The following is a 57,671-nucleotide window of genomic DNA, read 5'->3' on the forward strand; positions in this document are numbered from 1 at the left end:
TAGAGATCAACGGGTTCACAACGTGACACACCCACCAGTATCGCCCGTCCACCCGACTCAACCACGGCAAACCTTCGCATCTCCGCGTCACCGGCGAAGCCGGCCCCATAGCTCGATACGCCACTCACTTCGTTCGCGGCTACTCGATCACCGGCTGACGACCGCTGGTCGAGTAGCCGAGGAGCCTGCGACGAGGCGTATCCGCCGGATCGAGCTCGTCGAGATCGAGACCACCCCATATCCTCGACCGAGTGCGTCGTTGGATACTGCTGGCCGTCCTGACCGCAGCCGCGACATATCTTCTCGAACTTCTCGATGTGGACGCCGCGGCGTTGTTCGCGGCGCTCGTCGTCGCCGGGATGCTGGCGATCGCCGGATTCGCGCCACCGTTGCGCAGGTCGCGTGACACCACCGACGACGACCCGGAAGACACCGATCCACCGGCCATCCCGCGGCCGATCATGCACACCGCCCAGGGTGTGCTCGGTGTGTTCATCGGCACCATGGCCGAGCCCGAGACGCTGTCGGGGCTCGGGTCGTCGTGGTTCCCGGTGCTGGTGATCGGCCTCGGCACACTCGCGCTGTCGGTGGCCGGTGGCGCGATGTTGGGCCTGCACCGCCTCGTCGACCCGCTCACCGGTTCGCTGGCGCTCGTCGCAGGTGGGGCGTCCGGGCTCGTCGCATTGACCCGCGAGTTCGGCGGCGACGAACGCATGGTCGCGGTGATCCAGTACCTGCGGGTCGCGCTGGTCACCATCACCATCCCGCTGGTGGCCTCGCTGGTGTTCGACGCACAGTCGACGGCGGTGCACGAGGCGCCGCCGAGCGCCACCGATCAGGGGTGGGGCCTCGTACTGCTGGCGGTGTGCTTGGGTATCGGCATCCCCGTCGGACGACTGGTCCGGCTGCCCGCGGCTGGGCTCCTCGGTCCGATGGCGCTGGCCACCGTCGCCGAACTCACCGGCCTGGCCGGCGACGCCGCGGTCTCCACGATCCTGCTCACCGTCGCCTACGCGATCATCGGCTGGCAGGCCGGCCTCGGCTTCACGATGGACCGCCTACGGGCCATCGGCCGAGTGCTGCCGGCCGCGTTGGTGCTGATCCTCGCGATCGGCGTCGGCTGCGCGCTGCTGGGAGTGCTGCTGTCGGTGTGGACCGGCGAGTCGATGTTCGACTGCTACCTAGCCACCACCCCGGGCGGCATCTACGCGGTGCTCGCCGCGGCGACCGCCGCCGGCGGCAACGTCGCGTTCGTGGTGGCCGCGCAGATCCTGCGAGTGTTGCTGATGCTGTTCGTCGCCCCGTTCGCGGCCCGCGCAGCCGCCCGACGACTCGCCTCGTGAGTTACAGCTGCAGTCTCAGCGGTCACCCGAGACAATAGTTGTCGCGGGCGGTTGCCGGCACCGCAGTGAGATGCGCGCCGGTCGGCCCTCGACCCGTTCCGGTCGGCTGTCTAGAGTCGAGACCATGAACGGGGAGCCCAATTCGACCAGTGCCCGCGAGTTCGATGTCGTCGTGTTCGGTGCGACCGGCTTCGTCGGCGAACTCACCGCCCGCTATCTGGCCGAGCACGCGCCACGCGGCACCAAGGTGGCGCTGGCCGGCCGGTCGGAGACCAAACTGGCCGCCACCCGCAAACGACTACCCGCACGCGCCCACGACTGGCCGCTGATCGTCGCCGATTCGTCGTCGCCGAGTTCGCTGGACGCGATGGTCGCCCGCACCCGCGTGGTGTGCACCACCGTCGGCCCATACCTGCGCTACGGCGAGGCGCTGGTGGTGGCCGCCGCGAGCGCCGGCACCGACTACGTGGACCTCACCGGCGAGGCGCCGTTCGTGCACTACTCCATCAACAAGGCACACGAGACCGCGCAGGCCACCGGCGCGCGGATCGTGCACTCCTGCGGCTTCGATTCCGTGCCGTCGGATCTCGGTGTGTACCTGCTGTACAAAAAGATCGCCGACGACAACGCCGGTGAGCTCACCGACACCACCTTCGTGGTCAAGTCGTTCAAGGGCGGCATCTCCGGCGGCACCTTCGATTCGGTGCGGGTGATGGCCGAAGAGTCGCGCAACGCCGAGACCCGTCGCCTGGTGCTCAACCCGCATTCGCTGTCCGGGGAGCCCGGCAACACGCCGCGGCCGGCCATCAAGTCCGAACCCAGCGACATGTCGATGATCTCGGCCAAGAAGGTGGATCCGTCGATGAGCGGCACTCTGGCCCCGTTCTTCATGGCCGCGTCCAATACCCGAATCGTGCGGCGCACCAACGCGTTGTTGGACAACGCCTACGGCGAGGACTTCCACTACGCCGAGACGATGTCGGTCGGCCGGATTCCGGGTGTGTCCACGGTGACCGCCGGAGCGGTCGCGGTCGGGACCGGAGTCTTTTTGGGCGCCATGAGTTTCGGGCCGACCCGCAAGCTCCTCGACCGACTGCTACCCAAGCCGGGCGAGGGACCGAGCGAAAAGGCCCGCGAGAAGGGTTCTTTTGTCACCGAGACGTATACCACCACCCCCAGCGGCCGCCGCTACCGCTCGACGATGCGGATGTCGGGCGACCCCGGCTACAAGGCCACCGCGGTGATGCTCGGCGAGAGTGCCCTGTCGTTGGCGCTCGAACGGGATCGTCTGTCCCCCTTGACCGGTGTGCTCACCCCGGCCGCGGCGATGGGCGAGGTGCTCACCCGGCGGCTACAGGACGCGGGAGCGACGCTCGAGGCAGTCGAACTCACCTGAGTGCGACACCTCCGCACCGGAGTGAACCCGCCAAACGTCACCACTGATCCCTGAGGAGCGAGCCGAGGGGCCCTTCGTGACGGGCCTTTGCATTGCGAGGTGCTCACGGCTTCCGCGCCCAACGCAGCCACCCGGGGTGGCTGGTGTCAGACCCGCGTCAGCGGCGGCAGCTCATCCTGCGGTACATTGTCGATCTCGGTCACCACGGTGTCGTCGCCACTGTTCAGCGCGACGAAACTGCCGTAGAGGCGCGGCTTCCCGTCGTCCCGCCCGCCGACGACGCGCTCCCCTTGCACCGAGGTGAGGGCATAGCCTCCCTCGTCGAGTTCGATGGTGTGCGCACTGCCGGCGGGCACCACGTAGAAGTTGGTCTGAGGCACCAGGTTTCGGTCGGCGGTACCGCTGAACACGATGATCGCGATGTCGCCGTCACTGTCGTTGTGGATGGTCACACCGCTCGCATCGGTGGAGTAGTAGACGCCGTCCGCGGCGCCGTCGGCGCCCACCGCGTCGAGCGGCCACAGGATGCCGGTCGCGAGCCCCTCGGACGGATCCCAGAACTTGTTGTCGGGGTCGACGATCGGTTGATCGGCGTCGCGGATCGCGCCGCCGAACGGGTTGAAGTTCTGGCTCAGCGTCGAATCATCCTGCACCACAACCATTCCGTAGATGATGGCGCGACCTTCGGCGTCCCGATCCCCCTGCACGACGTATCCGGAGATGTCGCCGCCGGCGTCGATGGTCGTCGACTCTCCGGCCGGCACCAGGTACAGCCCATCGCCGTGCGGCACGTTGTATTGGTCCACCGCGATCACCGCGACGTCGGTGTCACCGGTGTTGGTGAACGTGATGGTGTCTGCATCCGCATCGTAGGTGTAGGTGATGTCGTCGGCGTCGGCGATGCGATAGTTGTCGCCGATCAGCACCTGGAAGTCAGACGGGTCGTAGAAACGGTTGTCCGGGTCGATCATCCACCACTGCAGCCGCGCGGTGAGCACGTCGAAGGCCTGCGCGATCAGCGAGTCGTCGGTGTCGTCGACGGCCGGGTTGGCGTCAGCCGAGTCGACCAGGGGGCCCACCACACTGGCGGCGGGCACCGTGACCCGATCCCCGGGATTCAGCAGCCCGAGCAGGTCACTGCCGTCGCCGCGGCTGCGACGCAGGAAGGCACCGCCCGCGGCGAGGCTCTGGTTGAGGAAGATCAGACCGCCGGCGCCGACGTCGCCGGCGAAACCGTAGAACGCGCCCGGACGCGGCTTCTGCTGCTCGGGCGGCTCCGTGTCGGCGCCCGCCGACACCGCGGCCGCCGTGCCCGGCTCGCCGATGACCTCGCCGATCACCCGCGCCGCCTCATCACCTACCGCGCCGTCACCTACCGCGTCTTCCGTCGGAGCGTCATCGGTAGCCGCGCGGTGACGCCCCGTCGCGGGCTCGTCGGCGCGGTGGCGTCCGGTCGGCTCGTGATCCGCGCGGTGGCGGCCCGACGGCCACGACCAGGTCGGGACCTCTCGCGCGGTGGTCGGGTCGTCGACCTCGGTGGACGGGGTTTCCGTCGCGGAGTCCGGCGTCTCGGCGGGCCCAGACGTCTCCGGAGGCGAGGACTCAGACGGCGGCTGCGTGGTTCCGGTGGACTCCTCGGACGGCGCCGACTCGTCGCGATCCGCGGGTTTGGTGGTCGCACCGTCGGACTCCCCGGCCGGCGGTGCGGTGGTCTCGGTCGGCTCCCCACTTCCCGAGTCCCCTGCTCCCGACTCCCCGGTGCCCGGCGGCGCATTCGTGGAGGGGGCAGTCGTGGAAGTGTCGGTCGTGGAGGGGTTGCTGACCGCACCATCCCCGTCGGCGCTCGGCGAGGCCGGTTCGGTTCCGGTGAGTTCGTCGGCGGCCGCCGCACCGACGGGCGCGGCCATCAGCAACGCGGCGGCGATCCCGGAGGAGGCGACGATGACCCGAGTGCGTCGAACTCTCTTCACTGACATACCGGTGGATCGCTCGCCGTTGCCGGATCGTTACCGAAACCGCTACTGCTGCCCCGGATTCAGCTTGATGAACAGGGCATCCATCTCCGCACACAACCGATCGCCATCGTGCAGGGTGCCCTTGATGAACACCTTGCGGCCGTCCACCTTCTCGGCCCAGGTGTGCGCCTGCAGCGGCGTGTTGAGCGGCGTGATCGACCGGTACTGCACGGTGAGGTAGGCCGTGCGACTGACACCCTGGATGGCCACCGCCGAGGCGTAACCTCCCAGGTCGTCAAAGGCGACGGCCACGTGACCACCGTGCGCGGCCTTGTTGCCGCCGAGGTGGAAGTCACGGAAGGTGACCGACGCGAACACACCGTCGTCGTTGACCTCGGTCACCTCGAACGGGGGCAGCGTGATGTTGCCGCGCGCCGGGAGGTCGATGCGGGTGCCCGACGGCGAATGCCACTCGTCGATGCGGACGGCGGCGAGTTTGGCGTTGATCTTCTCCAGATCGGCGATCAGTTCGTCGGCCAACTCCGGGGTCGGGCAGGCGTAGCGGACGTTGTCCATCAGGGTCCGCGCCTGCTCACTGAACTCCCCGTAGCGGGGCCCGCCACGTTCGGTGGTGATGGCGGTGTGCGCCCGGAACCCGCCCTCGTGCGGGTCCTCCTCTATCTCGGTGGTCGACTCCGGGCTGGTTGAACCGTCACTCATGGATCAACCGTATAGAACGGCCGTTCACCCGTCGCGACGTGATCCCGGCGGATCGACGTGCGGTATCGGCTCGGGCTTCTCGTTGCGGTCGCGCAGCCATACGGAGCGACCGATCACCAACGCAAGCACCACCGCCACCGTGACCCACACGGTGAGGATGATCGCGACGATGACCCAGCCCACGTGTCCAGGATGCCACGATCGCGGCAGAAACCCCGCCGACTAGGGCATATCCGTCGGTACCACTGCGGTCACGATCCGCAGAAGGGCGTCGAGACACAACTCACGGACCCGACCACTTAGGCTCGATTCATGACTGATGCCGGTTCCGCGACCCAGAACCCCTTCGATCCCACCCAATGGGCTCCGGTGCCCGGTTTCGATGAACTCACCGACATCACCTACCACCGCCACGTCGGCGAAGGCCGACAGCACGGGATCGTGCGCATCGCCTTCGACCGCCCGGAGATCCGCAACGCGTTCCGTCCCCACACCGTCGACGAGCTGTACCGGACGCTGGATCATGCGCGACGCTCCCCCGACGTCGGCACGGTGCTGCTCACCGGCAACGGCCCGAGCCCCCGCGACGGCGGGTGAGCGTTCTGCAGCGGCGGCGGGTGGCTACACATCCTGGAGGTGCAGCGCCTCATCCGGACCTTGCGCAAGGTGATCATCGCGGTGGTCAACGGTTTGAGCCGCAGGAGGCGGCCACTCGTTGCACGCCGTGTGCAACCTCAATCTGGCCGCACGGGAACGCGCCCGGTTCAAGCAGGCCGACGCCGACGTCCGGGTCCTTCGACGCGGGCTACGGCAGCGCCTACCTCGCCGCGCAGGTGGGACAGGAGTTCGCCCGGGAGATCTTCTTCCTCGGCGAGGCGAATGACGCCGAGACGATGCACCAGATGGGTGCGGTCAATCGAGTCGTCGACCATGCCGACCGCGTGGCGACGGCCATCGAACAGGAATGCACGATCAACGGCAAATCACCCACCGCGCAGCGGATGCTGAAGTTCGCGCTCAACCTCACCGACGACGGCCTGATAGGCCAGCGGGTGTTCGCGGGTGAGGCCACCCGCCTGGCGTACATGACCGATGAGGCCGCGGAGAGCCAGGATGCATTCCTGCAGAAGGGATCTCCTGATTTGGGATGCGTGTCCATCTAGACTGACGGGACGGGCGCTACTCCAGACCCACGGTTGCGAACGTCCTCGCGTCCTGACGTCGATCAGACGATCAGCCGTGGTGCGCCGTTGCCTCGATCGACCGGGCCACCCCACGCGGACTTCGTGACCGCCCAGAGCTCATGATCCCCACGTCGTCCCTGCGAGTCGACGACGCTGTGCAGCTTGCCTTCGCGCAGGAGGCCGACGTACTCGAGGGCGACGGCGATCCGCTGATCGTCAACGGGCACGGCGACGCAGACGCGCAACATCCCGGCGACCTCGAAGGCGTAGGAAAGCAACTCGGCTGTCACCATTCCCGCGATCTCAGAAGTTGTCTCGCCCAGCGGCTCGAGAGACAAGTCTGCGGTGGCCCACGGCCGGTGCAACAGGTGAATCTCGCACCGCATCACAGGGACCCCGTCGACCTCCGCGAGGAGCCCCGTCGACGGCAACGATGATGGTGAATCGTGACGGGCGCGCACCTCGCGCCGCAAGACCACGGGTGAGCCGGGGGACGTCCGGATCTGCAGGCTCTCGAGCTGACGCCGCCGTGCCCGACCGGCACGCCAGTCCCAGATGACGTGGCGGATCGACTCCGAGAACCAGATCGGAAAATGCACCAGCATATCCCGCATATGCCCCTGGACGGATACCGGAGTCAATGCCCCGATGTCGGTGTCAGCGAAGTGCGCGAGCCAATAATCGGCATACCCACCGTCAGGCATCCTGTCGCGGGTCGCCGCCCACAGTTGATGGTCCCGCCGACGACCTCCCGCATCGAAGGACTCGCGCATCACCGCTTCGCGGTACATTCCTCCCTTTGCCACGCTGCGCAGAGCGGGTTCGTTGTCCACGCAGATGGGCGCCGTGACACGATCTAGATCTTCGGAGTTCATCATGTGATCGACGAGCATCGCACTCGCAAGGCCACTCACCCCCTCGTGCGCCAGCTCCGAATCGACCCACACGCCCAACTCGCCCGACCGGGTGCGGTGATCAAGCGCGCTGATCGCGCACTGCCCGGCCAGCCGCCCATCTACTTCGATCACGAGTGATACGGCATGGCTGCGGCCGGCTGCCTTGCGCTGCTCGATGCATTCTCGAATCCAACGGCGCTTGGTGTGCCTGTCTGCCCACTCGAGATCCGACGACACCCAGAACGGCTCGATGTACCGGCGATCGCGCAACCGTACTCGACGCCACTTAGCGTAGTCACCGAACTGCGGCTGGCGCAGCACCACTTTCCGCCCACGCACGATCCGTGGGCCCAACCGAAGCCTCGACAGATCCGATCCAGCCCTCCGGTCGCGGAGCGCGGCCGCCACCTCGCGCATCATCATCACCTCACACCCGCCGACGTAGCTGTCCGAGACCCGTCCCGAGAGTCTTGAAGATCACCCGGACGACGGACGGTTCCACGACTGCCAGCGCAGCTAGGTAGACCGCACCGAACACAAGGGTGTCCACTGCCAGATACCCGACACCCAGTAGTACGCCACGCGAATCGGATTGCAGGACAAAGTGCTCCAACGCTGCGCAGGCGGCCGTAGCCACCACCGCGCAAGGCACCTGCGGCACGACGGCCGCACCGAACTCCTGCAGCGAGAAACCGACCACCGGCTTCGCCAACGCTGCCACCGTTGCTCCGACGAGCAAGGCGGTCACCGACGCCGCGAGTCCCGCACCGACCACCCCGAACGGACCGATGAAAACGAGCAGCAACACGATTCCGAGCGTCACCTCGACCGCGGTATACCAGTTCAGCAGACCGGTACGCCCACCACCCTTGATCGCCTCCTCGCTTACCGAGATGATCGCCTTTCCAAATCCCAGACCCGCCATCGCCACGACGACCGCACCGGCTTCTCGCCACTGTTCCCCGAATAGGATGACCACCGCGGGTTGTCCGAGCGCGATCATGAGTCCGCTGAGCGCGGCGGCTCCGACCGTCGCCCACCGCAATGCGCGCAGATAGGCCGGCTTCATCCGCTCGGGCTCCGCGGAGATTCGCGAGAATGCAGGAAACAACGCGACCGCACCGACCTCGAGGATCGCCCGGACCGGGATCATCGAGATGCGCTGCCCGTACCGGAAATACCCCAGATCCGTCTCACTGAGTCCGCGACCGACGACGACCGCTTCGAGGAGCGATTGCACACGGGCACCGATCATCCCGAACACCAGGGGCAAGCCATAGCGGGCGAGTTCGCGCCACAGCGTGACCGAGACGTGTCCTCGGCCGGGTCGCCAATCGGAGATCAACCAGACCGTCGCCACCCAGACGACGTACGACGCGTAGATCCCGGCGACCATACTCCACACACCCCAGCCCGCCGCGGCCGCCGAAACGGCCACGGTGGCGTAGGCCGCGGCGACGCTGGGGCCGACGATGAGCCGCCGCTTGACACTGAATTCCCGCTGCAGCATGGCCTCGGGAACGTTGGTGAAGGAGTACAGGAACAGCACCCCCGACGATGCTGCGGCGACCAGCCCGACCTCGCCGTTGTCGAAGACCAGTCCGATCACCGGGGATACAGCCAGCGTCAGCAGGCTCATCAGGAAACCCGAAACCGCAGTGACCCAGAAGACGGTCTCCGCCGAGTCGATCAGTTTGTCGTCCCGGTGAATGAGCGCCGAACGCAGGCCGCCTTCGACGAAGTTGCCGAGGAACAGCGCGAGGACCGTGCCGGCCACGAAGACGCCGACCTCGGCAGGGGACAGCAGGCGCGCCAACGCGATCGTCTGGACGAAGGTGATCAGCTCGCCGACCACGAGCGCGACCGCGGAAGCCGCAGCGACGTTGCCGATATTGCGCCGCAGCGACGAGCCCTCCGACTCGGCTTCTGGGCCGTGCGGGTCGTTGTGCTCCGATGACCTGGTCAAGTCGCTGTTCCTGTGTGTTCACTCGGCGGGTACATGCCGCGGCTACCGTCTGGCCGGACGGCGGTTCTCGACCAGGTGATACACCCGCTCGAAACCCTCCCGGCTCGTGTCCACCTGTGCGCGGGCCCTTTCCCGCAGCGACTCTCGAACGCGCGAAGCGCTGTCCCAGGCTTCCGCTATCGCGCAGGACAACACGCCCTCCAGATTCGGCTCACGCAGATCTACCACCTGCATGCCGCCACCGAACATGTCGCACAAGCCCAGGAACTTGTCGTCGTAGTACTGCGATGCCGTCAAGGCCACTACCGGGATGCCTTGCGACAGTGCGAAAACCGCGAGGTGGTAGGCCCCCGTGACCACCACCCGACACCGTGATACACGTTCGGCGACCACCTCGGGAGCCACGTATTTTCCCGGTGGCGTCGTCTGGGGAGAATAACCCCTGACCAGCGGGAGCGTGGATCGGCGATCCTGACGACGGTATTCGGCGATAATCAACGGGGCCAAGGCCGCGCCGCGCACGCGAGCCGATTCGCGTACCACCGCGCCGACGGTCTGCTGGATGTCGTCGGAGATCGGTGAGTAGCCGGCGACCCGCAGGCACAACCCGATCTCCGCGCCGAGACCAACAGATCTGATGCGGTAAGCCAATTCGATCGCATCGTCGCCGGTGACCGATACGCGGTCCGATGAAACGTCGAGTGACTCCAGCAACACGGGACCCTGCAGCTTCTCCCGCAACGCGATGACGTCGACGACGGACAACACCTCGGTGGCCCGGGTGCGAAGCACCGGGTCGTCCAGTGGCCCCATCCCCTGCCCCACCATTGCCACCGGGACAGCGTGACGGTGAGCGTGCTCGATCAAGTTGAACACCCGCCGCGTCTGGGCCGCGTCCACATCAGCGAGATAGCCGCCACCCATCACCAGCAGCAGCGAAGCGCTCTCGACGGCCGCGAAGGAGCCCCTGGTCACGGGCTTGCGGGGAGGGGTCGGCGGGGCCGGCGTGTCATCGCCGATCAGGGCCCGCCATCGAATCAACGCGCGACGACGAGCTCCGCGCGCCTTCTGCGGAAACCACACCCGTGCACGCAACCAGGCCAACATCGGTGGCCCCACCCACTGCGGGCCGGCGATGACCGCAGCCCTCTCGACCAGGGTCGATGGCGACCAAGGCGCCTTGTCACCGACAGTGATCGCCTCGGCATTCGGAAAATACGCCCGCAACAACGCGGGAGCGTCGGTGAGGACCGCGATCCGCGCCGCGGGCCATCGTTCGCGCAACCGATCGATGGTCACCTGCATCATGGCCAGGTCACCGTTGTTACGGAGCCAGTATTCACTATTCTCGACGAGGATCCGGAGATCCTGACCCCTTGCCCGGGTTGCAGTTTCGGCTTCTGCCATCAGTAGTACCCCATCGTGCGAGCTACACCTTGTCCGGCCTCGTCCCGGCTGACATCACAAGCCGTTGGCGGTACACGTTGGTCCGACGTGGGCTTCACTGTACTGGACAGGACGTAGACTACGGCGGATACGTTAGCAATCTCGCCTCGGCAGACCCGGGGCGACGGGTGATCTACGGGCGCGGGGGCCTGTCGAAGGGATGACGCGGATGGCGACCAGTACACTCGGCGTTCAACTTGATCGGCTGCGCAGGCGGTGGTGGGTCGTCGCCGTCGTCCTGCTGTTGTTTCTCACCGCGGGAATCATTTCCGCGGTGAGGGCCGACACCACCTACAGCAGCCGGGCAACCCTGGCTGTGGTCTCCCAGACGCGCGCTCCCGAGCAGGACGCCATGCTGGCCCACGGTTACACAGACTTCTTCAACCAGCCCGAGAACCAATCGATTCTGCGACAGATCGCGGACGTTCCGGACAACGTGACGCTGACCGCAGTGGTGGCTGCGCCCAGTCCACTGATCTACATCACCGCGAGCTCGTCGTCGTCGGGCGACGTCGAATCCGCCGCGGCAGACGCTGCCGTCGCGCTCCGGGACACGGTCAACGATGCTCTTCGAGCCAGTCGCGCCGACGCCATCGCGGAAGTCCGCCGTCCGCTCGACGACATTCGCGAAACGAACGGAGTGGTCCCCCAGCAAGCACTGATCCAGATGGAAGACCGAATCAGCCAGATCAACGCCGACACCACGAACCAGATCGAGATCATCGAACTGCAATCGAGCGTGTCGTCCTCGAAACCGAATCTTGGTACGACACTGGGGCTCGCCGTGCTGGCCGGACTCGTGGTCGGCTGTGGTTTCGCTTTGGCGTGGGGCGCGCTGTCGCGCCGCGTCGGTTCCGGCCCCGAATTGGAGCTCCGGACCGGCATCGAGGTCCTCGGCCAACTTCCGCCCGACCACGACGTCGACGACGACCCACGCTTCGGGCAGCTTGCCAACGCGATCACCGGGCTCGACAAGTATCCCCGATCTCTGGTGATGGCGGCGCCCCGCGAGCGACCGGCGGTCGAGAGCACCGTCGGACGCATCGCAACGGAACTCACGGATACGGGACTGCGGGTGGTTGTCGTCGACCACGCCCGCGCCTCCGAACCGGGTGCCGGCGCGTGGTCCGCGGTCACGGTGGAGACAATTCGCCCGGACTCGGACATCACCAGCAGCCGTCCGGTGAATCGTTACCATCTCCGTGAGCTGCTGGACTCGCTGACCGAACGCGCCGACCTCGTGCTGATAACTGCACCCCCACTGGTCGAGTCGGCGACGGCGCAGAGCATCTGCGCCGAAGCCGATGGGACACTGCTGGTGGCCGAAGAGTCGGTCACCGCGCTCGCCGACGTGCGCACCGCCCAGCGGCTCTGTCGACAGGCAGGAGGCGACATCCTGGGTGCCGTCCTGATCGAGACCCCCCGCAGAACAATCCGGTCCGGCCGGCTCTCCACCTTGGTCCAACGACGCCACGCCTCCCCGGAGAACGCCTCGGAATCCGCGACCGACTCCGGGGCGGGGCATGAAGCGCCCGCCACCCCACCTGCCGTCGGGAGCGCCGTTGACCACGGCACGGCCAAGACCCGCTAGGCACGCGGTCGTGCACTCGGTCCGGCCGGCCACTCAGAACCTGCTGCCGATCGGCGCGGCGATCGTCGCCGGCATCTCGGTGGCGGTGGCGGTGGTCCTCGCGACCTCGCAGGGGTCGGCCGACCTGCTGGCGTTTGCCGCGCTCGTCCTCGTTGCCGTGGCCCTGATCGGGCTCGGCCTGCACAGCCCGCGTGTGGCGGTGGTCTATCTACTCTTCACCACGTTCTTCCGGCTCGCACTCACACCGTACTTCCCCGTGGACCCGTTCCTCATCGCGTTCGCCGGACTCGTGACCTCCTACCTCATCTGGCTGTCCGTGCGTCCGCACGCACTGCCTCGGCTGGGATGGCTCGAGGGCTTCATGGTGCTGTACTTCCTCTGGAACGTGTACTCCATGTTCGCCCCCCACGAATTGGGAGCGGTGTACCCACTCAGCGGCGAGACACTCTCCGTGTACCGCTTCATCCTCACCGGCACGCTGATGCCGTTCACCATGTACCTCATCGGGCGCAGCATCTACGACACCGAACGCGCGGTGCGGGTTCTGCTCTGGTCGGTGTCGGTGTTCTCCCTGTACTGCGCAGCCGTGAGCATCTTGCAGTTTCGCGCCCCGGGACTCGTCTGGCCCCGCTACATCGTCGAAGCACCCAACTGGCCGGGCCGGGCCAACGGTGTGTTCAACCAGCCGGTCGTCAACGGCCTGACTCTCATCGCCGGCTTCGTCGCGACACTGATCCTCATCGAGATGAGCCCACGACTGCCTCGGTGGGCGAAGGTGGTGACGGGGTGCAGTGCCGCGGCCATGGCGTATGCCATCTACCTGACGCACACTCGTGCGATCTGGCTCGCCTTTCTGGTCGTCGTCGTGGTGGGTGTCGCATTCGGCCACCGCATTCGACGAGGCTTCAGCGTGACGCTGCTCGTGATGGTCGGCGGCGCTCTCGCCAATTGGACCGCCTTCACGAGCAGCGACCGCTCGGCCGGCGGTGTGGCGTCCACCAACGAGGTCGACGATCGCCTGAACTCCATGGCCACGTCGTTCTGGGCGGCCGGTCGCGAACCATGGTTCGGTTGGGGAATAGGGCGGTTCACGGCGGTCAACACGGTGCACCATCAGCAGTATTCGCAGGATGTCCCGTGGGCCCGAGGGTACGGGATCTCGTCGCATTTCAACGAGTTGGGGATCCTGGTCGAGCTCGGACTCGTCGGCCTGGTGCTGTGGCTGGCCGTGCTCGTGCTGCTTTTAGTGAAACTCGTACGTGCCGTGCGTGTTTCGCCCCCCGATTCGCTCTGCGGGCGAAACCTCGCTCTCCTGGCGGCGATGATGCTGGGAGTGCTCATCATCGCCGGGTTCACCGTCGACCTCCGGTTCTTCGACTTCCCCACCATCCTCGTCTACCTGCTCGCCGGCGTTGCGGTCGGATGTGCAGAGCGGGCGAACCCACCATCGGCTCAGACGTCCACGCCGGCACCGACAAAGAGCACCGACCATCCGCCAATGAGGGTGACCACCGATGTCCCGACCTGATCGCGGCCGCAGCGCGCTGTGGGTTTCCACCGCAACCACCACCCGCGGTGGGGTGGCGAGCTTCGTCCGGGTCATGCAGACCACCCCGTTGTGGACCGGTTGGCACATCCGACACATCGCCACACATCGCGATGGCTCCATGGCCACGAAGATCGGGGCCTTCCTGCGCGCCTGGGCACAACTGCTGTCGGGCTTTCTGTGGCACCGACCGGATCTCGTCCACATCCACATGGCGTCGTACGGCAGCTTCTACCGAAAGTGCTCGGTGGTGGCATTCGCGCGTCTCATGCGGATCCCGATCGTGCTGCACATCCACGGCAGTGAGTTCCACAGTTTCCACGCCCGGTCGCCACGGCTGACTCGCATCGCCATCAGGGCGAGCCTCGAATGCGCCGACGTCGTCATCGCGCTCGGCGAGACATGGCGTCTGCGCCTCACCGAGATCGCCCCGAAAGCCGACGTGATCGTGGTGGCGAACGCCACCCACATGCACGAGCCGGTGTCCCAACCGCCCGCGGGTAGCCCCGTCGAAGTGTTGTTCCTCGGGCGGATCGGCAACCGAAAGGGCACGTTCGAGTTGATCGACGCCTGGGCAGGGATCGGGCCCGAGCCGCACGAAGCGCACCTGACCATCGCCGGCGACGGCGAGGTCGATCGAGCGCGTGAACTCGTCGACTCGTCGGGCGCGGCGGACACGGTGAGCGTCCGCGGCTGGATGAACGCCGACGAGACACGTGCAGTCCTGTCGCGCTCGCAGATATTCGTCCTTCCTTCGCACAACGAAGGGCAGCCGATGGCGATCCTCGAGGCGATGGCGCACGGGCTCTGCGTCATCGCCACCGACACCGGCGGAATCGCTGATCTACTCGACGGCGGAGACGCCGGCGTGCTCCTGCCCGTGGGAGATCTCCCCGCGCTGGAACGTGCGCTGGAACGCGCAATCACCGACGCCGACGACCGCGCTGCTGTTGCCGGGCGAGGCTTCCGGCGCGCAAGCGACGAGTTCGATGCGGTGAAGGTGTCCGGCAGGTTGGACGAGATCTATCGGAAGGTGATCCGATGACCGCGGACCATCGCATACGTGTGCTCTATGTGGTCCCCGATCTGGGTATCGGTGGTGCCGAACGCCACGTCACCACCCTGATGCCGGCGCTGGATCCCGATCGGTTCGATCCGGCCGTGATCTGCATCGGCGACGAGGGCGCGCTCTTCTCGTCGCTGGCACGAGCCCGCGTTCCCGCGCTCGCCCTGCACCGCACCAAACGCCAAGCGCCTGCGGCTCTGCGAGACCTGATTCGTGAGTTCCGACGATTCGATCCCGATGTCGTCATCACCCGCGGTTACAGCGCCGAGGGGCTCGGGCGCATCGCGGCGTTCCTCACACGGGTGCCGGTGTCGATCGTGTGGGTGCACAACTGTGGCGAGACCGAGCCACTCGGACGTCTCCGACGCCTCCTCGATACGGTCCTGGACAAGGCGACCACAGCGTATTTCGGTGTCGCGCGGGCGCAACTTCCGTATCTGGTCGATGAGCGCGGGTATGCGCCGGCCAAGGTGACGATCATCCACAACGGCGTGGACCCCAGCGAGTTCGATCCGCGTGATGATCGCAGCGCCCTGGCGGATGCGGGCGTCGGCGAGGACCACCCGGTTGTCGGCATCGTCGCCGCCATGCGGCCCGAGAAGGACCACACCCTGTTCCTGGAGGCGGCCTCGAAAGTCCTGCAGACCCTGCCGGATGCGCGGTTCGCCCTGGTCGGCGACGGTCCGCTCCGGTCAGATCTCGAACGCCGCGCCCGCGAACTCGGGATCGACGAAGCGGTGGTGTTCACCGGACCGCGATCCGACATCCCCGAGGTGATGCGGGCGATCGACGTCTTGGTGTTGTGCTCCTACACGGTCGAGTGCTTTCCGATGGCCCTGCTCGAGGCGATGGCCGCCGGGCGGCCCGCCGTCTGTACCGATGTGGGCGGGGTCGGGGAGATGGTCGTGCCCGGGCACACGGGATATCTGATCGCACCGCACGATCCGGCCGCACTCGCCGAGCGGTTGATCACCCTGATGTCCGACGCCGACCTCCGGCGCGAGATGGGCTCGTCTGCGCGTCGACGGGTCGAGGACGAGTTCTCGCTGTCGGCGAGTATCGCAGGCACGCAATCGGCGATCACCGAACTCGTGCCGTCGGAGACGAGCACGCCGACGAGCCCACTCGTACTCACCGTGGTACTCGATCTCACCTACGTGGGTGGCGTGGAGAAGTTGCTGCTCAACCTGTTCCGCAGCTTCGACGACGCCGTGGTGGTACCCCGGATCGTCTGCCTGCGGGAGGCCGGGCCGCTGGCCGACGACTTCCGCGCGCACGGGTTCGAGGTCACCGAACTCGACTCCACTCACCGTCGGCGCGGACGCCGCGATCCGCGACGGATCGCCGATCTCGTCGCCGATCTTCGCCGATCGCAGACCGATGTGGTGCTTGTCCCGCATCATCACCGCGCCGCTCTGCTGATCGGACGCCTCGCCGCGCGCGTGGCACGCGTGCCGAACATCGTCGCGGCGCACGACATGGACCTCACGTCCGTCGGCGGACGAGTACTGCCCCGCGCGACGGTGTCGACGCTGTGGCTCTCCGATGCGCTCGTTCTGCTCACACGAGCCCAGGGCGATTACCTCCATCGCGAGGAGGGAGTGGGTCGAACCATCGCGTCGACCACGCGAGAAATTGTGATACCCAACGGCATCCCCATCGGCGAGGCGCCCGGTGCGCAGGCCCGGTTGCGGGCTCGGGAACGCCTCGGTCTGTCACCGGATGATTTCGCGATCGGCATCGTCGCCCGCCTTTCGCCGCAGAAAGCACACGAGGTGCTGTTCACCGCGGTCGCATCGCTTGCCACCGATCACCCCAACACTTGCCTGCTGGTGATCGGCGGGGGCCAGCGTGAATCCGAGTTACGTTCCCTCGCTGCCGATCTCGGTATCGACGAGCAGGTCGCGTTCATCGGCGTGAGAGACGACGTGCCCGACATCCTCCCCGGCCTCGACGTCTCGTGCCTGTCCTCGGTCCACGAAGGTGTGCCAATCATCATGATCGAGTCGATGGCTGCTGGACTGCCGGTCGTGGCCACCGACTGCGGTTCACTGCGCGACCTGATCACCGACGATGACAACGGATACCTCGTACCGGTGAGTGACGCCGAGGCCATGGCCGCCCGGCTCACTCGTCTCGCCGACGACCCGGACCTGCGGGCACGGCTCGGGGCCAACGGCCGACGTCGGGCCCGTACCGAGTTCCCGATCGCGGCCACGGCCCGCGACTACGAACGGCTGCTGGCCGAGCTGACGAACCGAAAGGTGCGCTGAGGCGATGACCCGACACATACTGATCCTGGTCGAGAATCTCTCCGTCCCGTTCGACCGACGGGTGTGGCAGGAGAGCCGAGCACTCAATGATGCGGGCCATCAGGTGAGTGTCATCTGCCCGATGGGCAGCAAGCAGGATCGCGAGGCCGAGGCGAACATCGAGGGCGTCCGGATCCTGCGCTATCCGCTGCGACCGGCCGAAGGTGGTCCGGCCGGCTACGTCCGAGAGTACGGGTTGGCGTTGTGGCACACCACGCGACTGGCCATTCGGCTGCGCCGCGAGGGTTCCATCGACGTCGTACACGCATGTAATCCCCCGGACCTGCTGTTCCTCGTCGCGCTCGTCCTGCGCGTATTCGGGGGCACCAGGTTCGTCTTCGACCAACACGACCTGGTGCCGGAGCTGTTCCGTTCACGATTCACCCGAGGCGGCAAGCTCCTCTACTTCCTGACCAGGGTCACCGAACGGTTGACCTTCGCCTGTGCCGACGGCGTCATCTCGACCAACGAGAGTTACCGCAGGGTCGCGGTCGACCGTGGCGGAGTGTCCCCGGACCGGGTGCGCGTCGTCCGCAGTGCACCCGACCTCGACCGGTTCGTGCCCCGCGATCCCGATCCGAACCTCTTCCGCGGCAAGCAGTATCTGACCGCCTACGTCGGTGTCATGGGTCCGCAGGACGGCGTGGACTACGCGCTGCGCGCACTCAAGCATCTACGTGACGACTTCGACCGCGATGACGTGCACTGCATCTTCATGGGTGGCGGCGATGCCTTCGACGACATGGTCGAGCTCAGTCATCACCTCGGCCTCGACGACATGGTGGAGTTCACGGGCCGAGTCCCCGACGAGTTCCTGCAGCGTTGCCTGTCGACCGCCGACGTCTGTTTGTCACCGGATCCGCGCAACCCGCTCAACGACGTGTCGACGATGAACAAGGTGGTCGAGTACATGGCGATGCGCAGGCCGCTGGTCTCGTTCGAACTCGTCGAGGCCCGGGTGTCCGCCGGCGAGGCGGCCGTTTATGTCGCCGCCAACGACGAGAAGGCGTTCGCCGGCGCGATCGACGAGTTGCTCGGCGATCCGGACCGTCGTGCCCGGATGGGCGATTTCGGGCGTGCACGGGTGGAGCAGGAACTGTCGTGGTCCACATCGCGCAACAACCTCATCGAGTTCTACGACGATTTGTTCACTCGACACGGGCGATGACGGGTCGCTGGTTCACTCGGTACGGAGCAGGATCACACCGTCGTCGGGCGGCACGGTCACGGACCGAACAACCGAGCCGTCGTTGACGACAGGGTCCTGGCTGCCCCGCAGGTGGCGGTACGGCTGTTCGAGGGAGATGGTCTGCACCTCATCACCGAGATTGACCACCGCGATCCCGTGTTCGAAGTCGCGCCGGAACACGTCGGGCGCCGGGGATCCGGTCCCGTCCGTCGACGACCTGGTCATCTGTTCGAGAGTCGGGTCGGCGTCGAGCGCATGCCCGAGGTAGCCGCGTCCCAGCCCCCCGCCGTCCATCTCGTCGTAGTAGGCCACCTCGCCGTAGTCCTCGCCCATGGGTGCCCACCACGCGTTCTGCATGAGCGTGGCAGTCAGGAACAACCGCGCGCGCCGCAGGTCCTCGGCAGATCCCGCGGCCACCGAACCACGCGAATCGATGGTGATCCCGGTGACCGGGCTCCGCAGACCTTCTTCGGTCTGGGCGGTCATGTACTTCGACCATTCGACGAGTTCATCGCGTTCCGGGTCCTTCCGGGGGTCGGCGAAGCTCTCGAACACGCGTCCGTTGAGGCGGTCACCGCTGATCGCCCGGTCACCGTTGGCGACGAGGATCGCCTCCGGCATGGCCTGGCGCATGACCCGCTCGGCGATGGTGAGACCCCGGTCGAGCGGTTTGCCCGGGCCGTAGATCTGTGACGCCGGTTCGTCATTGCCGTCACGGTCGATGTCCCACGCATCGCTGTCGGCGGTGTAGATCCGGTCCCCCCAGACATCGAGGAAGACACCGTCCCACAGTCCGGTCGACCAGATCCGATCGGCCACCCAGTGCGCCGCGTACTCGGCGTAGATCTGGCCGTTCACTCGTGGCGCCTCGTCGGTGAGGTTAACCATCGGGTAGTCACGCCATTCGTGCACGACCTCGCCTGCTGCCGTGCGCGCCACCCACTGCGGTGGGAAGTTCCGCGTCGTCGAGTCGGTGAACTGCCACAACGAATACGCGTTTGCCCAGTATTCGGGAGATCCGGTTCGTGGCATCGAGTCGATGAGGTTCACATATGCGAGCAGCATCATTCCCGGATTCGCCGCCCGGAGTCGGGCAAAGAACGAGCGCGGCAGGCGATTCTGCCACTCCGCATCGATGATGACGATGTCGTAGCGGGCCAAGGTCTCGATACCCGGCAAGCCCTCCTGATCGAGGACGTAGGTCGCCGTGCGGGGGAACACCGGTGTCGATGCGGCTGCCGGAGACAGGGTTTTCGATGCGGGGTCACGAGCTGCGTCACCCGGATCCCGGTTCAGCGCGAGGACGACTGCCAGCACCAGCACCACGACGAGGACGACGCCACAGGCCCAGTACGCGCGGTTCCGCAGCCCCCCGCTGCGGCCACCCCGATCGCGGAGCAACCCGATCGGAGTCCGGCGCTCCCGGCCTCCGGCGGAACCCCCTGTCACCGCCCTTCGACCTCTGAAGATGAGGCCACATAGCTGCTCTTCACCTTGCCGCCGGAGGACCCGGACAGCGACGAGACAACACGGAGGGTCACCTGTTGACCCCGGCCGAACAGCCAGTCGACATTGCGTCGCACTTGCTCTGCGGTGGCGGCGCCGTCGTAGTCCTTCCCGGGAACCACGCGTACCTCGAAATTCCCCGGGGCCAACTGGACGATCTGCGCCTCACGCAAACCGGTCAAGTCGTCGACGACGGTCGCCGGCAATGGCAGCGTGCGGCCGTCGGCGGCGGTGAACGAATCCTCGATCCGGCCGTCGATCTCACCGAGAAGACGGAAATGTCGCCCACACGGGCAGGGACCCTTCGTGGACACATCGACGACCTCGTCACCGGTGCGATACCGAAACAGCGGAAATCCCCAGTTGTGCAGCGAGGTACCCACGATCTCCCGTCGATCCGACCGACCATCGACCGGCAGCAATTCCACGATCGCGTAGTCGTCGAACACGTGGTAGCCACCGGCCTCGCAACCACCGGCCATCGCGACGCGCTCGGTCTGCCCGTAGTGATCGACCACCGGCCCCTCGAACACCTCGCGCATCAGTGCCCGCTGGCCCGGCGACATCACCTCCGACGACGTGATGATCGCTCCCAACGGACAACGCAGACCGCGATCGCGGAACATCGATGCCAACACGGCGATGCTCGACGGCCAGCCCTCGATCGCATGCGGTTCGAAGGCACGGATCGCCTCGTCGATCTGATCGACGTTGTCGCCGGTCAGCGCAAAACTCGATACCAGCAGATGATTGGCACCGGGCACCAGTTTGACCGGCGGGCCACCGGCCGCGGCGAAATCGGAGCCACGCAGTATCACCCGTCGGGCACCGCGTGGAACACCGAACCAGCCCCACTGACGTTCGAGAACCGCGAGCTCGTACACCGAGGAACCGGGAGTTCGGTAGGCGGTCACCGGCTGCCCGCTCGTCCCGCTCGATCGCGCTGCCCACATCCCCGCCCGCGGATAGACACAGAATTGTTCGGGACTGTCGATGAGATCTCGCTTCGTCAGCAGCGGCAGAACCGCCAGATCATCGAGCGATCGGATGTCGCGCGGGTCGACTCGCTGCTCGCTGAACCAGTCGCGATAAAAAGGCGAAAAGCGTGCCGAGATCCGGATCAGCATGCGCAATCGCCGCTCCTGAAATCTGCGGATCTCGTCGGGGTCGGCACGGTCCAACCGCGCCAGCTGGCGCGTCATCACCGGCCGCATCGGATGGCCACGACGCAACCGGTGCTTGAAACTCTGCCCACTCCTACCCGGCGCCACGATGCCTCCGGTCGCAATAATGTGAATACCGTATGATCCTCAACTCCAATGCACCTAATGAATACAGTCAAGAGTACGACTGAACTCATTCAGACGTTTCTGCTCGACGCTGCGGCGCGGAAGGAGAAATGAACTCGATGTCCCGGGCCACGTGGTATCTCGATCGGTTGCAGACGATGTCGCATCGGGAGATCGGTTGGCGGACCAGTCGGGCCGTCGCGAGCCGCCTCGAGGCGCAGACGTGGTTCACCCGCCACCGTCGACTCACCCGCACCGACGACGAGTGGGCTGAATCGCTCGCGGCTTTCCGAGAGGGCGTCGACCGGCCCGTTGTCCTGCGTCGAGATCGAGCGACTCAGGTGGCAGCCGACAACCCCGTGCTGACCGAGGACCTCATGGCCGCTGCCCGGTCGGCTACAGAACTCCGGTTCGGCTACTTCGGCTACCCCACCGTCGCGCTGACACATCCGGTCGACTGGAATCACGATCCGATCTCCGACGTGCGGTGGCCCGACCTGCCCGCCGCACGCATCGACCATCGAACCTCTGCCGGAGATGTGAAATGGATCTGGGAGCTCAACCGTCTGCAGCACCTGGTCTGGCTCGCCGAAGCGTGGCTGATCACCGCCGATGACCGGTTCAGCTCGGCAGCATGCGAGCAACTCGATTCGTGGCTGGTGCAGAATCCGCCGGGTCAGGGCATCGCGTGGCGCGGAGCATTCGAGGCCGGTATCCGTGCGATCTCGATTTCACTCGCACTCCAAGGCCTTCGCGACTCCCCACAACTGACGGTCGCCCGGTTCCGCGCGACGGTCGAGATGCTGGCGGCCGGGGCACACCGGTGTTGGGACGAGAGATCGCTGTTCAGTTCGGCCAACAACCACCTGATCGGCGAGATGGCGGGGCTCGCGGTCACTGCGATCATTTTCCCGGACCTCCCGGCCGCGTCACGGTGGGAGCACCGCGCGCTGAGCACCCTGATTGCTCAATCCGACAAACAGATCCTCGGCGACGGCATGGGATCGGAGCAGGCCGTCGGCTATCAGATGTTCACGGCAGAGCTGATGCTCGTGGTGGCGCACCTTCTCGAACAACGCGATGGTTCGGCTCCGACGGAGCTGTTCGAGGGGCCCCTCCGAGGTGCGCGACTGTTGGCCTCGATCGTCGGCGAGGACAGCCCACCTCCGCGGTTCGGCGACGATGATGAAGGCTTCGCCCTGCGACTCGGTGCCGAACCTACTCGGACCGTGCGTCAGCACCTGTCGATCGTCGGGGCGGCGTGCGGGGACGCGGACCTCTGCGCGCGCGGTGAACCCTCGCTGACCGCCGACTGGTTGAGTGACGACTTCCGCCTGCCCGCGGCAGCCTCGACAACCGGGCCGCTGCCCGCGTCGTTCTTCGCCGCCGACGGAGGCCTGGTCGTCCTGCGAGCCGGAGCACGTCGGATCACGATGGACGTCGGCCCGCTGGGTTTCCTCGCCATCGCCGCGCATGGCCACGCAGATGCCCTCGCGGTGACCCTGAGCATCGGCGGCGACGAACTGATCAGCGATCCCGGGCCGGGCAGCTACTATGGCAATCCGCAGCGACGCAGAGCGTTTCGCAGTACCCGCGCTCATGCCACGATCACCGTGGACGGCGTCGACCAATCGGTGAGCGGCGGCCCGTTCTTGTGGACCAGGCATGCACAGACACATGTCCGTGGTATCGACCTCGACGCCGGAGTCGTCGATGCCGAACACACTGGGTACACCCGTTTGGATCAGCCGGTCGGACACCGCCGCTGGCTCATCGCGCCACCGCACTGCCCGGACGTGGTCATCGTCGATCTGTTGACCGGGCCGGGTGAACACCACGCGCAGGCATCGTGGCCGATCCCGCCCACGATGAGCGCCACGCGCCTCGAAGACGGCGATCGAGGCTTCCTCTTGACCGATCCCGCCGGATCGCCTGCAATGCGACTGTGTGCCGCGGCAACCGAGGAACTCGTCGTCGATGCGATACGCGCGGACGAGGAAATGCACCTGGGCTGGTGGTCGGAACGGCTCGAGCGCGCGGTACCGGCCTGGCTGCTCGGGACGAGCGCGACTAGCACGCTGCCGCTGGTGCTCGCCACGATCCTGCAACCGGTCGCATCCCGACGCCGCGCGCCGTCGGTTTCGCCGGCGTCCGGGCCGGCCAGTGCCCGGGTGAGCCTGGCCGATGATCGGATCACCGTCGACTGGCAACGCGACGGAGCCCCTTGCCAGATCGGGATTCGCACCAGAGAATATGCAGCAGTGGAGATCACCATCCCGAATGCTCTTCACTTTGGTACAATTTGAGACTGAATTGGCGGGGATTTTCCGAGGTAGTTGGGAGTTGGGAGGGGCATGCACTGCCGCCTATGCGGCTCGAATCGACTCCGCAGTGTGCTCGATCTGGGGGCCACACCCCCGTGTGAGCGCTTCCTGACTGCCGAACAACTCGACGAGCCGGAGCCGACTTTCCCTCTGCACCTGCGCCTCTGTGACGAGTGTTTGCTGCTGCAAATACCGGCCCTGATCACACCGGCGGACACCTTCACCGATTACGCGTACTTCTCGTCGTACTCGGATAGTTGGGTCGCCCATGCGAAGACATTTGTCGACGAGGCGGTGGACCGGTTGGATCTGCGCGATGGGTCGCTGACCGTCGAGGTGGCCAGCAACGACGGGTATCTGCTGCAGCACGCCATGGCGCGGGGCATCCGGAGCCTCGGCATCGAACCGTCGGTGAATGTCGGGGCGGCGGCACGCGAGAAGGGCGTCCCGACCCTGACCGCCTTCCTCGACGAGGAACTGGCCCGAAAGGTTCGAACCGACCACGGCCCAGCCGATCTCGTGGTCGCCAACAACGTGTACGCGCACATCCCCGATCTCCTCGGATTCACGCGGGCGCTGCGCGTCCTCATGGCCGATTCCGGTTGGCTGAGCATCGAAGTCCATCACGCGCAGAACCTCGTGCAAATCGGGCAATTCGACACCATCTACCACGAGCATTTCCAGTACTACACGGTGTTGTCGGCGGCCCGCGCGCTCGCGACCGCCGACCTGCGGGTCGTGGACGTGGAGTTGCTTGCCACACATGGGGGTTCGATCAGACTCTGGGCCCGCCCCACCGACGTCGCGGGTGCGCCGGGCCCGCGCGTGGCCGAGGTGCTGGCGATGGAGCGCGATGCCGGCCTCCATGATGTCCGCGGCTACCTCGATCTGCGCCCGCGTACCGAGAAGGTCCGCCACGATCTCCTGCGGTTTCTGCTCGACGAGCGAGCACGCGGGTCGCGAGTGGTCGGCTACGGCGCACCGGGCAAGGGCAACACATTGCTCAACTACTGCGGGATCAGAACCGACCTCCTCGAGTACACGGTTGACCGAAACCCCTACAAACACGGGCGTTTCACGCCGGGAACCCGGATACCGATCCACGATCCCGGGCGGATCGATCAGGACCAGCCGGATGTGATCCTGGTCCTGCCGTGGAATCTCGAGGCGGAGATCACCGCCCAGCTCGCCCACGTCACCGAGTGGGGTGGGCGGCTCGCCTACCCGCTACCCGATGTCCATATCGCCCAACTCGAACCGATTGCAGGTGGTCAGTCATGAAAGTGGTCCTGTTCTGTGGTGGGTACGGCATGCGGATGCGCAACAGTCCGGTCGACGACATCCCCAAACCCATGCAGATGGTCGGTCCTCGCCCACTCATCTGGCATGTGATGCGCTACTACGCGCATTTCGGTCACAAGGACTTCGTCCTGTGCCTCGGCTACGGGGCCGCGCACATCAAGAACTACTTCCTGACCTACCAGGAGTCCATTTCCAACGACTTCGTGATCCGCAACGGGCAGGTGGACCTGTTGCACTCAGATATCAGCGACTGGTCCATCACCTTCGTCGACACGGGCCTCGAATCGGCCATCGGAGAACGGCTGCGGCGGGTGCGTTCCCATGTCGCCGACGACGAGCTCTTCCTGGCGAACTACGCCGACGTCCTGACCGATGCCCCACTCGATGTGATGATCGACAGCTTCGGCGACTCGGGTGCGGCGGCCTCGATGATGATCGTGCCACCCCAATCCTCCTTCCATTGCGTGGATATCGGCGACGACGGGCACGTCAGCGGCATCACCCCGGTGTCCGAACTCGACATCTGGGAGAACGGGGGCTTCTTCGTACTCAGTCAGGAGGTCTTCGATCATCTTCCCGAGGGCGGTGATCTCGTCGCGGACGCCTGCGGTGCGCTCGTGAAACAGAACCGCCTGTACGGATACAAGCATCTCGGCTTCTGGAAGCCCGCCGACACCTTCAAGGAGCGCGCCGAACTCGACGCGCGCTACCGTAGCGGCGATCGGCCATGGATGGTGTGGGAGAACGCTCCCGCTCCGCAACGATGAGATCGCTGCGGTCAGGAGAGGTCACCGAGATCGGGGTCCTCGGTGCGCATTGCGACGACATCGCGATCGGGATGGGGGCCACGCTCCTGACCCTCGCGCGCGCCCGTCCCGGGCTCACCGTGCACGCCCTGGTGCTGTCGGGGGCCGGCACCGCGCGGGAGGTCGAGGAGAAGGCCGCGCTCACGGCTTTGACACCCGGTGCCGATCTGCATCTCACCGTTCTCGATGTGCCGGACGGGCGGGCGCCGACGCACTGGGGGCGGATCAAGGACGCACTCGGCGAGTTTCGTCGCACGTGCGAGCCGGACGTGGTGTTCGCGACCCAACGCCACGATGCGCATCAGGACCATCGGCTGCTCGCTGAACTCGTACCCACCGAATTCCGCGATCATCTCGTCCTGGGATACGAGATCCTCAAATGGGAGACCGACACGCCCGCGCCGTCGCTGTTCCATCCCGTCGACGCCGGCGCGATCACGGAGAAGGTGCGGCTGCTGCACGCGCATTACCCGTCGCAGCGCGACCGGGACTGGTTCGACGACGAGACGTTTCTCGGTCTGGCCAGGGTGCGCGGTGTCCAGTGCCACAGCCGCTACGCGGAGGCATTCGTGACCGAGAAATCCACGATCGACTTTGGAGGGTGACATGCGCGTTCTCGTAACCGGCCATCAGGGATATCTGGGCACGGTCATGGTGCCGATCCTGCAGGCCGCCGGCCACGATGTCGTCGGCCTCGACAGCGGGTTCTTCGCCGACTGTGTACTCGGACCGGCACCGACAGATCCGCCTGCACTGCAAGTGGATCTGCGCGACGTCACCACCGGACAACTCGCCGACGTCGATGCGGTGATCCATCTGGCCGCGTTGTCCAACGACCCGCTGGGAGCGCTCGCCCCCGAAATCACTCACGACATCAATCATCATGCCTCGGTGCGACTGGCCCGCTTGGCCAAGGAGGCCGGCGTATCGCGGTTCCTGTACGCCTCCACCTGCTCGGTCTACGGTTCGGCCGGGCAGGATCTCGTGACCGAGGACGCCCCGCTGCGACCGCTCACCCCGTATGCGGAGAGCAAGGTTCGGGTCGAAGACGACGCCGCGGCACTCGCCGACAGCGATTTCTCACCTGTGTTCCTACGCAACGCAACCGCCTTCGGATTCTCCCCGCGGCTGCGCGCGGACATCGTACTGAACAACCTGGTCGGTCACGCCGTCCTGACCGGGCACGTACGTGTCCTGTCCGACGGGACCCCGTGGCGACCCCTGGTACATGCGCAGGACATCGCCCGCGCCTTCCTCGCCTGCCTCGTCGCACCACGCGACACGATCCACTGCCGGGCGTACAACGTCGGGACCGAGCAGAATAACCTGACCGTCGCCGAGATCGCCGAGGCGGTCGGCGACGTGGTGCCCGACTCGGAAGTCGTGATCACCGGCGAGAGCGGTGCCGACCCCCGCTCCTATCGGGTGGACTTCTCCCGCGCCCGTGCCGGATTGGGATACGAGGCAGAATGGTCGATCCCCGACGGGGCGGCAGAGCTCTATCGCGCGTACACGGATTACGGGTTGACCGCAGCGACCTTCGCCGAACGATTCACCCGTCTGCATCACCTGAAGACGCTGCAGGGCAACGCGGTCCTCGACCAGTCGATGCGGCGGCTCACCGCACGTGCGTGAGGAGTTCCTGCCAGGTTCCGGCGGCACGGTCACGCGCGGAGACCGTGGTGACCTGTTGTGGCCATGCGATGGCCAGATCAGGGTCGTCGAAGGCGGCCGCGATGTCCTCGCGCGGATTGTGCGGCCGGTCGATCCGGTAGCAGACGTCGGCCTCGTCGGTGAGCGACTGGAACCCGTGCAAGAATCCGGGAGGCACATAGAGTTGCCGGAAATCGTTGTCGTCGAGCAAGAATGCTTGCTGATGGCCGAATGTGGCCGAGTCCGGGCGGATGTCGACCAGTACGTCATGCACCGCACCGCGCGCACATCGCACCAGCTTGGCCTCCCCCGCGCCGGATCGGCTGTGCATCCCGCGTACGACACCCCGACCGGATCGCGACTGCGAATCCTGGACGAATCCCGCTGCCGCGCCCGGGCGACCCACGTACTGGTCGAAGAGCTCAGCGTCGAAGGTCCGGGTGAACAGACCCCGGTCGTCGCGAAACGGCGTGGGCGTCATGATCAGGACGTCGACGAGCTCTGTTTCCTCGATGCGCACGAGGTAATGGTCGCATGAGTACGTGCCGCAACTGCCGGGAAACGGCACTCGAACGAGTCCTCGACCTCGGGTCGGTTCCGGCCGCCGACCATTTTCCGCCGGTCGATCAACCGGTCGGTGCCGCAGAGGCGGCGCACCCGCTCGCGATGGTCCTCTGCCGAGTTTGCGGGCTGGCCCAATTGGCCAGCGACGACACCGTCGCCGACGAACCGCGCGGCGTCGAACCGGAGGTACTCCGTGAGCAGGCCCGGGTGGCGGTGTCCGACGTGGTCGCGGCCGGCCTGCTGCGAGGCAGCACGGTGCGGGAGTTCGGCAGCCCGCACGGGGGCTCCTGGCTTCCGCTGCTCGACGGGCGCGGCTTCACCGAGGCAGAGGTCGCCGACGTGGTCTTCGACAGCCTCGGGATCATGCACGAACCGGATCAGGCAGCAGCTTTCCGTCGACGGGCCGCCGCGACCGCGCCCGGCGGCATCCTGCTGATTCATTTCCACTCCCTCGACACGATCGTCCGGCAAGGACAATGGAACGCGTTGCGGCACGGCCATTTCGCCTACTATTCGATGCCTGCTCTGCACGGTCTGCTCCGGTCTGCGGGGATGAGCCCGGTGACCGCGCGGGAATACGATCTGTACGGAGGCACAGTCCTCGTGGCAGCCGTCCACGGTGACACCGTCCCGGACGATCGGCTATCGTTAATCGAGAAGCGTGAAGAACCCATGACCGATCCAGCGGTGGTCGGCAGACTGCAGACGGCAGTGGACCGACACGTTGCCGGGCTGCGGGCGTGGTTCGTGTCAGAGGCGGAGGCCGGTCGGCGGGTGTACGCATATGGCGCCGCTTCTCGTGCGGTTGCGCTGATGTACCTGGCCGGATTGGACCGCTCCCTCGTCGCTGCCGTGGCCGATGCGTCACCGGCGAAACTCGGACGCCGGATGCCGGGCACGGACATCCCGATCATCTCACCGGCAGAGATGGTCAGGAAGGATCCCGATCGCATTCTCCTGACTGTTCCCGACCTGCTCACGGAGGTGAGCCGACAGTATCCGACGCTCACGGGTCGCTGGCTCGTCGACGACGTCGAGCTCGGGCCACACAGCGTTCCGGACCACGTCGATCCGCACTCCTCGAAAGCCCACGCCGATGACTGACAACCGACGTTCCTTCGCCACCTCGAATTCCCTGCAGGCGCGACTGCACGAAATGGTGCCCGGGGGTGCACACACCTATGCACGCGGACCCGACCAGTATCCGGAGGACATGGCCCCTATCCTTCGCCGTGGGGCCGGGGCGCGAGTATGGGACGTCGACGACAACGAGTTCATCGAATACGGGATCGGTCTTCGGTCGGTGACGCTCGGGCACGGTCACCGGCCGGTGGTCGATGCCGTTTGCGCGGCGATTGCCGACGGTGTGAACTTCAGTCGGCCAACCGAACTCGAAGTGGCTGCAGCCGGGGACTTCCTGCGCCTCGTCCCCACCGCGGACATGGTCAAGTTCGCCAAGAACGGCTCGGATGCGACCACCGCGGCGGTACGTCTTGCCCGCGCCGTGACCGGACGGACCATGGTGGCGATCAGCGATCAGCCGTTCTTTTCGGTGGACGACTGGTTCATTGGGGTCACACCGATGTCGGCGGGAATCCCCGCCGACACCGCGGCCAACACGGCACGGTTCCACTACAACGACGCAGCCTCGCTCGGAAAGGTCTTCGCCGCCCACCCAGATCAGATCTGCGCGGTGATCCTCGAAGCGGCGACCGCCACCGCCGAACCCGCCGCCGGCTTCCTCGAAGAAGTCCGTGAGCTCTGCGACCAACACGGGGCACTCCTCGTCTTCGACGAGATGATCACCGGCTTTCGCTGGTCCGAACACGGCGCCCAGTCGGTGTACGGGGTCATCCCCGACCTGTCTTGCTGGGGGAAGGCGATGGGCAACGGATTCCCGATCTCGGCCCTGGCCGGCAAGCGCGAGTTCATGGAACTCGGTGGCCTGAACACCAATCATGATCGGGTGTTCCTGCTGTCGACGACACATGGACCCGAAACAGCTTCGCTCGCAGCGTTTCGTGCGGTCGCGCGCGCCTACGAGAGCGGTGATCCGATCGGCCGGATGGAGCGGGCCGGGCGCCGCCTCGCGGATGGCGTGAACGCCGTCGTCGCCGACGCCGGATTGAGCGAACATCTCGCAGTTCTCGGCAGACCGTCGTGTCTCGTCTTCGCCACTCGCGATGCGGCAGGTGAACCGTCGCAGGCCTATCGGACGCTGTTCCTGCAGGAGACCTTGGAACGGGGTGTCCTCGGGCAGTCCTTCGTGACCTCGGCGGCTCACACCGATGTCGACATCGACATCACGATCGAGGCCGTCCGCGGTGCCCTACCGGTGTATCGGCGGGCCATCGAAGCGGGCAGCGTCGACGGCTTGCTACGTGGCCGCCCGGTGGCCCCGGCGCTTCGGCGCCAGGCTGCGCCCCGCCGTCTACCGGTGTCCTGAGTGTCCAGGTCAGCAGCCGTTGCGGACAAGTGCGCGGAGATAGCCGGCGGTCTGGTACCCGTAGCTGTACAGCCAGTACCCGAGGGAGATGTGCGACGGACTCTCTGCCATGACGATGGCGCCGTCGAAGCAGCGGGAGATGATGTACCTCGCACGCGAGATGTGCGGCCGGAATGTCACCACCACCACTGTCTGCCAACTGTATTCGGCAGCGAGGTGGGCGATCTCCTCAGCCTCCCCCTGGGTCGTCGCGGGTTTCGGGGTGAAACACGTGACCTCGAAACTGTACCGCTGATGTGAACACAGATCGGTGAGCCACGTGTCCTTCGATCCGGCGGGGTTGGACATCACCACGCGCGGCGCCACCCCGCTCAGCGCGAGTTCGAGTCCGTAGGGATAGCGCTCGTGGTCATGACCGCCCAGGACGACGATGGCATCTGCCCGCCGAGGTGCGTCGATCTGGGGTACCACGAAGACCGGAATGCCCGCACAGATGATCACGACGGTCGTCGCTGCCACCACGATCAGCGTGCGGCGTAGGCCACATCCCATCTCAACGGGTTCCGATGGCTGGTTCGATCGCGGTCGCGACCTCGACGATCGGGCCGCATCGGTCCATACCCCATTCCATTGCGGCAGTGCTGATCGACGTGGTGAGCAGGACGATCCCCTCAAGGGACTTCATCGCGAGTTCGCACGGCGCATCGGGATCGGGGCGCCGGACTATCAGCGTCGGCGTGTCATCGATGTCGAGGCCTTCGCGAATTCCCGCATTGTCGTCCCGATAGGTTTCGAAAGACGTTGTCGACGTGGAGACCCGTACATCGATCTCGCCGTTCGAGAACGAGCATGCGGACAATTCACCCGGGTTCGGGCTCTCGCGGGCGCGGGTTGCCGGGTTGATCTGCACGGCCCGGAGTTGGGAGTCGTCGATGTCCGCACAAGGATCGAAGATGCTGCTCGTTGCCGCCGCCGACGACGACGAGTGGTCCTCATTCTCGGCCTGCGCACACCCGGACAGCGTCGGAAGACCCACCACCATCACCGCCACGAGCAGGTGCCCACACCTGGTCATCAGTGTGTCGCTTGTCCGACTCGTCCCACCACCAGTTCAACGTATCGGGTCATGTGCTGTTTGACCGGGTGTATGCGGGTGACCAGCCGCGGCGTCAAGGTGACGGCGACGAAAATGGCGGTCGACCTGACCGTCCGCTTCTCCGTGACGGCCGACCTGGCTGCCTGCTGTGCGGCGACCGCGTCACCGTCGAGCAGCGATTGGCGGGCGCGTCGAATCGCTTGATGATAGCGAAGTCCGCGAAGTGTCTCATCGGCGGCGACCTGATGCTCGGCGACGGCGGATTCGCGTGCCGCCTCGGCGAAGGACCGCATCAGTTGGCGCTCGAAAGCTTCCACCTTCGCCGGTTCCCGGGAGAGCGAGTCGGGACGAATGCGGTAGCGCGCAAGACGATCCGGCAACAGTCGGACGTCGAAGCGCTCCACCAGCCGGCACCAGATCAGCACGGATTCGTCCACGTCGTCGATGCCGGGCTCGTAGCCGCCGACATCGTCCCAGGCCGTACGCCGGATCGCGGCGGTGTAGTACGGAACCCGCCCGCCGATCACATCACGGAAAGTGAGGGGCCGATCAGGATCGGCTCTCGCGGTGACGCCGATGGAGCGCATGTACCCCGTCGGTAAGTTGAGCTCTTCCGGCTCGGAGAAGCGATGTGCGTCGATGCCAACCGCATCGACGTCGGGATTCTCGTCGAGGAACGCCCCGACGCGCGCGCAGAATTCGGGCGCCAGGTGATCGTCGCTGTCGAGGACACACACGAACTCGCCGGTGGCCGCGGCCGCCGCCGCCATGACACCCCCGCGGTAACCCTTGTTCTCCTGACGCACCAGGCGGATTCGGGGGTTATCGACCTGATACATCTGAACGATCCGGGCGATGTCGTCCGACATCCCGTTGTCGACCACGACCAGCTCCCAATCGTCTCGGGTCTGCGAGACAACCGATGCTATGGTCGTCGGCAGATATCCCTCGGTCCCGTATGCGGTCATCAGGAAGCTGAACATCGGTTTCACCAGCCGATTCCCACGTATCCCTTGCGGTTGCGCAGTTGCTCCGCCCCGGGGAGCCGGACGAGATCGAGTACGAACCTCTCGCCGTCGAGTTCGTCGATGGCGGCGGCGATCTCCGGACTACGCGAACCGACGACGAACGTATCTGCATGCTCGAGGATCTCGTCGATGGAGTCGGTCAGGAGTTCGCCGATGTGCGGGAGTTGGTCTTCGATGTATCTGCGGTTGGCTCCGATGAGGCGCGAGAAGGCCACATCCGGGTCGTAGATGCGGACCCGAAATCCCTTGCCGATGAGGCGTTCGGCGAGTTCGACCATCGGGCTCTCGCGCAGGTCGTCGGTTCCCGCCTTGAACGACAGACCGAAGATCCCGACATCACGTCGTCCCTGTGCGATGACGATGTCGACCGCACGGCACAGATGAACATCATTGGATGTGATCAAGCTGGCGAGCACGGGAATCACGACGTCGTGGGCGCGGGCGGTATGGGTCAGCGCCCGCACGTCCTTGGGCAGACATGAACCGCCGAATGCGAATCCCGGGCGAAGGTAGGCCCGGCTGATGTTGAGTTTCGCGTCGGCGAGGAAAATGTCCATCACTCGGTGCGAGTCGAGGCCGAGAGCCGCGCACACCGCCCCTATCTCGTTGGCGAATCCCACCTTGAGCGCGTGAAAGCTGTTGTCGATGTACTTGGTCATCTCGGCAATCGCGATCGGCGTCCGGAAACGGGGACCGGGCAGCCCGTCATAGAGCGCCAGAACGGCCTCGCCGCTGCGTGGATCAGATTCTCCGACAACCGTCTTGGGCGGGTCCTGGAAATCCCGCACGCTGGTTCCCTCGCGCAGGAACTCGGGATTCACGCAGACCCCGAAGTCGATGCCGGCGCGTTTTCCGGACCCACGTTCCAGGATGGGGATCAGCAACTGTTCGCAAGTCCCCGGCAGCATCGTGCTGCGATAGACCACCACGTGCCAGCTGTCCTTGACCGCGAGCCCGATCGCGACCTCCTCGGTGACCCGCTCGAGATAGGTGGTCGACAGGGAACCGTTGGGTGCCGACGGCGTACCGACGCAGACGATCGACATGTCGCTGCCCAGGACGGCATCGCACGCGTCGTCGGACACCTCGAGTCGGCCGTTGCCGACCTGTTCGGCGGTCAGTTCCCCGATCCCCTCCTCCACCACCGTCGTCTTTCCCGAACGCAGGAAGGCGGACTTGTGGGGATTGGAATCGACGCCGATCACTCGATGACCCCGGGCGGCGAAGCATGCCGCCGACACAGACCCCACGTAACCGAGGCCGAAGACACTCAGGACCGGTTTTGTCACCGTCGTCCCCGAGGTCGGCAGAACCTGCTGGCCAGGATACATGACCAGTCCCCTTTCAATAGGCACCGTCTTTGGACAGCACGGCGCGCGAAGTGCGCCATAGAATCACGAGGTCCTGCATGATCGACCAGTTCTCGACATAGGAGAGGTCGAGTCGCACCGACTCCTCCCACGTCAGATCGGATCTACCGGACACCTGCCAGAGGCCGGTCATCCCCGGCTTCACGAGCATCCGGCGCGCCACCCGTCCGTCGTATTGCTCGACCTCTTCGGGCAGCGGAGGCCGCGGCCCGACCAGGCTCATCGCCCCGGTCAGTACGTTGAACAGTTGCGGCAACTCATCGAGGCTGTAGCGCCGGATCAGCGCACCCACTCGCGTGATCCGCGGGTCGTCACGGATCTTGAAGAGCGCGCCGGCCCCCTCATCCCGAGCCGTCAGGTCGGCCTTGAGCGCGTCGGCGTCGACCACCATCGACCGGAACTTCCACATCCGGAATGGCTTGTTGTTCAGTCCCATTCGCGTCGCGTGATAGAAAGCGGGCCCGGAGGTGTCGATCTTGATCGCAATCGCGAGGGCCACCAACAAAGGCGCGGCGAGCAGGAGGATGAGGGCGGCCCCGACCCAGTCGAGCGCCGCCTTGCGAAATCTGTTGGCACCCTCGTAGCGCGGCTTGTCGATGTAGAGCAAGGGCAGTCCGGCGACGGGGCGCACCATGATCCGAGGGCCTGCCACGTCGGTGACGCCGGGCGCCACCATCATCTCGACATCCATCCCCTGCAGATCCCAGGACAACTGCTGCATCGCCTCGTGGCCGATCGCGCCGGCCGACGTGACAGCCACCCGTGATGCCCCGGACGCCGACACGGCCAGCGGCACGTCCTCGTAGTCGCCGTACACGGGTATCCGTTCCCCATCGCCGGCGTGCAGGAAATCGCGAGCGGTGGCGTCGGAAACGGGTAGGCAGGCGCCGATCACGTAGAAACCGAGTTCGGGCGAGCGCCTCAGTCGGTTGACGATGTGGGTGACCGAACCCGGCTCTCCCACCACCAGAACGCGTTCGACGTTGGCGCCGCGACGCCGTTGCCGAACCAGGCGTCTGCGCCATGACCACCGCGAGCACAGCAACCCCAGTGTGCCGAGGGGAAGCGCCAGTGCGAAGTAGCCGCGTGACACGTCGAGCCGTAGCGCCAGAACGAGTATCGCAAGCAGACCGAAGACCGAGAAACAGGCCGACACGACTCGGCTGTATTCCTGTGCCCCCGCACCGATGATCTTGTGGTCCAACGTCTGATAAACGCGCAGCGCGACGAGCCAGGCGACGATCAGCACCAACGACACGACCATCACCTGCGGGCCGCCGACGGCGTAGCGACCGACATCCGGGTTGGAGCCGAACCGAATCCACTGTGCGGAGAGCACGGCGGCGATGACCACCACCAGGTCGGTCCAGGCGAGGACGGCCAGATACCGCGCCAGCCACGAGGACGGCGCGATCTGTGACGCGAGTCGCACCGAACGCCGCGGGACCCAGGTCGACCCGACGCCACTGCGCCGGTCACCCGAATCGAACGAGCGTTGCTGTGCTGTCACTTGCCCCCCCAAAGGCACTCGAAGTTGCGGCAGGGTCGTCCTCGGTCAGTCGCATTCGGCTATTCGGCACCTTCGACACCGCGGTCGCTCACCAATCTAAAGGCGGACTTCACAAGCTACAATCACGCAAACCTGGACAATTGACAGATCATTCTTGATGAACGACGTTCAGGGAGCTCGACACGATCCAGTCCTGTGGCGCTTACCCATGTTCGTCGCGATGGCCGAATCCCCCTGCATGCGAGTCGCGGCCAACGATCTCTTCATCACCCGAACAGTAGTGTCCTCGGCGATCAAGGACCTCGAGTGCCACCTCGGTGTCGAGCTGTTCTCACATTCGTGTCGAGGTCTCACACTCACAGCCGCCGGCGAAGCACTGTACCGCGGCGCCCTAGCGCTTCTTGCCAATGGCGACCAGCTGACCGCACGAGTGGGGCTCCTGGCAGACAACAGTCCCATCCCCTACGGTATCGGTCACACGCCGAATCTCGCACCGTCGGAGGTCTTCACGATCATCGAACCGGTTGACTTGGAAGAACTTCGGTTCCGATCACGGTCCGGCCGGTCTTCGCCATCCAAAGAACACGCCCGGTCGCGGCCGAGCAGCGGAAGCCGACAAACAGTCGGCAACCCATGGCTCGCGGTGCGATACGTGGTCATGGTCCCTCAAGCCGATCGGGAAGCATGCCTTCCGGTCTGCGAGGTACATTCCGATTTCCGGTAGGCGCATCACCAACGCGAATGTGGGAATAACAACCTACAATCACAGCGTTGTGAACAACCGACAAGGACAAGTTGATGAAAAATCGCGATGATCTTGATCTGCGACGCCTGCGATTGTTCGTGACGGTGGCCGAGGCCCCCAGCCTGCGCGTTGCGGCCGAGAAGTTGTTCATGACCCAGCAGGCGGTGTCGTCGGCAATCAAGGAGCTCGAACGACTACTCGGCGTCGCCCTGTTCTCCCGCACCCGGCGCAGCCTCGCGCTGACACCGGCCGGGGAGACCCTGTACCGGGGCGCAGCAGCCCTGCTGGCGGGCGGAAGTCAGCTGACCGCGATGGTTCAAGCCGCCGGCGCGGAACGCTTGCCGCCCTTTGTCATCGGCCACACGCCGGAATTGGCGCCATCTGAGGTCTTCACGATCATCGAGCCCGTGGTGGTGGCTGATCCGTCCGTCCCGATCACGGTGCGCCCGATATTCGCCGATCAGGTCCGAGGTGCACTTCTCGACGGAACCATCGACCTCGCATTACGACGCGGCATCCAGACACCACAGGACCTGGCGGGCACAGTCGCCGGCGGACACGTATTGAGGCTGGCCGTCGCAAGCAACCATCCGCTGGCCCACCATGCCCGGGTTGGCCTGGCCGACCTGGCTGCGCACGAAATCGTTGTGTCGGTGGCCGATCCGGCAGAAGACAGCGAATACGTTCGCATGCTGATCTCCATCTGCCAGGGTGCCGGCTTCGAGCCCAGAATCCTGGTGTCCAGGTTGCGGGGTACCCCACCGCACACCGCCGTCATCGCCCATCCGGAGGCGTGTGTCTTCGTGACCAATGAATCAGGGTGGCTGTACGACAACAGAATTCGGATTCTGGAGCTCACCGAATCACCCACCGTTCCGGTGCAGGCCATGTGGCTGCCACATACGACCTCCGATATCCGGACCAGCATCCTCACAGCACTGCAACCATGACATGTCGCCCAGCCCGCACTGCAGCGACTGCACACACAACTGAAGTCTGCCAATAGTTCTGCGGATTCGTGATTGTGGTCCGCGTCCTCGACCCCTACATTGGGTTGTGAGCCTATCGTCGCTGGTCTTGCCACCTTCGTCGCGCCGCGCCGCGCCCCGTCCAACGACCCTCCGTCTCGGTGCATCGGAGGCCGCAGATGACGCACCACCCCATCCACACCTGTTCCTCGGGGACGCCGGTGACAGAACCTGGAATACTGGCCGCGACAACTGCGATCGCAGTGGCTGCCGACCCGTACCACCGTGCCGCGGTCATCCTCGGTCGCGCCCAGGCGGCATTGATCGCGCAACGCTTCGTCGACCATGTACTGCGGCCGTTGGATACGACAGCGGAGTTCGAGCGGAGTTCGGACTACGAATGGTTGATCCTGTTGCATACCGAGGCCGGCCCTGCCCTCGTTGTCGACGCGGTACGCAGCGACCTCCGTTCTCGTCACGTGTCGCTTGGCGACGAGGCGTACTTTCTCGACATCTACATGGGCATCGCTTTCGGTGCCGACCTACCCGACGCAGCCACGTCAGATGACCTGATCCGCCACGCCGACGCCGCGTTGTCGGCGGCTCTCACCCAACACCGCAACGTGGTCTTCGCCGACCCACGGACACCTCGCCGCATTCGCGCGGACGTCGACATCGCCACCCGCCTGAGCGGCTCAGTTCAGAACGACTTCGTGCTTCACTACCAGCCGATCGTCACCCTTCCTGGCCGACGGATCGTCGGCTACGAGTCATTGCTGCGGTGGAACACCGAATCGGGTCTGTTGCCGCCTGACGCGTTCCTCGCCGTGGCAGAAGACACTTCGTTGATCCTGCCCATCGGGCGGCATGTGATCGGCGAAGCGATCCGCACGTTGTCGGCGAAGATCGTGCCCGCGATCGGTACCGACGCATTCGTTTCCATCAATCTGTCCACCCAACAGCTCCGCGATCGCGGGATCGCCGCTGACATCGGGACGTGGATTCACGACCACGGTGTGCGGCCCGAGCAGATCTGGATCGAGGTTCGAGAGAACGAGGTGATCGACATCGGGACCCCGGCCGCTCTGGCAATTCAGCAGTTGCATGAGCTGGGTTGCATCATTTGCGTGGACGATCTCGGCGCGGGGTTCTCAGCGCTGCGTTATGTGCGCGACCTGCCGATCGATGTCCTGAAGGTCGACAAGACTCTCGTCGACAACTTACTCAGCGATGGCGCGAGCAGTGCCCTGGTGCGTGCGATCTGTGACGTTGCCCGTGCAACTGGAGCGATGATGGTCGCTGAAGGCGTGGAAGACGAAGAGTTGGTTCCTGCACTGCAGCAGCTGAGTTTCGAATTCGCGCAGGGATTTCTGTTCGGACATCCGTCGCCCCACGTGTGAGTGCCGCGAGCGATACCCGGCCGTCGGCCGATCACCCGACATGGATCGACCGCGCGAACCATCGATATCGGCGCGGCAAGGCCGAACGAGTCATCAGTAGTAGTACGGATAGGCTTCCCAGTCAGGCGAGCGCTTCTGCAAAAACGCATCCCGCCCCTCGACAGCCTCATCGGTCATGTACGCCAACCGTGTGGCCTCGCCGGCGAACACCTGCTGCCCCATGAGTCCATCGTCTGTGAGGTTGAACGCGAACTTCAGCATCCGCTGCGCGGTAGGCGATTTGCCGTTGATCTTGCGTCCCCACTCGATCGCCAGATTCTCGAGGTCCGCATGCGTGACGACCCGGTTGACTGCGCCCATCTGGTACATCGTCTCCGCGTCGTAGTCGTCGCCGAGGAAGAATATCTCTCTGGCAAACTTTTGCCCGACCTGTTTGGCGAGGTAGGCGCTGCCATAACCGGCGTCGAAGGACCCGACGTCGGCATCCGTCTGCTTGAACCGGGCATGCTCGCGCGACGCGAGGGTCAGGTCACACACTGCATGCAGCGAGTGTCCGCCTCCCGCGGCCCAGCCGTTGACCACCGCGATCACCACCTTCGGCATCGTCCGGATAAGGCGTTGCACCTCAAGGATGTGCAGCCGGCCACCCTCAGCCTTGACGCGCGCCTCGTCGACACTCTCGGCTCCCGCGGCCACCACATCCGAGTCGTGCGAGGTCGCATACTGATAGCCAGAACGACCTCGGATGCGCTGATCGCCACCGCTGCAAAATGCCCAGCCGCCGTCCTTGGGACTCGGACCGTTGCCGGTGAGCAACACCGTTCCGACGTCCGGTGTGCGGCGTGCATGATCCAAGGTCCGATAGAGCTCGTCTACGGTGTGCGGCCGGAACGCGTTGCGCACCTCTGGGCGGTTGAAGGCGATCCGCACGATTCCGTTCCGGTGGCCGACGCCGACGTGACGGTGATATGTGATGTCGCTAAGCCGGTCGAAGCCTGCCACCGGCTCCCACTGGGCCTGGTCGAACGGTTGATGAACGTCGGCGCTCGCGGCTGGGTTGGGCATGCAGGCCAGGTTAGTCGCTGCTAGTTTGGCGCGGCTGGGGCGCCATCCGGATCTGACGTCAACCCACTCGACATCACATTCACAATCGGTCCCGACAGCAATCCGGTGCTCGCCACCGACACACTGTTGCGTCCCTGTCCCTTGACGATGTAGAGCTGCCGGTCGGCGATCGCGAAGAGTTCGTCCACCATGTCGCGGGTGACCGCCAACGGACGACCGACCGTGGTCGACACCGCCGCACACACCGCCCCGATACTCACCGTGACCTCGGTACTCGCCGCGACATGTACCCGCAGTTCGTCGCACAACCGATGGAGCTCGGACGCGTCGGCGACGCTGCGCAAGATCACGAACTCTTCCCCACCGGTCCGCGCGACCAGCGCGCCCGGCGGGACAGCCTCAGACAGCGCCTGCGACACCGCGACCAGCGTAGCGTCGCCCACCGAATGCCCGTACCTGTCGTTGACCATCTTGAAATGGTCGATGTCGGCCACGATGAAGCCAATCGGCAACCGTGATTCGACCGCGTCCCTCAGTGCCTGCTCCCACCGCGTGGCCAGTCCGCGCCGGTTGAGCACGCCGGTCAGTGGGTCGGTTTCACTGATCGTAGCCTGCGCCTCGAGCGCTCGCGACAGCGACCTCCGCAAGGTGGTGACCAGGTAGGTGGGCACCAGGATCGCCAAGATCACCGCCCCACCGGCAACGAACATCGCCGTCGACGAATGCGCTCGGGTGGCCACCACGGCGCACGCCAACCCCGCCGCGATCAGCACAAAGGTGACCACGGTGCGTGGCGGCGACTCGATTGCCGCGAGCGCGGGGATGGCAGCGAGCAGGACCAGCACCGCATGTGCCGGCCCATCGTCGGTGATCACCGCTGCCGATGCCGCGATTCCGACCATGCCGCCGAAACTCAGGATCGCGAATTGTGCGTCATTCAACGGTCGCACCGCCACGGTCACCACGATCGAGATGACGGTGTAGACGGCGATGGCCACCACGCACCACCGATGACCGGGGCGGATGAAGTCCGGCGAGATGTAGGCGACGGCCAACAGCGGGATCGCACCGACCTCGCTGGCGAGGACAGCCAGAGTCCGCTGATCGAAACGACTCACGGCGCCCCCCTTTCGTCCTGCAAGACAGATGTCTTGTGGCGGTCGCGCGAGACCTCGATCATGTCAGCGCCCGGGTGTTGTGGCCACAGTAACCCGTGCGCAGCAATCGACGTCGGCGCACCCCGGCGGCGAGGAGGCTAACGGGTCACAGGTCGAACACCGACGACGCGGGTTCCGGTTTGCCGAACAGATAACCCTGCGCGAGGTCGAAACCCAGGCCAACAACCATCGACAGCATCGTTTCGGTCTCGACTCCCTCGGCGAGGGTGGTCATCCCGGTCGCGCGCGCCATGTCGCAGATGGCCTGGACGACGGCGCGATCTGACGTATCGTCGACCGCCCCGGAGATGAGACTGCGATCCACCTTGACCACGTCGACGGGCAGATCCCGCACATACCGCAGCGCCGAGTAGCCGGCGCCGAGATCGTCGACGCAGATCGCGCAGCCCAGTTCGTCGAGCCCTTCGATGGCCCGGGCGGCAGCACTGCCGAGCCGGATCACCTCGTCCTCACGGACCTCGATCCACACCCGCTGTGGCGCCACGCTGTTGGCCGCAATCAGCTCGCCGATGTGGTTGACGATGTCGTCGGCCCAGAGTTGCTGCGCGGACAGGTTGATCGAGACGAATGCGTCGTCCCCGAATGACGAGGTGATCTCGACGGCCAAGGTGCGGATCGCGGTCTCGATCGTGTGCTGCCCGATCGGCAGGATCAATGAGGTCGCCTGCGCCGCCGGCAGGAAGGTCTGCGGGGTCAGCACCGCGGAGTCGACGTACCACCGCAGCAGGGACTCGAACCCGACCGGCCTGCGGTCGTCGGCCCGAACGATCGCCTGGTAGTGCAGACGGAAGTCCTCCGGTTTCGCCTCCGCCAGCCGGTTGCCGATCGCCACGTGCTCACGCACCAGCGGCAAGGTCTCGGCGTCGGCGAAGACCACATGGTGCTGCCGGATGAGGGCCAAACACAACGCGGCATCCGCGCACTGGACCAGGTTGACGCGATCGGTGACCTCCGGCAGCTGGTCTCGTGCGGCCACGCCCATGCACACATCGAGGAACGTGGTCTGCCCGTCCACCTCCACCGGGTGGGCACCCGACCGAACCCGCGACGCCGTGACGAACGCGTCGGGGTTGCCGTCCATCGGCGACAGGCTGATGAGCCACTCCAGATCTGAGCGCCGCTCGAATCTACTGGTCGGACTGAGTGGCTTGAGCACGCGTTCGACGAATCGTTCGGCCATCGTTGCCGAGCTCCGATGGCCGTACGCGGTGGCGGCACGGTGGAAGGGATCTGCGCAGAAGGCGATGACCGCCGCTTCCGAGGCACCGGCTTGACCTCTGCGGCGGGGCTCCCCCATGTGCATCACTCGAGTCTAAGTGCTCAACGTTCGTTTCACGCGGACCTCTTGACATAGCCGAGTCGCCGTGGGCTCAGTAGTTGAACGCAAACACGTTTCTGCGGTGAATTGCACTCGATGCTCAATACATCAGGGTTTTGTTGTTGTCTCGGTCGCCAGATGCGGCATCCTACGTTAGTCTCAAAACGCTGACCTGTTCGTTTCGAAGCCATTCGTGGTCGATCATTGAATTCGTTTCGTTCACAAAGCATCACAGACTAAAAGTGCGGTCGGGGTCGCCGGGGAGCAGAAGTGTGACCTTTTTCAAGCAACTACTCGACCGTTATGACGCCCGTTCGCTGGCCACCCTCATCAGTACCGGTGGCGTGTTGCCGCTGCCGATCGTCGCGGTGCTCGCACCCGACGCCCTTCGGCCCGGCGGTATGGTGTTGCTCTTCGTCATCTGGGCGTTCATCGCGGCGGTCTTCGTGGTGACCGCGATGCGCAGCCACCTCACCGACGCCGAGTTCGCCGTCCTCGGCGGGATGGGCATCATCGGCATCTGCGGCACCGCCCTGATCCTGTCCTACAAGACGTCGGCGACAGCGGTCCTCGCGCTGGTCGCGGTGATCCCCACCATCGCGGCGATCTCCCCGTCGATTCCACTGGTCTTCGGATTGTCGTCGTTGGCCTGCGTGGGGGCGGTCATGGTGCTGGCGCTGATCGCCACGACGACCGCCTCGTTCATCATCGGCACCGGCGCCGTCATTGGCACCATCGCCGTGCCGGTGTTCCTGGTGATCGCCCTGCGTCGCTCACTCGAGGCCACGCTGGAACGGCAGACGCAGCTCAGCGCGATAGACCCGCTGACCGGTCTGCTCAATCGCCGCGGATTCCTCAACCGGGTGTCGCACCTGCTGTCGGCCGCGCACGTCTCGACCGGATGGATCGGCATCCTGCTGATGGACCTCGATCACTTCAAACGGGTCAACGATCGACTCGGCCACATCGCCGGCGACGGCGTCCTGCTCACCACCGCCGCCGAGATCCGGCAGGTCGCACCCTCCGGATCGGTGGTCTGCCGCTTCGGCGGCGAGGAGTTCCTGGTGTTCTGCGTGGTTCGCGACGAGGCCGAACTCCGCGTGGCCGCCGACCGATTCCGGATCGCGGTCTCCGACGCCACTCCGGTGACGGCAAGTGTCGGTGGCGTCTGCGCACCACTGATCGCTTCGGTCCGGACCCACGCGGCATCCACCGACGACGTCGTGGCCACGATGCTCGACCGCGCCGACCATTGCGTCTATCAGGCCAAGACCCAGGGCCGTGACCGCTCCGTCATCGAGCCGATGGACCCGGTGCTGTGGCGCCGCCCACCGGCTGAGCGGGAGGCGGACAAGCGGGCGGACGCCGCTTTGCAGTACACCGTCCTGGAACTCTTCACACGCGAGCTGGGCCCGAACAATCAAGCCGCCGAACGCAATTGAGACAGATCCGACGTCCATAGGGCATCGGCCTCGGCGCGCATACGCGTCCACGTCTCGGGCGTGGTGAATTCCGTCAGTCGCGCCCGGTCCCACCACATCAGCTGCGTCCGGTAGCGATCGTCGGGGAACGGGGTCGGCGGGATGGACTCGTCGACGCGGCCACCACCGGATTCCCATCGCTTCAGCACGTGATCGGCAGCGGTGGCCATCATGTGCCCGACTCCGGCGAGTTCCATGATCGGCAGACCGAGCCGCGACAGCTGGCCGGCGACGTCGCGGGCGATCGGCGAGCGTTCGTCGACCCACGCGGTCTTCACCTCCACCACCCCCTCGTCGAGCCGGGCCTCGATCGCGTCCACCAGCGGCCGCCGGCCGGGCTGCCCTGCCCACTCCTCCAAGGCATGCGACTGAGCCGCATGCTCGAAGCGATGCTGCACGCGTAGCCCACCGATCACCTTGCGTTCGTTGCTGAGAACGGCGAAGAATCGCGCCGTACTCGCACCGTCGGCCACCAGGTCGTAGTCCAGCGCCGCGGCACACCCGTGCCGGGTATAAGCCTGCGCCGCTCCGCGCAGATACCGTTCCCACAGTCGACGTTCGGCGCGCGGGGTGGCGGTCACCAGGGCGTAGTCGGGGCAGCGGAAGAAACCGGTTCGAGCGGAAGCCGGTGCGGAGAATTCGTTGTCGTTGAGAATCGCAGTCATGGTCAGGTCAACCTTTCGTCAGTTCACATTGAGTCGAATGACTGCGCGAAACTGATTCGCAGGCTTGCCATACTGCACAGTATGCGCGGTCATAGGACATGAATTTACCGGATTGGTAGCGTGGCAAACTATTGTTGCGTGAGCGAAGATACGACCATGCAGAACCCCGACGGCGCCGTCGCGACCATCTACACCGATGACACGGTGCCCGCAGACCTCCTCTCCGACCCGACCATTTCCGTGCTGGACATCACCGAATCGTCGGCGGCCGCCTTCGCCGGCCTGCTACAACGATCGTTGAGGAATCTATCCGATGAACCACCACGGTATGCCCACTTTCCGTGGCGTGAAACCGTGGTCCGGATCCCCGGCCCGCACACCTATCGGCGACTCCGACTCGACCGCAACCGTCACAAGATGACGCTGGGCGACCTCGACCGCGCCGCGAGCCTGCGGATCGGCATCGTCGGTTTGAGTGTCGGCCATTCCATCGCAATGACCCTCGCTTTGGAAGGTCTTGGCGGCGAATTGCGCCTGGCCGATTTCGACGCGCTGGAATTGACGAATCTGAATCGCGTCCCGAGTTCGGTGATCGACGTCGACACCAATAAGGCGGTGATCGCAGCTCGCCGAATTGCCGAGATTGATCCGTATGTTCGGACAATTTGTTTCACCGACGGAATATCGACGGAAAATATTGATGAATTCATCGGTGGCCTCGACCTCGTCATCGAGGAATGCGACTCGTTCGACGTGAAGGTCCTGGTGCGGGATCGCTGCCGCGAACTCGGCATTCCGGTGCTGATGGAGACCAGCGACGGCGGGACGCTCGACGTGGAACGCTTCGATCTCGACCCGCAGCGTCCCCTGTTCCACGGTCTCGCCGGCGATCTGCGGGCGGCCGACCTGGTGGGTCTGGATCGAGCGGCGACGACCCCGCTCGCGGTCAAGGTTCTGGAGCCGGCCAAGGTGACCGCGGCGATGGCGGCCTCGGCGCTGGAACTCGGCCAGACCGTCACGGCGTGGCCGCAGCTGGGCGGCGACGTCCTGCTCGGCGGCGCCACCGTGGCTGCCGCAGTTCGACGCTTCGTGCAGGGCAGGCCACTGCCGTCTGGCCGGGTGCGGTTCGACCGCGACGCGTGGCTCGACGGGCTCACCGATCCGATCGCGGCCACGCAACCGCCGTCGACTGATCCGACGCCGACTGATCCGACGCCGACAATCGCTGCCGACCCGCCGGACGTCGACTCGATGTCCGGGCCTGAACTCCTTCGCTACGCGGCATCGCGGGCGCCGTCGGCGGGCAACCAGCAGCCGTGGCAGATCGACGCCGACGATCAATCGGTGACCATCGCGCTCGACCCGACCCGCACCTCGATCCTCGATGTCGACCACCGCGCGTCGGCACTGGCCGTGGGGGCTGCGGCCTACAACGCCCGGGTGGCCGCCGCGAGCCGCGGACTGTCGACGCGGACACAGGTCGTCGGCGCAGGTGACCGGCTGGGTGTGCGGGTCGCACTGGACGGCGACGATTCGCCGTCCGCCGACGACGCACCCGCCGTCACCGATCTGTCCGCGGTGCTCGACCGACACACGCGTCGCGGACCCGGGGACGGTTCGCCGATGTCGGGCGACGACGCCGAGCGAGTGGCGGCCGCGGCCGACACCGACCGCACGCGGGCCATCGTGCTCACCGATCGGGCGGACATCGAACGCTACGCAGCGATCGCGGCGCGCTCGGATCGCATCCGTTTCCTGACGCCCGAGCTGCATCGCGAGATGTTCGCCGAACTGACCGACCGTCCCGGCGACCCGACTGGCATCGACGTCGAATCACTGGCGCTGCCGCCGGCGATGCAGGGCATGTTCGACGTGATCGCGCGCCCCGACGTGATGGCTCTGCTCGACGAATGGGATGCCGGCGAGGCGTTGGGTGCCGACGCCGCTGCCCGGGTGATGTCGTCGTCGGCGCTGGTCATCGTGGTGCAGGACAGTGACGACCTCGCTGCCTATGTGAACGCCGGTCAGATTACCCAGCAGGTGTGGGTGACCGCCGAGTCGTTGGGCTTCGCGGTGCATCCGGTGACCCCGACATTCTTGTATGCCACCGATGACGCGACCGCGCGGGGATTGTCGGCGCGGCACGGCGACGAACTCGTGGAGCTGCGCCGTTCGATGTTGACGGCCTGGCCGCTGCGCGAGGGCGAGGTGCCGACGCTGGTCCTGCGCCTGTCCCGCACCGACGAGACGCCGGTGCCCAGCCGGCGCGAACCGGCCGGGCGACCGGCGACCTGCTGATCAGCCGAAGATCCCCCGCAACACTTCCATGTCGGCGACGCGCTCCTTGTGGGTGCTCGCCACGGGTGACGCCAGCAGACAGGTGACCCCCGCGGCGCGGAAGGCGTCGGCGCGTTCGGCGACCTCAGCGCGCGACCCGATCAGCGACATCGAGTTGACCAGATCGTCCGGGACCGCCTCGGCGGCTTCCTGCTTCTTGCCGTCGAGGTAGAGGTCCTGGATGAGTTTGGCCTCCTCGACGTAGCCGTAGCGCTGGGCGAGGGTGTTGTAGAAGTTCTTGCCGCGGGCGCCCATGCCGCCGATGTAGAGCGCGGCGTGGTGGCGCACCAGCGTCTTGGCGTTGGTGATCTCCTGCGGGTCGTCGGAGATGCGGGCGGTGGCCTGCACGACGATGCCGAGTTCGCCGAGCGACGGGTCGCGCTTGGCTTTGCCGGCGCGCAACGACTCACCGAAGGCGGCGTCGATCTGCTCGGGGTGGAACAGGATCGGCTGGAACTCCTCGAACAGCTCGGCGGCGAGCTCGGTGTTCTTGGGCCCGATCGCGGCCAGCAGCATCGGGATGCGCTCGCGGATCGGGTGGTTGATGATCTTCAGCGGCTTGCCCAGGCCCGATCCGCCGTGCTCTTCATCGAGCGGCAGTGTGTAGCGCTTGCCCTGGTACTCGGTCTTGTCGCGGCGCCACACCATCCGGCAGATCTCGGCGTGCTCGCGGGCGCGGCCGACCGGGTAGTCGTACTTGACGCCGTGGAAGCCCTCGATGACCTGTGGGCCCGACGCCCCGATGCCGAGCACGAACCGGCCGCCGCTGATGTAGTCCATGCCGGCGGCGGTCATCGCCAGGTTGGTGGGGGTGCGCGAGTACATCGGCAGGATGCCGGTCTGCAGTTCCATCTTCTCGGTCTTGGCGGCGATGTAGCCGAGCTGGCTGACCGCGTCGAAGCTGTACGCCTCGGGGACGGTGATGCGCTCGACGCCGACCGCTTCGTAGTCGACGAGATTGTTGATGGTCTCGCGGAAGTCGCCCGCGTAGTTGATGGGCATTCCCAGCTTCATCGCAGCAGTCATGGTCGGATTCTTCCACAGCAGTCATCTGCATCACAGAGCCGGGCGAACGATCGTTAGAGTCTCCCGCGCCAGTTGTGGCCCTCGATGATCGAACCACCACCACGCGAGCCCTCCCCTCGGTGATCGAGTAGCCGCGAGCGAGCGCAGCGAGCCCGCGGCGTATCGAGATCACGTTCCCCAAACACCGAACCCAACCACCCGCCCCCTGAGGAACGACCGAGGAACGAGGAGTGTCACGAAGGGCCACAACCGATAGACGAACGCACTCACTTTGGTGAACAGAACATGAACACCTGACGCCACTACGGAAACTCCCACGTCGATTCCGACATTTCAGACACCCGGGCATTAGGCTGACGCGTCGCGCGAACCACAGAATTATCACCATGACCGGCGAAATGCTGATTTTGGTGCTGTTGGTGATCACCGCGCTCGGGTTCGACTTCACCAACGGATTCCACGACACCGGAAACGCCATGGCGACCTCCATCGCCACGGGCGCGCTCAAGCCGAAAGTGGCCGTGGGCCTCTCGGCGATCCTCAACCTCGTCGGCGCCTTCCTCTCGGTGGAGGTGGCCGCCACCATCACCAAGGATGTGCTCAACATCCAGCAGACCTCCGGCGACGGGTCGGGCGAGCTCATCGGCGGCATCACGCCGACGACGGGCCTGCTGATCATCTTCGCCGGCCTCATCGGCGGCATCCTGTGGAATCTGTTCACCTGGCTGTTCGGGCTGCCGTCGAGTTCTTCGCATGCCCTGTTCGGCGGCCTCATCGGTTCGGGTATCGCCGCGATCGGCATGTCCGGCATCAACTGGCACGGGGTGTTCGCCAAGATCATCGTCCCCGGTCTGCTCGCCCCGGTGATCGCCTGCCTGGTCGCCACCTGCGGCACGTGGATGGTCTTCGCCATCACCAAGCGGATCGCCGAGAGCCGCAAGGAAGAAGGTTTCCGCTACGGCCAGATCGCCAGCGCCTCACTGGTGTCGCTCGCACACGGCACCGGCGACGCGCAGAAGACGATGGGTGTCATCGCGATGGCCCTGATCGTCACCGGTCACCTCGACTCCTCCAGCGTGGAGCACGGTCTGCCGTTCTGGATCGTGTTCAGCTGTGCCGGCATGATCGCGCTGGGCACCTACCTCGGCGGCTGGCGCATCATCCGCACCCTGGGCAAGGGCCTGGTGGAGATCAGCTCGCCGCAGGGCATGGCCGCCGAGGCGTCGTCGGCGGCGATCATCCTCACCTCCAGCGCCGCCGGCATGGCCCTGTCCACCACACAGGTCGCCACCGGATCGATCCTCGGTTCGGGTGTCGGCAAGAAAGGCGCGCAGGTCCGCTGGGCGGTCGCCGGACGGATGGCCGTCGCCTGGGTCACCACCCTGCCGGCCGCCGGCGCCGTCGGCGCGATCTGCTACCTGATCGCCAACCTGCTCGGCAACGTCACCGGCGCCATCGTCATCTTCGCGCTCCTGATCGCCGCATCGGCCTACATGTACTGGCGCGCACAGCAGAACAAGGTCGACTCGAGCAACGTCAACGCCGACTGGGACGAATCGACCAACTCGATCATCCCGGCGGACACGGCCGCGGCCGACGCCGCAAAGACCCCGATCGCCTGACGGCCTCGACGCCACCTCTGAAAGGACTTCCCCGATGGACATCGTCGAATCGATCGGCAAGGTGCTGGTTGTCGGCCTGCTGTTCGGCGCCGGGCTGCCCGCGCTGTTCGCCTTCGGTCTGCGCTTCCACGCCGAAGGCGCCACCGAGACCAACGCCGACGGCACTGTGACGCCGGGCAATCCGGCGCTACGCGCGGCCGGTTACGTGATCTTCGCGGTGGTCCTGCTCATCATCGCCACCGCGCTGCTGTGGATCACCCGCCAGACCATCTACTACTACTTCGACATCAAGATCTTCCCGTTCGGCTACAAGTGACGACCTGATCGACGCGACCCGGAGGTTCCACCACTCATGTCCGACGGCACATCGCTGTTCGAATCCGCCATCAATTGGGTTCGTCAGGGCTATCCCGAGGGCATCCCGCCCACGGAGTTCCCGCCGTTGCTGGCGCTGCTGGTGCGGGTTCTCGACGAGCGGCAGGTGACCGACGTGGTGCTGGAGCTCGGCCGCGACCGCGACGGCGACCCGCTCACCGAGGACCGCATCGCCGCGGCGATCACCTCGGTCATCGACGAGAAGCCCTCGGAGGCAGAGATCAATCAAGTGGCGTCGCGTCTGGCCGCCGCCGGCTGGCCGCTCGCCGCGACCAGCGACCGCTGACCGCCCTAGAATTGTCCTCGTGGACCGCCCACAATTCCTGCAGCGCGTCATCGAATGGCTGCGCGCCGGCTACCCCGATGGTGTGCCGCAGGGTGACTACATCCCGCTGGTGGCGCTGTTGCGCCGGCAACTGTCCGACGACGAGGTGGCCCAGGTCGCCGATGCACTGATCACCGACGCCCCGGCCAACGGTGATCCGATCTCGAAGGTCGACGCCGCGGTGAAAATCATCGAGATCACCCAGGAGATGCCGCACGAAGACGACATCGCCCGCGTCCGCGATCATCTCGAGGCCTCCGGCTGGCCCTTCGACGACTCCCCGCTCACCCCACCCGCCGCTCCTGACGATGAGCCCGGTGAGCAGCCCTGAAAACGCTCCGCTCCCTCCACCTTCCGGCACGACCCGACGTTCTCGACCGTCGCGGCGAGCTCACGACAATCCTCGACGGCTCGGCCGCCTACGTCCCGGTCCCCGACGACCCGCTCGACACCGCCACACTGCGTGACGCTCTCGGCGTCGACGACCCGATCGCCGACGACATCTCGCTGGTGATCTCGACGTCGGGCACCACCGGCACACCCAAGGGCGCCCAGCACACCGCGGCCACCCTCACCGCCTCCGCGCAGGCCACCGCCACCCACCTCGGCGGCCCCGGCAACTGGCTGCTCGCACTCGCCCCCCACCACATCGCCGGATTACAGGTCCTGTTGCGCGGCTTGGCCGCCGGCTTCACACCCACCGTCCTCGACGTCACCGACGGCTTCGACCCGAACGCCTTCGCCGACGCCCTCGACGCCCTCGACGGCCCGCGCCGCTACACCTCACTCGTACCCACCCAGCTGATCAAGGTCCTCGACAACCCGCGCGCCACCACGGCCCTCGCCGCTGCCGACGCCTTGCTCGTGGGCGGGGCCGCCACCCCGGTCCCGTTGCTGCACAGGGCAATCGATGCCGGCATTCCCATCGTGCGCACCTACGGCATGAGCGAGACCGCCGGCGGATGTGTTTACGACGGCGTTGCGCTGAACGGCGTGACCATCCGCATCGACGACCCCAACCCCGACGGCGTCGGCCGGGTGCTTCTGGGCGGCCCGATTATCGCCCATGGCTACCGCAAGAAACCCGACCATCCCGCCTTCGCCGAACCGGGCTGGTTTCGCACCGACGACCTCGGCCGCGTCGACGATCAGGGCGTACTGGCCATCGTCGGCCGCGCCGACGAAGCGATCAGCACCGGCGGCCTGACCGTGGTGCCGCAGGTGGTGGAGGCCGTCATCCTCGACGACCCGGCCGTGCGTGAATGCGCCGTTGTCGGCCTGCCCGATGAGCGGCTCGGCGAGAAGGTGGTCGCCTTCGTCGTCGCCGCCGGCACCATCGACTCAGCGAGGATCCGGGGCGCGGTCGCCGAACGACTCGACCGCTACGCCGCACCGCGCGAGGTGATCGAGCTCGACGAACTCCCCACCCGTGGTCCGGGGAAGGTCGACCGGCGGGCGTTGCGGGCGCGGTTCTCAGACCAGTGAGGTGAACGTGCCGGAAACCAGAACGTTCACCTCACTCGGTCACGACGCCGGCCGGTGAGCGGCTCGTTAGTACCCGACGGTTTGGCTCCGCCCCGCCGCGGGCATTCGGTTCGCAACGGTTTCGCACGCAAAGGTGCCCGCGATTCCGCTGCCAGCCCCGCTCACCACCGCCAGAGGAGCCACCCGATGTCGACCGATGCCATCGTTCTGCTGAAAGACGACCACAAGCAGATCAAGAAACTGTTCAACGACTTCCGCAAGGCGGGTCCGAACGCGACGAAGACCAAAGGCGACATCGTCTCGAAGATCATCGAGGCGCTGACCGTGCACACGTACATCGAGAACGAAGGGATGTATCCGGCCGTCCGCAAGGCCGTCCCCGACGTCGAAGGCGACATCCTCGAGTCCTACGAAGAGCATCACGTCGCGGACCTGCTGGTGATGGAGCTCATGACCATGAAGCCTGACGATGAGCGCTTCGACGCCAAGACCACCGTCCTCATCGAGAACGTCGAGCATCACATCGAAGAGGAAGAATCTGAGTGGTTTCCCGAGGTCCGCAAGGCGCTGGGCCGAAAGGAACTCCAGCAGATCGGCGAGGAGATGCTCGAACTGAAGAAGAAGGCGCCGCACTCGCCGGCACAGCCATCGGCGCTGAAGAAGACGATCGACGCCGTCATCAAATAGGCGCGCGGAGCAGTGAGGTGAACGTGCCGAAAACCGGTACGTTCACCTCACTGCGCGCCAGTGGTTGAGAGCCCCCCTTCTCGGGTACAACTGTGCGTGTCCCCTGCCGCGAGAAAGCGACGACACATCATGCGCGATTTCACCTGCCACAACTGTGGTCAGCGTCTGTCCTTCGAGAACAGCAAATGCCTCAACTGCGGCAAACCACTGGGTTTCTGGCTCGAGACCCGAACCATCTACAACCTCGACGAGAAAGAGCGCACCGAGATCGACGGCACGCTGGTCGAGCGATGCGAGAACACCAAAGTCGCACAGTGCAACTGGTTGGTCGCGTGGTCCGGCACCCCCACCCTGTGCGAGTCCTGCCGCCTCACCCGCACGCTGCCGCCGGAGACCGACGTCGAGGCCCGCGCCGAGTACGGCCGCGCCGAGACCGCCAAACGACGGCTCGTGCTGGAGCTCGACGAACTCAAACTGCCCATCACCGGTCGCGACGAGGATGCACAGACCGGCCTGGCCTTCGACCTGCTCTCGAGTGCCGAGCAGTCGGTGATCACCGGCCACGACAACGGTTTGATCACCCTCGACCTCGCCGAGGGCGACGACGTGCACCGCGAGAAGCTGCGGGTGCAGCTCGAGGAGCCCTACCGCACGCTGCTCGGCCACTTCCGCCACGAGATAGGGCACTACTACCAGCTCGTCCTCATCACCGGCGACGTGCGCCCGAAGTTCGAGGAACTGTTCGGCAACCCCGACGACGACTACCAGGCGGCGCTCGACCGCCACTACTCCGAGGGCGCCCCCGACGGCTGGCCGCAGACCTACGTGTCGTCATACGCGACGATGCACCCGGCCGAGGACTTCGCCGAGACCTTCGCGCACTATCTGCACATCCGCGACACCCTCGACACCGCCGCCGCCTTCGCCATGGCGCCGGCCGGATCGACCCTGGACAGCGTGCTGCCCGGCGACGTCGGGTTCGAACAGCTCATCGGCTGGTGGCTGCCGCTGACCTGGGCGCTCAATCAGATCAACCGGTCGATGGGCCACCCGGACCTCTACCCGTTCGTGCTGCCGCCGGCGGTACTGGACAAGATCCGCTTCGTACACAATCTGATGCCGTCGAGCTGACGTCCCGAGTGAGGTGAACGTTCCGGTTTCCGGCACGTTCACCTCACGACTCATGTCCGATACACGTGCGCGCGGTGGTCGATGTCGACGATCAGCACGGAGCGATTGTCATCGTCGATGCGCAGAAGGATCCGATAATCGCCACGACGCGCACTATGCAGACCCTCGAGCTCATTGCGTAGTGGCTTGCTCAGCCGCCGTGGATTCTCGGCGAGCGGGCCGGAGATGAACTCGATGACGGCGTGCGCGACGCGACCGGGAAGGCGCGCAAGGGCACGGCGGGCGGGTGAGGCGATGGCGACGTCGAACGGCTGCGGCGTCGAATCGCTCATCGTGGGGGAAGACCGTGCTCGGCGCGCAGGTCGTCGAGGGAGATGGTGTGCCCGGCTGCGTGCTCGTCATCGGCGCCGGCGACCGCATCGGCCGTTCCGCGCCGTGAGAGCCAGTGAATCGTCTCGTGCAGCGATTCGAGGTCGTCAGCCGACATCAGCACCGCAGCGGGCTTGCCGTGCTTGGTGATCGTGATGATGTCGTGCGTCGACTCCGCGCTGTCGACGAGCGCGGAGAGCTTGTCCTTGGCCTCGCCCAGCGGCACAGTCGTCATCGCCTCATTTTAGCCACACTTCTGGCCTCACAGGAGGCACGAGTCGCCACCCGACGTCCCGAGTGAGGTGAACGTTCCGGTTTCCGGCACGTTCACCTCACTGGAGTCGGCCGCGACGCCTTATTCCGCGTTCACGAACGACGCGAGCTTCTCGGTGACCAGATCCTGGATCTTGTTCTCGTACTCCTCGACCGGCTTCGTGATGTGCTTGATGTCGGCGCTCGCCTTCTGCACCAGCTCACCGATGAGCTTGGCCTGCTCGATCGAGACGATATGGAACCTGTGGTGCTTGGCGAAGTCCTTGTGCACCTCACCGGCGATGCCACCGTCGAGCGCGAGCTTGCCGATCAGGTCCAGCTTCGTCTCGCCGGACCCTTCGGAGAAGTCGAGGTCGTTGAGGTCGACCCACACCGTGTTGGGTCGGGTGGTGGATTCGAAGGTGTAGCGCAGGTTGGTCAGGTCGAGCACGACCTGCCAGAGCGTTTGCGACGCATCGGGTTTGCCGGGCTCGGGATTGCGGAACGGCTGGGCGCAGTTGCGAATGATGCTCATCATCGCCGCGGTCGCCTGCAGCTGTGAGGTCGGCTCCGGTTGCACGCCGACGTAGTAGAGCGCGCGGGCGAAGCGGTCGGTGGCCAGGCATGTGCCGGGCAGCGGGTCGTCGCCGCCCAACCCTTCGTACTTCTTGACCAGTTCGAGTTGCTGGTCGTAGCTCGGCGAATTGGTCATCACCAGGTGATCGCGGCTGTGATAGATCTGCAGCTCGCCGTCGATGTACTCGAAGATGGCAGAGTCGCCACTGGCGTCCTCGATCGCGAGGTGCAGAGCAGGATTGCTGTGGCCCGTCGGATCGGCGATCGGGACGATCTGCGGCTGCGCCGACTCCGTCCACGCCACGGCTTCGGCGACGGTCTCGAAGTTGTCGAGGTAATACTGCAGCCACACCGACATCGCCAGCTGCGGTTTCGAGTCGTCGGGGGTGCCGTAGTCCGACTCCGCCAGCCACAGGATGTGGCCACCCAGTCCGCGTTCGTTGAGGCCGTCGGTGGACAGCAGGTCGTACACGCCGGCGATGAGGCTCCCGTACTTCGCGGTCCACTGCAGTTTTCCGGCGACACGATCGTCGCGCTTGATGCCGCGGGGAAGTTTCCACAGGTTGGTGTGCAGGTCCTGGTGGAAGTCCATGTTCCGGCCGACGATGACCGATCCGTTGGCATCTGGCCACATCACGCGCGTGCACATAATCTAGAGCGTCTCCTTGAGATCGAACGAGCGGTACCGCCGGCGAACACCCGACCGAATGTCACGGTCCGCCGGGCCCAGCTAAGCAGCACCCGGCGAACCGATGCCGCGATTGCCGGGAAACGCCCACAATCCGGCACAAAAAGCCACTGCCCGTGTCACAACACGGCATATCGGCGTGCGTCACGATTCCGCTGCCACCCCGACCCGACTGAGGTGAACGTGCCGGAAACCGTGACGTTCACCGCACTCGCCTCCAACCCACCACCACTTTTGCATTCCCACCCGCACCCCCACTTCAATAAGACATGGAGTCGACTCAGGAGGCGTTGTTGGTCAGCTACCGCACCCTCCGGTCCTTCGTCGGCGCAGCCCGGCATCGCCTGTGTATCAAGGTCCCGCAGTGGGATGCCTCGCCGCAGGCCGGCACCCTGCTCGACGACACGATCGCCGCGCACCGACGACACGTCGACGTCATCGTGTTCACCCGCCCCGAGGCGTCCAACGATGCCGCGGTGCGTCGTCTACGTGACGTGGGTGTTCGGGTGGTGACCGTGCGCAACCTGCACGAGAAGGTCGTGCTCGCCGACGACCGCGTCCTCAACCCGTCGACGAACTTCACCCGCACGGCGCTCGCGACCGACGAGAACTCCGGGACCGTGCACTCCGCGTCGCGGCTGGTCGACGCGTTCGTCGCCGGTTTCGACCTGATGCGCGACGGCCAGGACCGGGTCACCGACGGCGAGGAGACCTGGACTCCCACCGCCGACCTGATTCCCCCGCCACTGCGGCCTTACCTGGATCGATTCGATCAGCTCAATCCGCTGCAGTCGAAATCTGTTCCCGCGGTGCTGAACACCTCTGGGCATGTGATGGTGGTGGCACCGACGAGTTCGGGCAAGACGTTGATCGGCGAGGTGGCCGCGCTGCGGTCGATCCTGTTGGAGAACCGGCCGGCGGTGTGGCTGTTGCCGGCGCGGGCCCTGGCCGCCGAGGTGGCCGCAACCGCTGCCCGATGGCGCGAGCACGGCATCGCGTCGATCGAGCTGACCGGCGAGACCAACATGTCCAGCGACCGCATCCGCACCGCGCAACTGTGGGTGGCAACCACCGAGAAATTCGAATCCCTTTATCGCCGTTCGTCGTTGCGATCGTTCCTGGACAGCGTCGGCTGCCTGATCGTCGATGAGGTGCACCTGGTGGGCGATCATGAGCGCGGCGCCACCCTGGAGTCACTGCTCGCACGTCTGCGGGCGTCGGCCGACCGGACGCGGATCGTCGCGCTGTCGGCCACGGCGGGCAATGCCGAAGAACTGGCGGCGTGGTTCAACGCCCAACTGATCACGGTGGAGTGGCGACCCACTCGCCTCATCACGCAGTTCGCCGCCTACGACTCGCCCTCGGGCAAACCGTGGGCCGACGAGGACGCCAAGGACGAGGCCCTAACCGACCTGGTGCATGAGCTGTCCGAAGACGACGCAGGTACATCGGGCAGCGTGCTGATCTTCTGCGGCAGCAAGAACGCGGTCCGACGCACCGCGGGCCAACTGGCCGGCGTGCGCTACCGCGGCGTCGACGACGACACCCTGGTGGAGCAGGCCTTCGCCAAAGGTGTCGGCATCCACTTCCGGGACGCACCGAAAGCCCAACGGGCGCTGGCCGCCTTCAACGCGCGCCAGATCGACACGCTGGTTGCGACCTCAGGCTTGTCGACGGGGGTGAACACGCCGGCCCGCACGGTCATCATCCGCGACCTGACGCTCGGCATCAACGAGCTCGAGACCAGTCAGGCCCAGCAGATGCTCGGCCGCGCAGGGCGCGCCGGACACGAAGCCGAGGGCTTCGGATTCATCATGGTGCCGCACAGCGAGGAACTCGCCTGGCGCAGCAGACTTGTCGCCGGCTATCGGGTGGACAGCCGACTCAACGACAAACTCGCCGACGCCGTGCTCGCCGAGATCCTGCTCGGCAGCATCACCCGTCGCGCCGACGCGCAACTCTGGTACGAGGGCACCTTTGCCTACGCCCAGAACAGCAAACGCCGCGACCTCAAGGGCGTGCTCGACCACCTCGTCACCCACCGGTTGGTCACCGACGCCGACGACACCCTCACCGTGACCGATCTGGGCGCGCTCACCACCCGCCTGATGGTGGGGGTCGACGCCGCGAGCAACCTACACTCCCGCCTCGCCGCACTGCCCACCCCCACCGACGCCACCGAAGCCGAACAGCTCATCCTCGCGGCAATCGCGAACAGTGTCCCGGCACTGCGTGATTGGCCGGTCAATCCCAAACCGTACGGGCAATGGGTCGACGACACCCTGGCGACGGCCCCGACGTTGAACCGTCGGCTCGACATCGAGTTCGGTAGCCAGTTCTGCGCGGCCGCCGCCGTGGCGGCGTTGAACAGCCCGGATCGCCTGCGGGTGTCCGGTGCGATGTCACGCTCGGAACTCATCCGCGCCATCGACGCGCTGCCGCGCTACCTCGGCTGGATCGCCGCACTGGGCCAT

General features: G+C 65.8%; 49 protein-coding genes and 1 pseudogene (1 of these 50 running past the window's edge). 28 read left to right on the forward strand and 22 right to left on the reverse strand.

Annotation, left to right across the window (positions count from 1 at the left end; translation table 11 throughout):
* Positions 1-251: 251 nt before the first annotated feature.
* Positions 252-1,343 (forward strand): AbrB family protein, encoded by a 1,092-nt coding sequence (locus L1892_RS17310; protein ID WP_235724889.1) that lies wholly within the window; start codon positions 252-254, stop codon positions 1,341-1,343.
* Between the two features lie 124 nt (positions 1,344-1,467).
* Positions 1,468-2,739: a saccharopine dehydrogenase family protein gene (locus L1892_RS17315; protein ID WP_235724890.1), complete on the forward strand. Its 1,272-nt coding sequence runs from the start codon at positions 1,468-1,470 to the stop codon at positions 2,737-2,739.
* Between the two features lie 146 nt (positions 2,740-2,885).
* On the opposite strand, the gene L1892_RS17320 is transcribed toward L1892_RS17315, so the two are convergent.
* Genes L1892_RS17320 through L1892_RS17330 form a run of 3 tightly spaced genes read right to left on the reverse strand, consistent with a single transcriptional unit; the run spans position 2,886 to position 5,597 of the window.
* Positions 2,886-4,715 carry a hypothetical protein gene (locus L1892_RS17320; RefSeq protein WP_235724891.1) on the reverse strand — a complete coding sequence of 610 codons (1,830 nt, stop codon included), beginning with the start codon at positions 4,713-4,715 and terminating at the stop codon, positions 2,886-2,888.
* A 42-nt stretch (positions 4,716-4,757) separates the two neighbouring features.
* Positions 4,758-5,414, reverse strand: coding sequence for a PaaI family thioesterase (locus L1892_RS17325; protein WP_235724892.1), 657 nt, complete (start codon positions 5,412-5,414; stop codon positions 4,758-4,760).
* 24 nt (positions 5,415-5,438) lie between these two features.
* Positions 5,439-5,597: a hypothetical protein gene (locus L1892_RS17330; protein WP_235724893.1), complete on the reverse strand. Its 159-nt coding sequence runs from the start codon at positions 5,595-5,597 to the stop codon at positions 5,439-5,441.
* 129 nt (positions 5,598-5,726) lie between these two features.
* On the opposite strand from L1892_RS17330, the pseudogene L1892_RS17335 reads away from it, so the two are divergent.
* Positions 5,727-6,577, forward strand: a pseudogene (locus L1892_RS17335) (enoyl-CoA hydratase-related protein).
* A 62-nt stretch (positions 6,578-6,639) separates the two neighbouring features.
* Here L1892_RS17335 and L1892_RS17340 read toward each other — a convergent pair.
* From L1892_RS17340 to L1892_RS17350, 3 genes are read right to left on the reverse strand one after another with little or no spacing between them, the layout of a single operon-like run.
* Positions 6,640-7,917, reverse strand: a complete 1,278-nt coding sequence (locus tag L1892_RS17340) for a GNAT family N-acetyltransferase (protein WP_235724894.1) — start codon at positions 7,915-7,917, stop codon at positions 6,640-6,642.
* 4 nt (positions 7,918-7,921) lie between these two features.
* Positions 7,922-9,460, reverse strand: coding sequence for an oligosaccharide flippase family protein (locus L1892_RS17345; protein WP_235724895.1), 1,539 nt, complete (start codon positions 9,458-9,460; stop codon positions 7,922-7,924).
* Positions 9,461-9,502: 42 nt separating this feature from the next.
* A complete protein-coding gene (locus L1892_RS17350) occupies positions 9,503-10,768 on the reverse strand; it encodes a polysaccharide pyruvyl transferase family protein (RefSeq protein ID WP_235724896.1) in 1,266 nt (421 codons plus the stop codon).
* A gap of 307 nt (positions 10,769-11,075) precedes the next feature.
* Between L1892_RS17350 and L1892_RS17355 the strand changes: the two genes are divergently transcribed.
* Genes L1892_RS17355 through L1892_RS17375 form a run of 5 tightly spaced genes read left to right on the forward strand, consistent with a single transcriptional unit; the run spans position 11,076 to position 18,589 of the window.
* Positions 11,076-12,497, forward strand: coding sequence for a hypothetical protein (locus L1892_RS17355; protein ID WP_235724897.1), 1,422 nt, complete (start codon positions 11,076-11,078; stop codon positions 12,495-12,497).
* 10 nt (positions 12,498-12,507) lie between these two features.
* Positions 12,508-14,025: an O-antigen ligase family protein gene (locus tag L1892_RS24915; RefSeq protein WP_235724898.1), complete on the forward strand. Its 1,518-nt coding sequence runs from the start codon at positions 12,508-12,510 to the stop codon at positions 14,023-14,025.
* Positions 14,012-15,088: a glycosyltransferase family 4 protein gene (locus tag L1892_RS17365; RefSeq protein ID WP_235724899.1), complete on the forward strand. Its 1,077-nt coding sequence runs from the start codon at positions 14,012-14,014 to the stop codon at positions 15,086-15,088. The genes L1892_RS24915 and L1892_RS17365 overlap by 14 nt, the downstream gene beginning before the upstream one ends.
* Entirely contained in the window at positions 15,085-17,382 is a 2,298-nt protein-coding gene (locus L1892_RS17370; protein WP_235724900.1) for a glycosyltransferase, read from the forward strand. Before L1892_RS17365 ends, L1892_RS17370 begins: the two co-directional genes overlap by 4 nt.
* 4 nt (positions 17,383-17,386) lie before the next feature.
* Entirely contained in the window at positions 17,387-18,589 is a 1,203-nt protein-coding gene (locus tag L1892_RS17375; protein ID WP_235724901.1) for a glycosyltransferase family 4 protein, read from the forward strand.
* 12 nt (positions 18,590-18,601) lie between these two features.
* Here the strand turns inward: L1892_RS17375 and L1892_RS17380 are convergent, their stop codons facing one another.
* Together L1892_RS17380 and L1892_RS17385 are read right to left on the reverse strand one after the other, a co-directional pair.
* Positions 18,602-20,059: a putative glycoside hydrolase gene (locus tag L1892_RS17380; protein ID WP_235724902.1), complete on the reverse strand. Its 1,458-nt coding sequence runs from the start codon at positions 20,057-20,059 to the stop codon at positions 18,602-18,604.
* Positions 20,056-21,387, reverse strand: coding sequence for a phenylacetate--CoA ligase family protein (locus L1892_RS17385; RefSeq protein ID WP_235724903.1), 1,332 nt, complete (start codon positions 21,385-21,387; stop codon positions 20,056-20,058). The genes L1892_RS17380 and L1892_RS17385 overlap by 4 nt, the downstream gene beginning before the upstream one ends.
* Before the next feature lie 137 nt (positions 21,388-21,524).
* Between L1892_RS17385 and L1892_RS17390 the strand changes: the two genes are divergently transcribed.
* From L1892_RS17390 to L1892_RS17410, 5 genes are read left to right on the forward strand one after another with little or no spacing between them, the layout of a single operon-like run.
* Positions 21,525-23,711 (forward strand): heparinase II/III family protein, encoded by a 2,187-nt coding sequence (locus L1892_RS17390; protein WP_235724904.1) that lies wholly within the window; start codon positions 21,525-21,527, stop codon positions 23,709-23,711.
* Positions 23,712-23,759: 48 nt separating this feature from the next.
* Complete coding sequence (locus L1892_RS17395; protein WP_235724905.1) at positions 23,760-25,010, forward strand: class I SAM-dependent methyltransferase; 1,251 nt, start codon at positions 23,760-23,762, stop codon at positions 25,008-25,010.
* Complete coding sequence (locus tag L1892_RS17400) at positions 25,007-25,798, forward strand: glycosyltransferase family protein (protein WP_235724906.1); 792 nt, start codon at positions 25,007-25,009, stop codon at positions 25,796-25,798. Before L1892_RS17395 ends, L1892_RS17400 begins: the two co-directional genes overlap by 4 nt.
* A complete protein-coding gene (locus L1892_RS17405; RefSeq protein ID WP_235724907.1) occupies positions 25,795-26,442 on the forward strand; it encodes a PIG-L deacetylase family protein in 648 nt (215 codons plus the stop codon). The genes L1892_RS17400 and L1892_RS17405 overlap by 4 nt, the downstream gene beginning before the upstream one ends.
* A gap of 1 nt (position 26,443) precedes the next feature.
* On the forward strand, positions 26,444-27,472 hold the full coding sequence (locus tag L1892_RS17410) for an NAD-dependent epimerase/dehydratase family protein (protein ID WP_235724908.1): 1,029 nt from the start codon (positions 26,444-26,446) through the stop codon (positions 27,470-27,472).
* Here the strand turns inward: L1892_RS17410 and rfbC are convergent.
* Entirely contained in the window at positions 27,456-28,010 is a 555-nt protein-coding gene (gene rfbC, locus L1892_RS17415; protein WP_235724909.1) for a dTDP-4-dehydrorhamnose 3,5-epimerase, read from the reverse strand. The two genes, L1892_RS17410 and rfbC, sit on opposite strands and share 17 nt — an antisense overlap.
* A gap of 14 nt (positions 28,011-28,024) precedes the next feature.
* Between rfbC and L1892_RS17420 the strand changes: the two genes are divergently transcribed.
* Together L1892_RS17420 and L1892_RS17425 are read left to right on the forward strand one after the other, a co-directional pair.
* Positions 28,025-29,158: a class I SAM-dependent methyltransferase gene (locus tag L1892_RS17420; protein ID WP_235724910.1), complete on the forward strand. Its 1,134-nt coding sequence runs from the start codon at positions 28,025-28,027 to the stop codon at positions 29,156-29,158.
* The gene (locus L1892_RS17425; protein WP_235724911.1) at positions 29,151-30,500 is read left to right on the forward strand and encodes a glutamate-1-semialdehyde 2,1-aminomutase; all 1,350 of its coding nucleotides are present in this window, start codon (positions 29,151-29,153) and stop codon (positions 30,498-30,500) included. Before L1892_RS17420 ends, L1892_RS17425 begins: the two co-directional genes overlap by 8 nt.
* Positions 30,501-30,509: 9 nt before the next feature.
* On the opposite strand, the gene L1892_RS17430 is transcribed toward L1892_RS17425, so the two are convergent.
* The 5 genes from L1892_RS17430 to L1892_RS17450 are packed head-to-tail and all read right to left on the reverse strand — an operon-like array spanning position 30,510 to position 35,426.
* On the reverse strand, positions 30,510-31,019 hold the full coding sequence (locus L1892_RS17430) for a YdcF family protein (protein WP_235724912.1): 510 nt from the start codon (positions 31,017-31,019) through the stop codon (positions 30,510-30,512).
* 34 nt (positions 31,020-31,053) lie between these two features.
* The gene (locus L1892_RS17435) at positions 31,054-31,575 is read right to left on the reverse strand and encodes a DUF3558 family protein (protein WP_235724913.1); all 522 of its coding nucleotides are present in this window, start codon (positions 31,573-31,575) and stop codon (positions 31,054-31,056) included.
* Entirely contained in the window at positions 31,575-32,579 is a 1,005-nt protein-coding gene (locus L1892_RS17440; RefSeq protein WP_235724914.1) for a glycosyltransferase family 2 protein, read from the reverse strand. Before L1892_RS17440 ends, L1892_RS17435 begins: the two co-directional genes overlap by 1 nt.
* A 5-nt stretch (positions 32,580-32,584) precedes the next feature.
* Positions 32,585-33,913, reverse strand: a complete 1,329-nt coding sequence (locus L1892_RS17445; protein WP_235724915.1) for a nucleotide sugar dehydrogenase — start codon at positions 33,911-33,913, stop codon at positions 32,585-32,587.
* A gap of 55 nt (positions 33,914-33,968) precedes the next feature.
* A complete protein-coding gene (locus L1892_RS17450) occupies positions 33,969-35,426 on the reverse strand; it encodes a sugar transferase (protein ID WP_235724956.1) in 1,458 nt (485 codons plus the stop codon).
* Positions 35,427-35,742: 316 nt separating this feature from the next.
* On the opposite strand from L1892_RS17450, the gene L1892_RS17455 reads away from it, so the two are divergent.
* The 3 genes from L1892_RS17455 to L1892_RS17465 all read left to right on the forward strand — a co-directional run bounded on the left by L1892_RS17455 (position 35,743) and on the right by L1892_RS17465 (position 38,617).
* The gene (locus tag L1892_RS17455) at positions 35,743-36,228 is read left to right on the forward strand and encodes a LysR family transcriptional regulator (RefSeq protein WP_235724957.1); all 486 of its coding nucleotides are present in this window, start codon (positions 35,743-35,745) and stop codon (positions 36,226-36,228) included.
* A gap of 74 nt (positions 36,229-36,302) precedes the next feature.
* A complete protein-coding gene (locus L1892_RS17460) occupies positions 36,303-37,199 on the forward strand; it encodes a LysR family transcriptional regulator (protein WP_235724916.1) in 897 nt (298 codons plus the stop codon).
* Between the two features lie 239 nt (positions 37,200-37,438).
* A complete protein-coding gene (locus tag L1892_RS17465; RefSeq protein ID WP_235724917.1) occupies positions 37,439-38,617 on the forward strand; it encodes a GGDEF domain-containing phosphodiesterase in 1,179 nt (392 codons plus the stop codon).
* Positions 38,618-38,710: 93 nt separating this feature from the next.
* On the opposite strand, the gene L1892_RS17470 is transcribed toward L1892_RS17465, so the two are convergent.
* From L1892_RS17470 to L1892_RS17480, 3 genes are all read right to left on the reverse strand, one after another.
* Positions 38,711-39,682 (reverse strand): 1,4-dihydroxy-2-naphthoyl-CoA synthase, encoded by a 972-nt coding sequence (locus L1892_RS17470; RefSeq protein WP_235724918.1) that lies wholly within the window; start codon positions 39,680-39,682, stop codon positions 38,711-38,713.
* A gap of 20 nt (positions 39,683-39,702) precedes the next feature.
* Positions 39,703-40,800: a GGDEF domain-containing protein gene (locus tag L1892_RS24920; RefSeq protein WP_235724919.1), complete on the reverse strand. Its 1,098-nt coding sequence runs from the start codon at positions 40,798-40,800 to the stop codon at positions 39,703-39,705.
* Positions 40,801-40,945: 145 nt separating this feature from the next.
* The gene (locus L1892_RS17480) at positions 40,946-42,163 is read right to left on the reverse strand and encodes an EAL domain-containing protein (RefSeq protein WP_235724920.1); all 1,218 of its coding nucleotides are present in this window, start codon (positions 42,161-42,163) and stop codon (positions 40,946-40,948) included.
* Positions 42,164-42,450: 287 nt separating this feature from the next.
* Between L1892_RS17480 and L1892_RS17485 the strand changes: the two genes are divergently transcribed.
* The gene (locus L1892_RS17485; RefSeq protein WP_235724921.1) at positions 42,451-43,620 is read left to right on the forward strand and encodes a GGDEF domain-containing protein; all 1,170 of its coding nucleotides are present in this window, start codon (positions 42,451-42,453) and stop codon (positions 43,618-43,620) included.
* Here L1892_RS17485 and L1892_RS17490 read toward each other — a convergent pair.
* Positions 43,599-44,324, reverse strand: a complete 726-nt coding sequence (locus L1892_RS17490; protein ID WP_235724922.1) for a hypothetical protein — start codon at positions 44,322-44,324, stop codon at positions 43,599-43,601. The genes L1892_RS17485 and L1892_RS17490 overlap by 22 nt on opposite strands.
* Positions 44,325-44,462: 138 nt before the next feature.
* Between L1892_RS17490 and L1892_RS17495 the strand changes: the two genes are divergently transcribed.
* Positions 44,463-46,622, forward strand: a complete 2,160-nt coding sequence (locus tag L1892_RS17495; RefSeq protein ID WP_372475174.1) for an Rv1355c family protein — start codon at positions 44,463-44,465, stop codon at positions 46,620-46,622.
* Here the strand turns inward: L1892_RS17495 and L1892_RS17500 are convergent, their stop codons facing one another.
* Positions 46,623-47,687, reverse strand: coding sequence for an LLM class F420-dependent oxidoreductase (locus tag L1892_RS17500; RefSeq protein ID WP_235724923.1), 1,065 nt, complete (start codon positions 47,685-47,687; stop codon positions 46,623-46,625).
* 386 nt (positions 47,688-48,073) lie between these two features.
* Between L1892_RS17500 and L1892_RS17505 the strand changes: the two genes are divergently transcribed.
* The 7 genes from L1892_RS17505 (at position 48,074) to L1892_RS17535 (ending at position 53,312) form a co-directional block, all read left to right on the forward strand.
* The gene (locus L1892_RS17505) at positions 48,074-49,309 is read left to right on the forward strand and encodes an inorganic phosphate transporter (RefSeq protein WP_235724924.1); all 1,236 of its coding nucleotides are present in this window, start codon (positions 48,074-48,076) and stop codon (positions 49,307-49,309) included.
* A gap of 34 nt (positions 49,310-49,343) precedes the next feature.
* Entirely contained in the window at positions 49,344-49,625 is a 282-nt protein-coding gene (locus L1892_RS17510; RefSeq protein WP_235724925.1) for a hypothetical protein, read from the forward strand.
* A gap of 36 nt (positions 49,626-49,661) precedes the next feature.
* Positions 49,662-49,970, forward strand: a complete 309-nt coding sequence (locus tag L1892_RS17515; protein WP_235724926.1) for a DUF3349 domain-containing protein — start codon at positions 49,662-49,664, stop codon at positions 49,968-49,970.
* Between the two features lie 19 nt (positions 49,971-49,989).
* Complete coding sequence (locus L1892_RS17520) at positions 49,990-50,340, forward strand: DUF3349 domain-containing protein (RefSeq protein ID WP_235724927.1); 351 nt, start codon at positions 49,990-49,992, stop codon at positions 50,338-50,340.
* On the forward strand, positions 50,337-51,494 hold the full coding sequence (gene menE / locus L1892_RS17525) for an o-succinylbenzoate--CoA ligase (protein WP_235724959.1): 1,158 nt from the start codon (positions 50,337-50,339) through the stop codon (positions 51,492-51,494). The genes L1892_RS17520 and menE overlap by 4 nt, the downstream gene beginning before the upstream one ends.
* Before the next feature lie 186 nt (positions 51,495-51,680).
* Positions 51,681-52,181: a hemerythrin domain-containing protein gene (locus tag L1892_RS17530; protein WP_235724928.1), complete on the forward strand. Its 501-nt coding sequence runs from the start codon at positions 51,681-51,683 to the stop codon at positions 52,179-52,181.
* Between the two features lie 129 nt (positions 52,182-52,310).
* Complete coding sequence (locus L1892_RS17535; protein WP_235724929.1) at positions 52,311-53,312, forward strand: zinc-binding metallopeptidase family protein; 1,002 nt, start codon at positions 52,311-52,313, stop codon at positions 53,310-53,312.
* Positions 53,313-53,362: 50 nt separating this feature from the next.
* Here L1892_RS17535 and L1892_RS17540 read toward each other — a convergent pair whose 3' ends face one another.
* From L1892_RS17540 to L1892_RS17550, 3 genes are all read right to left on the reverse strand, one after another.
* A complete protein-coding gene (locus L1892_RS17540) occupies positions 53,363-53,644 on the reverse strand; it encodes a type II toxin-antitoxin system RelE family toxin (RefSeq protein ID WP_235724930.1) in 282 nt (93 codons plus the stop codon).
* Positions 53,641-53,916 carry a type II toxin-antitoxin system Phd/YefM family antitoxin gene (locus L1892_RS17545; RefSeq protein ID WP_235724931.1) on the reverse strand — a complete coding sequence of 92 codons (276 nt, stop codon included), beginning with the start codon at positions 53,914-53,916 and terminating at the stop codon, positions 53,641-53,643. The genes L1892_RS17540 and L1892_RS17545 overlap by 4 nt, the downstream gene beginning before the upstream one ends.
* Before the next feature lie 120 nt (positions 53,917-54,036).
* Positions 54,037-55,158, reverse strand: a complete 1,122-nt coding sequence (locus L1892_RS17550; protein WP_235724932.1) for a bile salt hydrolase — start codon at positions 55,156-55,158, stop codon at positions 54,037-54,039.
* 308 nt (positions 55,159-55,466) lie between these two features.
* Here L1892_RS17550 and L1892_RS17555 point away from each other — a divergent pair, with 308 nt between their 5' ends.
* Positions 55,467-57,671 carry the 5' portion of a DEAD/DEAH box helicase gene (locus tag L1892_RS17555; protein WP_235724933.1) on the forward strand. It continues 1,227 nt past the right edge of the window, so only the first 2,205 of its 3,432 coding nucleotides appear in the window; the start codon lies at positions 55,467-55,469; the stop codon falls past the right edge of the window.

The sequence above is a fragment of the Gordonia tangerina genome (genome assembly GCF_021556435.1).
Classification (GTDB): domain Bacteria; phylum Actinomycetota; class Actinomycetes; order Mycobacteriales; family Mycobacteriaceae; genus Gordonia; species Gordonia tangerina.

Bases quoted from the DNA above. Each gene is read 5' to 3' on its own strand.
- L1892_RS17315 (WP_235724890.1), top strand. From the start codon at position 1,468: ATGAACGGGGAGCCCAATTCGACCAGTGCCCGCGAGTTCGATGTCGTC.
- L1892_RS17320 (WP_235724891.1), bottom strand. From the start codon at position 4,715: ATGTCAGTGAAGAGAGTTCGACGCACTCGGGTCATCGTCGCCTCCTCC.
- L1892_RS17325 (WP_235724892.1), bottom strand. From the start codon at position 5,414: ATGAGTGACGGTTCAACCAGCCCGGAGTCGACCACCGAGATAGAGGAG.
- L1892_RS17340 (WP_235724894.1), bottom strand. From the start codon at position 7,917: ATGATGATGCGCGAGGTGGCGGCCGCGCTCCGCGACCGGAGGGCTGGA.
- L1892_RS17350 (WP_235724896.1), bottom strand. From the start codon at position 10,768: ATGATGCAGGTGACCATCGATCGGTTGCGCGAACGATGGCCCGCGGCG.
- L1892_RS17355 (WP_235724897.1), top strand. From the start codon at position 11,076: ATGGCGACCAGTACACTCGGCGTTCAACTTGATCGGCTGCGCAGGCGG.
- L1892_RS17365 (WP_235724899.1), top strand. From the start codon at position 14,012: ATGTCCCGACCTGATCGCGGCCGCAGCGCGCTGTGGGTTTCCACCGCA.
- L1892_RS17370 (WP_235724900.1), top strand. From the start codon at position 15,085: ATGACCGCGGACCATCGCATACGTGTGCTCTATGTGGTCCCCGATCTG.
- L1892_RS17375 (WP_235724901.1), top strand. From the start codon at position 17,387: ATGACCCGACACATACTGATCCTGGTCGAGAATCTCTCCGTCCCGTTC.
- L1892_RS17390 (WP_235724904.1), top strand. From the start codon at position 21,525: ATGTCCCGGGCCACGTGGTATCTCGATCGGTTGCAGACGATGTCGCAT.
- L1892_RS17395 (WP_235724905.1), top strand. From the start codon at position 23,760: ATGCACTGCCGCCTATGCGGCTCGAATCGACTCCGCAGTGTGCTCGAT.
- L1892_RS17400 (WP_235724906.1), top strand. From the start codon at position 25,007: ATGAAAGTGGTCCTGTTCTGTGGTGGGTACGGCATGCGGATGCGCAAC.
- L1892_RS17405 (WP_235724907.1), top strand. From the start codon at position 25,795: ATGAGATCGCTGCGGTCAGGAGAGGTCACCGAGATCGGGGTCCTCGGT.
- L1892_RS17410 (WP_235724908.1), top strand. From the start codon at position 26,444: ATGCGCGTTCTCGTAACCGGCCATCAGGGATATCTGGGCACGGTCATG.
- L1892_RS17420 (WP_235724910.1), top strand. From the start codon at position 28,025: ATGAGTACGTGCCGCAACTGCCGGGAAACGGCACTCGAACGAGTCCTC.
- L1892_RS17425 (WP_235724911.1), top strand. From the start codon at position 29,151: ATGACTGACAACCGACGTTCCTTCGCCACCTCGAATTCCCTGCAGGCG.
- L1892_RS17435 (WP_235724913.1), bottom strand. From the start codon at position 31,575: ATGACCAGGTGTGGGCACCTGCTCGTGGCGGTGATGGTGGTGGGTCTT.
- L1892_RS17440 (WP_235724914.1), bottom strand. From the start codon at position 32,579: ATGTTCAGCTTCCTGATGACCGCATACGGGACCGAGGGATATCTGCCG.
- L1892_RS17455 (WP_235724957.1), top strand. From the start codon at position 35,743: ATGCGAGTCGCGGCCAACGATCTCTTCATCACCCGAACAGTAGTGTCC.
- L1892_RS17460 (WP_235724916.1), top strand. From the start codon at position 36,303: ATGAAAAATCGCGATGATCTTGATCTGCGACGCCTGCGATTGTTCGTG.
- L1892_RS17470 (WP_235724918.1), bottom strand. From the start codon at position 39,682: ATGCCCAACCCAGCCGCGAGCGCCGACGTTCATCAACCGTTCGACCAG.
- L1892_RS17480 (WP_235724920.1), bottom strand. From the start codon at position 42,163: ATGCACATGGGGGAGCCCCGCCGCAGAGGTCAAGCCGGTGCCTCGGAA.
- L1892_RS17490 (WP_235724922.1), bottom strand. From the start codon at position 44,324: ATGACTGCGATTCTCAACGACAACGAATTCTCCGCACCGGCTTCCGCT.
- L1892_RS17500 (WP_235724923.1), bottom strand. From the start codon at position 47,687: ATGACTGCTGCGATGAAGCTGGGAATGCCCATCAACTACGCGGGCGAC.
- L1892_RS17505 (WP_235724924.1), top strand. From the start codon at position 48,074: ATGACCGGCGAAATGCTGATTTTGGTGCTGTTGGTGATCACCGCGCTC.
- L1892_RS17510 (WP_235724925.1), top strand. From the start codon at position 49,344: ATGGACATCGTCGAATCGATCGGCAAGGTGCTGGTTGTCGGCCTGCTG.
- L1892_RS17515 (WP_235724926.1), top strand. From the start codon at position 49,662: ATGTCCGACGGCACATCGCTGTTCGAATCCGCCATCAATTGGGTTCGT.
- L1892_RS17530 (WP_235724928.1), top strand. From the start codon at position 51,681: ATGTCGACCGATGCCATCGTTCTGCTGAAAGACGACCACAAGCAGATC.
- L1892_RS17535 (WP_235724929.1), top strand. From the start codon at position 52,311: ATGCGCGATTTCACCTGCCACAACTGTGGTCAGCGTCTGTCCTTCGAG.
- L1892_RS17540 (WP_235724930.1), bottom strand. From the start codon at position 53,644: ATGAGCGATTCGACGCCGCAGCCGTTCGACGTCGCCATCGCCTCACCC.
- L1892_RS17545 (WP_235724931.1), bottom strand. From the start codon at position 53,916: ATGACGACTGTGCCGCTGGGCGAGGCCAAGGACAAGCTCTCCGCGCTC.
- L1892_RS17550 (WP_235724932.1), bottom strand. From the start codon at position 55,158: ATGTGCACGCGCGTGATGTGGCCAGATGCCAACGGATCGGTCATCGTC.